General features: G+C 71.6%; 48 protein-coding genes and 2 pseudogenes (1 of these 50 running past the window's edge). 20 read left to right on the top strand and 30 right to left on the bottom strand.

Features of this window, described 5'->3' with window-relative positions; genetic code table 11:
- Positions 1–716, bottom strand: partial view of a ribonuclease HII gene (locus ABD811_RS15680; protein WP_344947473.1) — the 5' portion only. The gene continues 1 nt to the left of window position 1, outside the view; the window shows 716 of its 717 coding nt (coding positions 1–716); it begins with the start codon at positions 714–716; only part of the stop codon is in view: it crosses the left edge, with 2 bases visible at positions 1–2.
- 358 nt (positions 717–1,074) lie between these two features.
- Between ABD811_RS15680 and ABD811_RS15675 the strand changes: the two genes are divergently transcribed.
- Together ABD811_RS15675 and ABD811_RS15670 are read left to right on the top strand one after the other, a co-directional pair.
- Complete coding sequence (locus tag ABD811_RS15675) at positions 1,075–3,717, top strand: AAA family ATPase (protein ID WP_344947339.1); 2,643 nt, start codon at positions 1,075–1,077, stop codon at positions 3,715–3,717.
- A gap of 41 nt (positions 3,718–3,758) precedes the next feature.
- Complete coding sequence (locus ABD811_RS15670; protein WP_344947337.1) at positions 3,759–4,841, top strand: winged helix DNA-binding domain-containing protein; 1,083 nt, start codon at positions 3,759–3,761, stop codon at positions 4,839–4,841.
- 615 nt (positions 4,842–5,456) lie between these two features.
- On the opposite strand, the gene ABD811_RS15665 is transcribed toward ABD811_RS15670, so the two are convergent.
- Complete coding sequence (locus ABD811_RS15665) at positions 5,457–6,044, bottom strand: TetR/AcrR family transcriptional regulator (RefSeq protein WP_344947335.1); 588 nt, start codon at positions 6,042–6,044, stop codon at positions 5,457–5,459.
- 83 nt (positions 6,045–6,127) lie between these two features.
- On the opposite strand from ABD811_RS15665, the gene ABD811_RS15660 reads away from it, so the two are divergent.
- On the top strand, positions 6,128–6,868 hold the full coding sequence (locus tag ABD811_RS15660; RefSeq protein ID WP_344947333.1) for an SDR family NAD(P)-dependent oxidoreductase: 741 nt from the start codon (positions 6,128–6,130) through the stop codon (positions 6,866–6,868).
- Here ABD811_RS15660 and ABD811_RS15655 read toward each other — a convergent pair.
- The 10 genes from ABD811_RS15655 to ABD811_RS15610 all read right to left on the bottom strand — a co-directional run bounded on the left by ABD811_RS15655 (position 6,856) and on the right by ABD811_RS15610 (position 16,503).
- The gene (locus ABD811_RS15655) at positions 6,856–7,716 is read right to left on the bottom strand and encodes a 5-oxoprolinase subunit C family protein (protein ID WP_344947330.1); all 861 of its coding nucleotides are present in this window, start codon (positions 7,714–7,716) and stop codon (positions 6,856–6,858) included. The genes ABD811_RS15660 and ABD811_RS15655 overlap by 13 nt on opposite strands.
- The gene (pxpB, locus tag ABD811_RS15650) at positions 7,713–8,330 is read right to left on the bottom strand and encodes a 5-oxoprolinase subunit PxpB (RefSeq protein ID WP_344947327.1); all 618 of its coding nucleotides are present in this window, start codon (positions 8,328–8,330) and stop codon (positions 7,713–7,715) included. The genes ABD811_RS15655 and pxpB overlap by 4 nt, the downstream gene beginning before the upstream one ends.
- Positions 8,327–9,079 carry a LamB/YcsF family protein gene (locus tag ABD811_RS15645; protein ID WP_344947324.1) on the bottom strand — a complete coding sequence of 251 codons (753 nt, stop codon included), beginning with the start codon at positions 9,077–9,079 and terminating at the stop codon, positions 8,327–8,329. Before ABD811_RS15645 ends, pxpB begins: the two co-directional genes overlap by 4 nt.
- 44 nt (positions 9,080–9,123) lie before the next feature.
- Positions 9,124–9,492, bottom strand: coding sequence for a hypothetical protein (locus tag ABD811_RS15640; protein ID WP_344947321.1), 369 nt, complete (start codon positions 9,490–9,492; stop codon positions 9,124–9,126).
- Positions 9,489–11,054 carry an SseB family protein gene (locus ABD811_RS15635; protein ID WP_344947319.1) on the bottom strand — a complete coding sequence of 522 codons (1,566 nt, stop codon included), beginning with the start codon at positions 11,052–11,054 and terminating at the stop codon, positions 9,489–9,491. The genes ABD811_RS15640 and ABD811_RS15635 overlap by 4 nt, the downstream gene beginning before the upstream one ends.
- Before the next feature lie 85 nt (positions 11,055–11,139).
- On the bottom strand, positions 11,140–12,726 hold the full coding sequence (locus ABD811_RS15630; RefSeq protein ID WP_344947316.1) for a TY-Chap domain-containing protein: 1,587 nt from the start codon (positions 12,724–12,726) through the stop codon (positions 11,140–11,142).
- 147 nt (positions 12,727–12,873) lie between these two features.
- Entirely contained in the window at positions 12,874–14,514 is a 1,641-nt protein-coding gene (locus ABD811_RS15625) for a hypothetical protein (RefSeq protein WP_425549410.1), read from the bottom strand.
- Positions 14,515–14,662: 148 nt separating this feature from the next.
- Positions 14,663–14,956, bottom strand: a complete 294-nt coding sequence (locus ABD811_RS15620) for a hypothetical protein (RefSeq protein ID WP_344947314.1) — start codon at positions 14,954–14,956, stop codon at positions 14,663–14,665.
- A 175-nt stretch (positions 14,957–15,131) separates the two neighbouring features.
- Positions 15,132–15,842, bottom strand: a complete 711-nt coding sequence (locus ABD811_RS15615; protein WP_344947311.1) for a cytochrome b/b6 domain-containing protein — start codon at positions 15,840–15,842, stop codon at positions 15,132–15,134.
- The gene (locus ABD811_RS15610; protein ID WP_344947308.1) at positions 15,829–16,503 is read right to left on the bottom strand and encodes a molybdopterin-dependent oxidoreductase; all 675 of its coding nucleotides are present in this window, start codon (positions 16,501–16,503) and stop codon (positions 15,829–15,831) included. The genes ABD811_RS15615 and ABD811_RS15610 overlap by 14 nt, the downstream gene beginning before the upstream one ends.
- A 160-nt stretch (positions 16,504–16,663) precedes the next feature.
- Between ABD811_RS15610 and ABD811_RS15605 the strand changes: the two genes are divergently transcribed.
- The 3 genes from ABD811_RS15605 (at position 16,664) to ABD811_RS15595 (ending at position 21,907) form a co-directional block, all read left to right on the top strand.
- Positions 16,664–17,239 carry an HhH-GPD-type base excision DNA repair protein gene (locus ABD811_RS15605; protein ID WP_344947304.1) on the top strand — a complete coding sequence of 192 codons (576 nt, stop codon included), beginning with the start codon at positions 16,664–16,666 and terminating at the stop codon, positions 17,237–17,239.
- 467 nt (positions 17,240–17,706) lie between these two features.
- Positions 17,707–19,965 (top strand): SpoIIE family protein phosphatase, encoded by a 2,259-nt coding sequence (locus ABD811_RS15600; protein WP_344947301.1) that lies wholly within the window; start codon positions 17,707–17,709, stop codon positions 19,963–19,965.
- Between the two features lie 259 nt (positions 19,966–20,224).
- A complete protein-coding gene (locus ABD811_RS15595) occupies positions 20,225–21,907 on the top strand; it encodes an RNA polymerase sigma factor (RefSeq protein WP_344947298.1) in 1,683 nt (560 codons plus the stop codon).
- A 103-nt stretch (positions 21,908–22,010) separates the two neighbouring features.
- Here ABD811_RS15595 and ABD811_RS15590 read toward each other — a convergent pair whose 3' ends face one another.
- Positions 22,011–22,754, bottom strand: a complete 744-nt coding sequence (locus ABD811_RS15590) for a YaaA family protein (protein WP_344947295.1) — start codon at positions 22,752–22,754, stop codon at positions 22,011–22,013.
- A 184-nt stretch (positions 22,755–22,938) separates the two neighbouring features.
- Positions 22,939–23,169: a DUF7455 domain-containing protein gene (locus ABD811_RS15585; protein WP_344947292.1), complete on the bottom strand. Its 231-nt coding sequence runs from the start codon at positions 23,167–23,169 to the stop codon at positions 22,939–22,941.
- Positions 23,170–23,766: 597 nt separating this feature from the next.
- On the opposite strand from ABD811_RS15585, the gene ABD811_RS15580 reads away from it, so the two are divergent.
- On the top strand, positions 23,767–25,854 hold the full coding sequence (locus ABD811_RS15580) for a DNA gyrase/topoisomerase IV subunit B (RefSeq protein WP_344947289.1): 2,088 nt from the start codon (positions 23,767–23,769) through the stop codon (positions 25,852–25,854).
- A gap of 2,161 nt (positions 25,855–28,015) precedes the next feature.
- Positions 28,016–29,389: an APC family permease gene (locus ABD811_RS15575; protein ID WP_344947286.1), complete on the top strand. Its 1,374-nt coding sequence runs from the start codon at positions 28,016–28,018 to the stop codon at positions 29,387–29,389.
- Positions 29,390–29,402: 13 nt separating this feature from the next.
- Here ABD811_RS15575 and ABD811_RS15570 read toward each other — a convergent pair whose 3' ends face one another.
- Entirely contained in the window at positions 29,403–31,298 is a 1,896-nt protein-coding gene (locus ABD811_RS15570; protein WP_344947283.1) for a CocE/NonD family hydrolase, read from the bottom strand.
- A gap of 162 nt (positions 31,299–31,460) precedes the next feature.
- On the opposite strand from ABD811_RS15570, the gene ABD811_RS15565 reads away from it, so the two are divergent.
- Entirely contained in the window at positions 31,461–32,099 is a 639-nt protein-coding gene (locus tag ABD811_RS15565) for a TetR/AcrR family transcriptional regulator (protein ID WP_344947280.1), read from the top strand.
- Here ABD811_RS15565 and ABD811_RS15560 read toward each other — a convergent pair.
- The 5 genes from ABD811_RS15560 to ABD811_RS15540 form a co-directional block, all read right to left on the bottom strand.
- Positions 32,083–33,045 (bottom strand): acyl-CoA dehydrogenase family protein, encoded by a 963-nt coding sequence (locus ABD811_RS15560; RefSeq protein ID WP_344947277.1) that lies wholly within the window; start codon positions 33,043–33,045, stop codon positions 32,083–32,085. The genes ABD811_RS15565 and ABD811_RS15560 overlap by 17 nt on opposite strands.
- Positions 33,042–34,172, bottom strand: a complete 1,131-nt coding sequence (locus ABD811_RS15555; protein WP_344947274.1) for an acyl-CoA dehydrogenase family protein — start codon at positions 34,170–34,172, stop codon at positions 33,042–33,044. Before ABD811_RS15555 ends, ABD811_RS15560 begins: the two co-directional genes overlap by 4 nt.
- A 1,169-nt stretch (positions 34,173–35,341) precedes the next feature.
- Positions 35,342–35,908 carry a thioredoxin family protein gene (locus ABD811_RS15550; RefSeq protein WP_344947272.1) on the bottom strand — a complete coding sequence of 189 codons (567 nt, stop codon included), beginning with the start codon at positions 35,906–35,908 and terminating at the stop codon, positions 35,342–35,344.
- Between the two features lie 357 nt (positions 35,909–36,265).
- Positions 36,266–36,664 (bottom strand): hypothetical protein, encoded by a 399-nt coding sequence (locus ABD811_RS15545; protein WP_344947269.1) that lies wholly within the window; start codon positions 36,662–36,664, stop codon positions 36,266–36,268.
- A gap of 69 nt (positions 36,665–36,733) precedes the next feature.
- Positions 36,734–37,195, bottom strand: coding sequence for a thioredoxin domain-containing protein (locus ABD811_RS15540; protein WP_344947266.1), 462 nt, complete (start codon positions 37,193–37,195; stop codon positions 36,734–36,736).
- Here ABD811_RS15540 and ABD811_RS15535 point away from each other — a divergent pair.
- A complete protein-coding gene (locus ABD811_RS15535; RefSeq protein ID WP_344947263.1) occupies positions 37,194–38,324 on the top strand; it encodes a hypothetical protein in 1,131 nt (376 codons plus the stop codon). The genes ABD811_RS15540 and ABD811_RS15535 overlap by 2 nt on opposite strands.
- Here ABD811_RS15535 and ABD811_RS15530 read toward each other — a convergent pair.
- Complete coding sequence (locus tag ABD811_RS15530; protein WP_344947261.1) at positions 38,321–38,800, bottom strand: hypothetical protein; 480 nt, start codon at positions 38,798–38,800, stop codon at positions 38,321–38,323. The genes ABD811_RS15535 and ABD811_RS15530 overlap by 4 nt on opposite strands.
- 95 nt (positions 38,801–38,895) lie before the next feature.
- On the opposite strand from ABD811_RS15530, the gene ABD811_RS15525 reads away from it, so the two are divergent.
- Entirely contained in the window at positions 38,896–39,195 is a 300-nt protein-coding gene (locus ABD811_RS15525) for a hypothetical protein (protein ID WP_344947258.1), read from the top strand.
- Positions 39,196–39,546: 351 nt separating this feature from the next.
- Here the strand turns inward: ABD811_RS15525 and ABD811_RS15520 are convergent, their stop codons facing one another.
- Both ABD811_RS15520 and ABD811_RS15515 read right to left on the bottom strand, forming a co-directional pair.
- Entirely contained in the window at positions 39,547–40,557 is a 1,011-nt protein-coding gene (locus ABD811_RS15520; RefSeq protein WP_344947256.1) for a hypothetical protein, read from the bottom strand.
- Between the two features lie 24 nt (positions 40,558–40,581).
- A complete protein-coding gene (locus tag ABD811_RS15515; RefSeq protein ID WP_344947254.1) occupies positions 40,582–41,904 on the bottom strand; it encodes a helix-turn-helix transcriptional regulator in 1,323 nt (440 codons plus the stop codon).
- Positions 41,905–42,276: 372 nt separating this feature from the next.
- Here ABD811_RS15515 and ABD811_RS15510 point away from each other — a divergent pair, with 372 nt between their 5' ends.
- From ABD811_RS15510 to ABD811_RS15500, 3 genes are read left to right on the top strand one after another with little or no spacing between them, the layout of a single operon-like run.
- Complete coding sequence (locus ABD811_RS15510) at positions 42,277–42,993, top strand: ATP-binding protein (protein WP_344947251.1); 717 nt, start codon at positions 42,277–42,279, stop codon at positions 42,991–42,993.
- A complete protein-coding gene (locus ABD811_RS15505; protein WP_344947249.1) occupies positions 42,983–43,174 on the top strand; it encodes a helix-turn-helix domain-containing protein in 192 nt (63 codons plus the stop codon). The genes ABD811_RS15510 and ABD811_RS15505 overlap by 11 nt, the downstream gene beginning before the upstream one ends.
- Entirely contained in the window at positions 43,134–43,649 is a 516-nt protein-coding gene (locus ABD811_RS15500) for a hypothetical protein (protein ID WP_344947246.1), read from the top strand. Before ABD811_RS15505 ends, ABD811_RS15500 begins: the two co-directional genes overlap by 41 nt.
- Positions 43,650–44,591: 942 nt before the next feature.
- Here the strand turns inward: ABD811_RS15500 and ABD811_RS15495 are convergent.
- Together ABD811_RS15495 and ABD811_RS15490 are read right to left on the bottom strand one after the other, a co-directional pair.
- Positions 44,592–44,837: pseudogene (locus ABD811_RS15495) on the bottom strand (leucine zipper domain-containing protein); the annotation flags it as partial.
- Between the two features lie 74 nt (positions 44,838–44,911).
- Positions 44,912–45,877: a quinone oxidoreductase family protein gene (locus ABD811_RS15490; protein WP_344947243.1), complete on the bottom strand. Its 966-nt coding sequence runs from the start codon at positions 45,875–45,877 to the stop codon at positions 44,912–44,914.
- 200 nt (positions 45,878–46,077) lie between these two features.
- Here ABD811_RS15490 and ABD811_RS15485 point away from each other — a divergent pair.
- Positions 46,078–46,191, top strand: a pseudogene (locus ABD811_RS15485) (CarD family transcriptional regulator); the annotation flags it as partial.
- Positions 46,192–47,065: 874 nt separating this feature from the next.
- Here ABD811_RS15485 and ABD811_RS15480 read toward each other — a convergent pair.
- Positions 47,066–47,506, bottom strand: a complete 441-nt coding sequence (locus ABD811_RS15480) for an SMI1/KNR4 family protein (RefSeq protein WP_344947240.1) — start codon at positions 47,504–47,506, stop codon at positions 47,066–47,068.
- Positions 47,507–47,561: 55 nt separating this feature from the next.
- On the bottom strand, positions 47,562–48,422 hold the full coding sequence (locus tag ABD811_RS15475) for a patatin-like phospholipase family protein (RefSeq protein ID WP_344947237.1): 861 nt from the start codon (positions 48,420–48,422) through the stop codon (positions 47,562–47,564).
- A 639-nt stretch (positions 48,423–49,061) separates the two neighbouring features.
- Between ABD811_RS15475 and ABD811_RS15470 the strand changes: the two genes are divergently transcribed.
- Entirely contained in the window at positions 49,062–49,460 is a 399-nt protein-coding gene (locus ABD811_RS15470) for a VOC family protein (RefSeq protein ID WP_344947234.1), read from the top strand.
- 110 nt (positions 49,461–49,570) lie between these two features.
- On the opposite strand, the gene ABD811_RS15465 is transcribed toward ABD811_RS15470, so the two are convergent.
- Positions 49,571–52,030 carry a DNA gyrase/topoisomerase IV subunit A gene (locus ABD811_RS15465; protein WP_344947231.1) on the bottom strand — a complete coding sequence of 820 codons (2,460 nt, stop codon included), beginning with the start codon at positions 52,028–52,030 and terminating at the stop codon, positions 49,571–49,573.
- Positions 52,031–52,253: 223 nt separating this feature from the next.
- Here ABD811_RS15465 and ABD811_RS15460 point away from each other — a divergent pair, with 223 nt between their 5' ends.
- The 4 genes from ABD811_RS15460 (at position 52,254) to ABD811_RS15445 (ending at position 56,162) form a co-directional block, all read left to right on the top strand.
- Positions 52,254–53,417, top strand: coding sequence for a lactate 2-monooxygenase (locus ABD811_RS15460; protein WP_344947228.1), 1,164 nt, complete (start codon positions 52,254–52,256; stop codon positions 53,415–53,417).
- Between the two features lie 98 nt (positions 53,418–53,515).
- Complete coding sequence (locus tag ABD811_RS15455) at positions 53,516–54,166, top strand: ATP-binding cassette domain-containing protein (protein WP_344947225.1); 651 nt, start codon at positions 53,516–53,518, stop codon at positions 54,164–54,166.
- Positions 54,167–54,366: 200 nt separating this feature from the next.
- Positions 54,367–55,560 (top strand): sensor histidine kinase, encoded by a 1,194-nt coding sequence (locus tag ABD811_RS15450; RefSeq protein ID WP_344947222.1) that lies wholly within the window; start codon positions 54,367–54,369, stop codon positions 55,558–55,560.
- A complete protein-coding gene (locus ABD811_RS15445; RefSeq protein ID WP_344947218.1) occupies positions 55,557–56,162 on the top strand; it encodes a response regulator in 606 nt (201 codons plus the stop codon). The genes ABD811_RS15450 and ABD811_RS15445 overlap by 4 nt, the downstream gene beginning before the upstream one ends.
- A gap of 27 nt (positions 56,163–56,189) precedes the next feature.
- Here ABD811_RS15445 and ABD811_RS15440 read toward each other — a convergent pair whose 3' ends face one another.
- Both ABD811_RS15440 and ABD811_RS15435 read right to left on the bottom strand, forming a co-directional pair.
- Entirely contained in the window at positions 56,190–56,585 is a 396-nt protein-coding gene (locus ABD811_RS15440) for a hypothetical protein (RefSeq protein WP_344947215.1), read from the bottom strand.
- Positions 56,586–56,610: 25 nt separating this feature from the next.
- Positions 56,611–57,193, bottom strand: a 583-nt coding sequence (locus ABD811_RS15435; RefSeq protein ID WP_344947212.1) for a hypothetical protein, incomplete at its 5' end; no start/stop codon positions are given.

Genomic DNA, 57,193 nt, shown 5'->3' with positions numbered 1-57,193 from the left:
CACAGGAGGGTCAGCTGACCCTCGCCCGCCAGCGGGTCGCGGTGCTTCTTCAGGTGCCGCCAGCGGGGCAGGTCGTCAAGGTAGGACCAGGACAGCCGGTGGTGCGGCGTCGGGCCAGACTCCTCGAGGGTCTTCTGGTGGACGGGGGACGGGTACCCGGCGCTGTCGGCGAAACCGTACCCGGGGAACTGCTCGTCGAGGGCGGCCATGAGCCGGTCGCGGTGCACCTTGGCCAGCACCGACGCCGCCGCCACCGTCACCGAACGCTGGTCGGCCTTGACCTCGCAGCGGATCCGCCGATGGCGCCCTCCGGAACCCGGGCCGATGTAGTCGTGCTTGCCGTCCAGGATGACGGCGTCGGGCGGCTCCGGCAGCCCCTCCAGGGCCCGGACGGCGGCCCGGCGCAGCGCCTCCGTCATGCCGACCTCGTCGATCTCCTCCGGGGCCGACGCGCCGAACGCGTACGCGGTCAGCCAGCCGGGCAGCACCTCGGCGAACGCCTCCCGGTGCGCCGGCGACAGCAGCTTGGAGTCCGTCAGCCGGATCGTACGGCCGCCCCGACCCGGCAGCTCGGGCGGCGGCGACAGGTCGGTGACCGCCGCGCACACCACGACGGGCCCGGCCCACGCGCCGCGTCCCACCTCGTCCACCCCGGCGATGCGCTGCGCGCCGAGGGCCGCGTGCAGCTCGTGCTCGATCTCGTACCCGGCCGACAGAGGCGCCGCCTCCGGTTCGGCCGACGACTCCAGGCCCGGCAGCGCGTCGATGGCGTCCGTCACATGGTCTCCCGTACGAAGGTGCTGATCCGAGCGGACGCGGCGTCCGCGGCCGTTCGATCGTAGAGGCGCCGCCCCCTTCGCGGGCGTGCATGCCACGGGCGATCGCGAGGAGGTTCTCAGCGGCGGGCGGCGGCCGCCCTTGACCCGCTGCCATGACCATCGGAGAACGCGCTGGTCAGCGGCCCGGATGCGGAGGTGGGGCCGGCCGTTGCGGGGGCACGTCCGCCTTGACACGGCGCAACGAACCGCGTCCAGATGGTGCCGATCCGGGGGGTCCTGCGCTTTACTCGCCTTGATGGCATTGTTCGGCAGGTCCCGCTCCCGCCCGCCGCTGGGCACCGCGGCGCGGGATCTTTTCGAGCGCCTGCGCGTGCGTTACTTCCAGATCCTGCCCGGCCTGAGGTTCCTGGGCGCGGTGCTGGGGGTCGCGGTGGTGGTGTCGGTCGCGGTGGTCCTGAACGGGCCGGTGCTCAGCGCCGCCGTGTTCACGGCCATCCTGATGGTCGTGGTGCACCTGACGCTGCGGTCGCCGGCGGGCATGGCCGTCGTGTCGGTGATCATGGGGTGGCTGGCGGTGTCGGTGCCGCTGGGACGGCTGTTCCCCGAACGCGCGGACGACCCGTACCTGAACGCCCCGCTCCTGCTGGGGCTGCTGGCACTGCCGGTGGCGATCGTCGCGTTGCGGCTGCGCGGGTACGCCCCCTGGCGCACCGCACTGCTCGCACTGGGGGCGGCCGGGCTCATCGCCGCCGCGACCGTACATCCGCTGCCGGGCCTGCACGTGGCACCCGCCTGGCTTGCCGCATTGGCCGTGCTCGCCTACCGCTGGGACCAGGCGCGCCGGGCCATGGCGGCGGAAGCGTACGACACGGGCTGGGTGCAGGAGCAGGCCGGCACGGCCGGGGGCGGCGAACCGCGCACGTCCGGCGAAGGTGCTCCCAGGCCGCCCTTCGAGGGCGGGCCGCAACCGCGCAAGCGTCCCTCGGGAAAGCGCTCCGGTGCCGGACGCGGCGACGGCGGGGGCGAGGCAGGCGACACCGAGGGGTTCCCCGCGGGGGTGCCCGCGGCCACACAGGCGGCCTACGAGCAGCGCGCCGCCGCCCACGCCCAGGCCGCCACCACGGCCCAGGAACAGGCCCAGGCGGCCGTCGCCGCGATGTCCGCCCCGGTGGCCGAACCGGACGGGCGAGGCGCGGGCGGGCCGCCGGAGATCTCGGTCGACGAGGCGCTGGCCGAGCTGGAGGCGATGGTCGGCCTGGAGCCGGTCAAACGGCAGGTCCGGGCGATCGCCGCGTCCATCGAGGCCGCGCATCTGCGCGCCGCCGCCGGGGTGCCCACCGAGAAGCCGCTGCTGCACCTGGTGTTCGTCGGCCCGTCCGGCACCGGCAAGACCACCGTCGCCCGCGTCCTGGCCAAGATCTTCTACGCGTTCGGGCTGCTGCCCACGCCGAACGTGGTGGAGGCGCACCGCGCCGACCTGGTGGGGGAGTACCTCGGCGCCACCGCGATCAAGACCAACCGGCTCGTCGACTCGGCGCTGGGCGGGGTGCTGTTCGTGGACGAGGCGTACGGGCTGGTCAACGCCGCCGAGGGACAGGTCGACCGGTTCGGCAACGAGGCCGTCCAGACGCTGCTGAAACGCGCCGAGGACGACCGCGACAACCTCGTGATCATCCTGGCCGGGTACGAGCCGCAGATGACCGAGTTCCTGGCGTCCAACCCGGGGCTGGCCTCGCGGTTCGGCACCCGCGTGCACTTCCCCACCTACCGGCCCGCCGAGCTGCTGCGCATCGCCGAGTACCACACCGGGCTGCGCGATGACCGGCTGGACGAGGCCGCGCGGCGCCGCCTGCGCGCCCGCTTCGAGGAGGTGGAGCGGCGCGGGATCGTCGACGAGCTGGGCAACGGCCGGTTCGTCCGATCGCTCACCGAGGCCGCCGCCCGCGCCCGCGACGTGCGGGTCGTGGACGCGGCCGCCGAGCAGGGACGGCGCCCCAGCGCCGAGGAGCTGGTGACCCTGCGCGCCGAGGACGTCGACACCGCGTTCGCCGAGATCACCGAGCGGTACCGCGGCTACGTCGAGACCCCGACCCTGGACGAGGCGCTCGGCTCGCTGGACGCCATGATCGGGCTGGCCCCGGTGAAACGGCAGGTCCGGGAGATCGCCGCGCAGCTGCAGGTCGCCAAGATGCGCGAGGAGCAGGGCCTGGTCACCCGCCCGCCGACCCGGCACTTCGTGTTCACCGGCCCGCCCGGCACCGGCAAGACCACGGTGGCGCGGGTGCTCGGCCGGGTGTTCGCCGCGCTCGGCCTGCTGGCCCGTCCCGAGGTGGTGGAGGCGCAGCGGGCCGATCTGGTCGGCGACCACCTCGGCGGCACCGCCATCAAGACCAACAAGGTGATCGACTCGGCGCTGGGCGGGGTGCTGTTCGTCGACGAGGCCTACGCGCTGAGCAACCCCGGCTACAACGGCGGCGACGCGTTCGGCGCCGAGGCCGTGCAGACGCTGCTGAAACGCGCCGAGGACGACCGCGACCGCCTGGTGATCGTGCTGGCCGGCTACGAAGGCGACATGGAGCGTTTCCTGGCGTCCAACCCGGGCCTGGCCTCGCGTTTCGACGTCCGCGTCGACTTCCCCTCCTACGGCCCCGACGAGCTGCTGCAGATCGCGCAGCTGATCGCCGAGGAGAACGGGGACCGGTGGGAGGAGCGCGCGTTGGACGACCTGGCCCTGGTGTTCCAGCGCGCGTGCGGGCTCGGCCGCGTGGACGAGCTGGGCAACGGCCGTTTCGCCCGCTCCGTCTATGAGAAGGCGTGCGCGTCACGAGCCCTGCGCGCCGCCGAACTCGGCGCGGCCGCGACCCCCGCCGACCTCACCGTCCTCACCGCCGAGGACGTCCACGCCGCCCTGGCCGAACTCGCCCACCGGCTCGGCTGACCTCGTCCTGGCCTGTCGGTGGGGCGCGGTTTAATCGGCGCATGACGGTTTCGTGGGGGCAGGTGCTGGCCTGGCGGATGCGGCGGCAGTTCGTCGAGCCGCCGGGGGACGGGTCGGCCGTCGGCATCGCGCGGCGGCTGGCCGGGGTGCAGGCCCAGGTCGCCTCGGCGGCCGAGCTGGCCGTGGCGGTGCGGCAGGCCCGCCCCGTCCCGGGGGACGTGCCGCGGGCGCTGTGGGAGGAGCGGGCGCTCGTCAAGACCTGGGTGATGCGCGGCACCCTGCATCTGCTGCCCGTGGAGGAGGCCGGCGCCTACCTCGCCCTGTGCGGCACGCTCCGCCACTGGGAGAAACCCAGCTGGCAACGGACCTTCGGCGCCACGCCCGCCGACCTGGAGGCGATCGCGGCCGTGGCGGTCGACGCGCTGGCCGGCGGGAAGGCGCTCACCCGTCAGGAGCTCACCACCGCGATCGTCGACAAGACCGGTTCCGGCCATCTGGCCGAGGTGCTCGGCTCCGGCTGGGGCACGGTGCTGAAACCGCTGGCGTGGTGGGGCGTGCTGTGCCACGGGCCCTCCCAGGGCGCCCGCGTGACGTTCACGTCGCCGGAGAACCTGCCCGGCTGGCGCGGCCTGCCGCCGGTGGAGGACGCCGCCCGCACCGTCATCCGGGCCTTCCTGGGCGCGTACGGCCCCGCGACGCCGCAGACGTTCGACAACTGGCTGACCCGCGGCGGCAGCCGCAAGAAGGACCTCAAGGGCTGGTTCGCGGCGCTCGACGGCGAGCTCGCGACCGTCGAGGTCGACGGGGAGCCGATGTACGCGCTGGCCGAGCACGCCGACGAGCTGGCGGACACCGAGCCGTCGCGGTCGGTGCGCCTCCTCGGGGGCTTCGACCCGTACGTGCTCGGCGCCGGGACGAACGCCACGTACCTCATCCCTGCCGAGCGGCGTTCCGAGGTCAGCCGCACCGCAGGCTGGATCTCCCCGGTGGTCCTGCACGAGGGCCGCGTCGCCGGAACCTGGGAAGCCAAGGACGGCGAGGTGTCGGTAACTCCCTTCGAAGACGTCCCGGCCGACCTTCTCGAGACCGAGGTCGCCCGCGTGCGGTCCCTTCTGACCGCCTGACCGGACACCCAGCGGGCGCTACGGCCAGGCCGTGGGTGTTCCGCGCCTCGGTCGGCAACGCGCACGTCCGGAGGTAAGCGGCCGCCCGCCTCCGAACAGACGACCGCCGGAACGGCCGCCTGGGGCTGTGCCGTCCGCCTCCCGGGCTGTGCCATCCGCCGCCCGGCGCAGCGCGATCCGTCGCCTGGGCTGTGCCGTCCACCGCCTAGGGCCGCCCCCCGCCGTCTGGCGGCGCGCCATCCGACACCCGGGGCCGCCCCATCCGCCTCCCAGGCCGCGCCATCCACAATCAGGGCCGTGCTACCCGCCGCCTGGCGCCGCGCGATCCGCCGCCTGGCGCAGTGCCGTCCGCCGCCTGGGGCAGTGCGATCCGCCGCCTGGGGCTGTGCGATCCGCCGCTCGGGGCCGTGCCACCTGCGGCCCGGGGCCGTCCCATCCGCCACTCGGGGCCGCCCCACCTGCCGCCCGGAGCCGCCGTTTGCCGCCCGGCGGCGCGCCGCCCGCCGCTTGGCGCAGCGTCATCCGCCACCAGGGCCGTGTCGCCGGGGGGCGGGGCGTCTGCCGCTTGGGGGCGTGGTCTTTCGCGGTGGTGGGTGCGGCGGATGCCTGTGAGGGTTAGGAGGGCCAGTTGCTGAGGGCCAGGTCGGCGACCCGGTCGAGGTCTTCGCGCGTGGCGCCGCCCGCGGCCTGGACGGCCAGGCCGTAGGAGGTGGTCCACAGGTAGCGGGCCAGGTCGGCGGGGTCGGCGTCGGGTGGGAGGTCGCCTTCGGCCCGGGCGCGTTCCATGCGCTCGCGCAGAGCCGTCTGGGCGGTGCGGCGGTGCGCGAGGATCTCCTGGCGGATGGGGGCGGCGTCGTCTCCGGTGGCGATGGCGGCCTGGACGATCAGGCAGCCGCGGGGGCGGCCCTCGGCCGTGGTGGCCCGGATGGCGCCGCGGAGCAGTTCCTCGGCGACGGCGCGGGCCGTGGGGGCGAGGAGGGCCCGCCGGAGGTAGCCGCCGGGGCCGTCCAGGTAGCGGTCCAGAACCTTGCGGAACAGCGCCTCCTTGTTGCCATAGGCGGCGTAGAGGCTGGGCCGGTTGATGCCCATCGCGGCGGTCAGGTCGGACAGGGCGGTGCCCTCGTAGCCCTGCCGCCAGAACACCTCCAGCGCGCGGTCCAGGGCCTCGTCGACATCGAAGGCGCGCGGTCGGCCCGCTCCCATGTGCCCCTCCCCATTTTTTTCGTACCGCTCGGTATAGTACTCTCCCTAAATAAGTACCGATCGGTATGAAAATGGAGGACGGCATGCTGGACGGCAAGGTGGCGCTGGTGACGGGCGGATCGCGGGGCATCGGCGCGGCGACCGCGCGGGCGCTGGCCGACGCGGGCGCCGACGTGGCGATCGGCTACGCGGCGGCGGAGGACAAGGCGCTGGCGGTCGTGGACGACATCAAGGGCCGGGGCCGCCGCGCCGCCGCGCACCGCGCCGACCAGGGCGACCCCGCGCAGGTCGAACGGCTGGTCAGGACGGTCGCCGAGGAGTTCGGACGGCTGGACATCCTGGTCAACAACGCGGGTGTCATCACGCGGGCGCGTGCGGACGATGCGGACGCCGACCTCGCGGCGCTGGAGCGCATGTACGCGGTGAACGTGGGCGGCGTGGTGACGGCGATCCGGACCGCGGCCCAGGTGATCGAGGACGACGGGCGGATCATCACGATCGGCTCCAACCTGTCCGCCCGGACCGCCAACCCCGGCGTCGCCGACTACGCGGCGACCAAGGCGGCGATCGTCGGCTACAGCCGGGGCGCGGCCCGCGACCTGGCGCCGCGCGGCGTCACGGTGAACGTCATCCAGTCCGGCTCGGTGGCGACCGACATGAACCCGCCGGACGGCCCGAGCTCCGACGCCCAGCGCGCGATGAACGCGATGGGCCGGTACGGGCGCCCTGAGGAGATCGCCGCGGGAGTGGTGTTCCTGGCCAGCCCCGGCGCCTCGTTCATCACCGGTGCCCTGCTGCCGATCGACGGCGGCTACCTGGCCTGACCCGGCCGGAAACGCAGGCGTTGGCCCGGACGGAGCTGGGCGGCAAGCGGGACGTCGTCCGACACCAGGACCGCCACGACCGGGTAGCCCCCGGTCGTCGGGTGGTCGGTGAGGAAGATGATGGGCAGCCCGCTGGGCGGCACCTGGATCGCCCCGGTGACCATGCCCTCGCTGCCCAGCTCGCCGTGCCGGGCACGGGTCAGGGGGGCGCCGTCCAGGCGGACACCCACGCGGTTGCTGTCCGGGGTGACCTCGTAGGGCGTGGACGTGAGCGTGGTGAGCGCGTCGTCGGTGAACCAGTCGTCGCGGGGGCCGGGCAGGATCCGCAGTTCGGGCACGTCGGGCAACGCCGGGCCGGGCGCGATGTCCACGTGGATGTCGGCGTGGCCGCCGACGGGGCCCACCGGCAGCCGGGCGCCCGCCGACAAAGGCGCGGGCCCCAGCCCGGACAGAAGGTCGGTGGAACGGCTCCCCAGCACCTCGTCGACGGCCACACCGCCCCGTACCGCGACGTAGCTGCGCAGCCCGGTGAGCGGCGTGCCGAACTCGACGGTGGCGTCCGCCGGTACGTGGCAGGGGGCATTCATGCCATGGGGGCGGCCGTCGATCCGCAACGGCAGGGGCGCGCCCGTCACGGCGATCCAGGCGCGGGCGTGGAAGCGCAACGCGGCACCGCCGAGGGTGAGTTCCACTCCGGCCGCGCCCTCCGGGTTGCCGACGAGGCGGTTGGCCAGCCGCAGCGCGCGCTCGTCGGCCGCCCCGGACCGGGGGACGCCCAGGTGCGCGTGCCCGGGCCTGCCCAAGTCCTGCACCGTCGCCAGCGGACCGGGCCGCACGACCTCGATCACGGTGTCTCCTTCGGCACGAACCGCACACGGGTTCCCGGCTGCAGCAGGGACGGCGGGTCGCGCCGCACGTCCCACAGGGGCAGGTCGCTGCGGCCGAGCAGCCGCCAGCCCCCGGGCGACTGCGACGGGTACACCGCGCTGTACGGCCCGGCGATGGCCACCGAGCCCGCCGGCACGGCCGTGCGGGGCGACTCGCGGCGCGGGACGTGCAACGCCGGGTCCAGACCGGTCAGGTACCCGAAGCCGGGGGAGAAGCCGAGGTAGGCGACGGTGTAGGACACGGCGGCGTGCCGCTGGACGACCTCGGCCCGCGACAGCCCGGTCAGTTCGGCGACCTCGTCCAGGTCCGCCCCGTCGTACACCACCGGGATCTCCACCGGCGGCGTGTCGCCGGACGCCGAGGCGGGCAGCGGCAGCCCGGGCAGCCGGGCGGCCAGGCGGCCGAGGTCGCAGCGCGCCGGGTCGGCAACCACCAGCACCGTGCGCTCGCCCGGTACCACGTCGACCACGCCCGGCAGCGCGGCGGCGCGGACGGCCGCGTTCAGCCGGTGCGCGGTCGCCAGGTCGTCCGTCTCGACCAGCAGCGCCGTGTCGCCCGCCCTGCGGACCCTCATGCGAACGGCTCCGCCCGCACCCCGGCCTCGGTCAGCGCGGCCCGCACGGACCGCGCCAGCTCCACCGCGCCGGGAGTGTCGCCGTGGACGCAGATGGAACGCGCGTTCAGCGTCACCTCGGTGCCGTCCACGGCCACGACGGTGCCGTCGACCGCCATCCGTACGGCCCGCTCCACCACGGCGTCGCGGTCGTGGATGACCGCTCCCGCCTCGCGGCGCGACACCAGGGCCCCCTTCGGGGTGTAGGCGCGGTCGGCGAAGCACTCGGCCACCACGGTCAGGCCGTCGGCGGCCTCGTACACCGACGACCCCGGCAGCGTCAGGACGGGCAGCGACGCGTCGTAGGCGCGCACCGCGTCCGTCACCGCGCGCGCTTGGACCGGGTCGCGGGCGATGCGGTTGTAGAGCGCGCCGTGCGGCTTGACGTAGGAGACGCGGCCGCCTTCGGCACGGGCGATGCCGTCCAGCGCCGCGATCTGGTAGAGCACCTCGGCGGTCAGCTCCGCCGGGGCCACGTCCATCTCACGGCGCCCGAACCCCGCCAGGTCGCGGTACGACACCTGCGCGCCGATCCGCACCCCGCGCTCCACCGCGGCCGCGCACACCCGGCGCATGATCAGCGGATCACCCGCGTGGAACCCGCACGCCACGTTCGCGCTGGTGATCACGTCGAGCAGCGCGACGTCGTCGCCCAGCGTCCAGATGCCGAACCCCTCGCCGAGGTCGGCGTTGATGTCGATGACCGCCATGCCCCCAGATCTATCACCGTCGCGGCCCGCAGGGCTGCCGCGGCCTACACGGTCTCCTCGCGCACGTCCTGCACCTCACCGCGCGGCGCCCACGCCTGGTACACGCCCCGGTCGAACGGCTCCAGACCGAGCCGCTCCGCGACCGGCGCCTTGCCCCCCGTGTACTCCACGCGCAGCCACTCCCCGTGTTCGCCGAGCACCACGAACGGCTCGCCGCGCCAACTGCACCGCGTCCGGACGTAGGACAGGTGGTCGACCTCGGCGGCCGGCACCACCCGCACGTACCGGTCCGGGGCGGCCTGCGTGAACCCGTCCGCGGGACGCGACAGGTACAGCCGGACGTCGTCGCCGTCCGGGCTCGCCTCGTAGTCGGTGCCGCGCCAGCCCGCGTAGTACCCGTGCCGGATGGTCATTCCCGTCCTCTCGCCCGCTCCCGTGGGTACCGCCCAGGGGCCGCGTCATCGTCGTCGCGCCGCGTCCAACGGCGTTGGTCGGCGTCGTAGGCGGCCACCAGCGTCTCCCCTCCGGAACGGCCGAGACGCCATATCTCGGCGCCGTGCGGAAGGCGCAGGCTGTCGACCTTGAACTCGGGGATGGCCGGGCCGTCCCCGGACGCGTACCCGGAACCGTGGAACGGCGCCTTCTCGATGACCCAGCCCCCCGGGATGATGCTCATGCTCCACTCGTCGATGCCGCCCAGCGGCCTGCGGTAGAGGGCGGGGCGGACGGCCTGCCAGCGGATGACGTGAATCTCCTCGTCCCCTGCGGAGAACGGCGACCCGTCCCACGCCAGCCCGAGCCCGTGCACGAGCCGCGACGGGGTGTTCAGCTCACGCACGTCCTGCAGCCGGTGCACATACCCGGCGACCAGGTCGTAGCCGCCCTCCACGTAGTGCGCGACATGGTCGGGACGCACGACCTTCTGCATCACGGTCGTGTCGGTGGCCTTCTCGTGCTTCGGAGTCCGCGCGGCCTCGCCGCCGTTGGCCGCGGACTGCACGGCGGCCTTGCGGGCAGTGGGGGCGTTCCCTTGCCCCGCACCTTGCCCGGCGCCTTGTTCGGCATCCCCTGGGCGCTGGGGGAGCAGCGCCGGGGCGTCCAGGTAGGCGGCGCTGGGGAGACCGGGGTTGACCGCCAACTGCCAGTCCGGATGCGGCCAGTGCCGGGCCAGCTCCGCCAGGGAGCTCGTCCGATGGTGGACGGCCTGGCCGCGCAGTGACGTGTCCATGGCCTCGGGAGAGGTGAACGCCAGCACGAACGTCCCCTCCCCGAAGCGTGCGGTCGCGTAGTGCCGTCCGTCGCCGCCCCCGGGGGCCTCGGAGCTGCCGGGGTCCGGAAGATACAGGGTGGCCCCGGAGAGCAGACGCAGGTACGCGTCCTGGTCGCCGCGCTCGCGGGCGTCGGCGAGCGCCTTGTCCACATCGGCGGACGCCCCGCCGCCGGCGGGCGAGGGCTCAACGTCGACGGGCGCCGCCACCTCGCCGCCCTCGACGGGCGCCGGGGGGATGCCCAGCTCCGGCAACGTCAGGACGCCGCCGTCCGGCCCGGTGCGCGCGGCCTGGTACACCAGCCCGCGGGGGCTGGACAGGCCGTGGACCTCCCGGAAGGCGCCGACCATCATCCCGGCCAGGATCGCGCAGTCCTCGGCGAACCGCTTGTCGTCGCGCGACGACCCGTCGCTCTCGTCGAAGCGGTGCCACCAGTTGCGCCGTTCTTCGCCGTCGGCGCCGTCCCCGCCGCCGCGGCCGTGCTCGTCGGGACGCTGCCAGCCGAGCGCGGCGAGACGGCGTTCCTGCCCGGGCGACAGCGGCCGCGGCAGGAAGGCGCTGCTGACCGCCTCGGCCTGCAGGCTCTCCTCCGTCCGCATCGCCTGCGTGTACGGCAGGCCGCCCGGCGCCTCCACGATCAGGAACGCCCGGACCGGCAGTCGCAGCAGCTCGATGGTCAGCCGTTTGGCGAAGTCGTTCCAGTCCAATCGGGCCCCACTCCCGCGTCCGTGGTGATGTGCCGTACTCGACGGTAGCCTTCCGGCCGCCCGCGCGCGGGCGCGGCGCGGAAGATCATTCGGTATGGGGAGCGGGGAGCGCGCCGGTGCCGTCGGCGCCGGTGCCGTGGCCGGATCGCACAGGGGTCCAGACGCCGCCGATCGCGTCGTACACCGCCACCGGGCTCTCCTCGCCCTCACCGGCCCAATGCCACAGCCGTGCGCCGTGCTGCGGCCGCAGCACGATCGGGCCGGGACCGGGAGGCGGCGGGGCGGACGGCTCGGCGGCGGCTGCGGGCGTGGCGTCGGGAGCGGGTGCCGCTGCGGGAGCGGGTGCCGGTGCGGGGGTGGGGGCCGCCGGGGGCGCCACGGGGCCCTGAGACGGCGCGGGAGCGGACGGCGCGGCCGGAGGCGGGCCCTCGAGCGCCGACGCGGGCACAGGCGCCGACGGCGGCGCCTGCGGCGTCTCGGCGGGCGGCTCGGGCATCACGGGACGCGGGGCGTTGTGCCGTCCCAGGGCGCGCTGCTGGGCGTCCAGCCGGGCGACGGCGGCCGCGTCCAGGTGCACCTCGCTCGGCAGCCCCGGATTGACGGCAAGCTGCCAGGACGGGTCGGGCCACTCGGTGGCGAGCTGGGCGAAGGAGGTCTGGCGGTACAGGCTGGACGGCGGGTCGCCGGGACGCCCGATCGACCGGGCCAGCGACTGGGGCGAGGTGAACACCGTGATGTAGGTGCGCGTGCCGATCGTCGTCGTGGGGAACCCGGCGGCGCGCGGGTGGGCCGCCTGCCCCGTCGACACGGGCAGCACCAGGTCGGCCGACAGCAGCAGCTCGAAGTAGGTGGTGTGGTCGCCGCGCTGTTTGGCGTCGGCGAGACGGGACTCCAGCTCGTCGGGGCCGGCGGTCGGCCACGGCGGCGTCCGTCCCGCGGCGGCGCCCGGCTCGGGGCCGGGGACCGGGGCGCCCAGCGGCAGCGAGCCGATCCGCTGCGCCAGATCGACCCCGCCCCCGGCGGCCGCCGACGGCCCCGCGGCGCCCGACAGCGGCGGCGTCGGCCCCTCCGGGCCGGTCAGCCCTTTCGGCTCGGTCGGCGGCACGGCGACGTCCCGGTCCACCAGCGGGTCCAGCGGCTCGCGCGGCGCCGGCGCGCGCCCCTGCCCGAACCCGCCCGGCGGGCCGCCCTGCGCGAGCGCCTCCGCCGAGCTGCGGCGGCGGGTCAGCTGGCCGGGATTGGCCGCGTCGATGCCGAAGTCGGGCAGCTCGATCTGGCCCGTGCCGAGCCGGTGGAACGACTCGTACACCAGGTCGGAGGGCCGCCGCACGCCCTGCACGTCGCGCAGGGCGGTGACCATCATGTCCGACAGGCGGGCGTGGTCGTCGAGGGCGGCGAACGCGGGCAGTTCCGTCCACCAGTTGCGGGGGGCGGGGTCCTCGGGGGGACGCCACCCGGCCTCGCTGAGCACCTCCTCGTCGGCGAGGGTCAGCAGCAGCGGGCCGTCCAGGAAGTTGTTGCTGACCGCCTCGGCGTACAGCCGGTCCGGCTCGCGCATCGCCTGGACGTAGTGGCGGCTCTCGTCGCGCTCACGCACGATGAGGATGGTGTCCCGTTCGAGCACCGCCAGTTCGCGTCCCAGACGCCGGGCGAACTCGGACCACTCCAACAAGATCACTCCCTATGGCCGGGGCACGCGACCCCCGGGCCCGCCGACCCTCACCGGCCGACCCGGCCGATCCTCCCGCGGGACCGCCGGCCGAGACGATGCCGAGATCCCGATGATTGTCGTCCCGGACGCCTCTGGCAAACCGGGAGTTCACTCCGGTGGTGCTTCGTGACGCAGCACACGCAGCGCGCGGCGCAGCCCCTGCGGGTCGTCGTGGTAGACGTCCAGCAGGTCGATCAGCTTGTGCAGGATCGCGTGCCGCTCGTAGCCCACGTCCAGCAGCGCCTGCGCCGTCTCCCACAGCTGCGGCGGGTCGCCGTCCCACAGCCGCGCCACCAGCCGCTCGTGCGCCGCCACGTGCTCCGGCGCCGCCCCCGGATGCTCGAACTCGATCATGACGCGCCGGTCGTGCGGGTCGGCCGGGTCCAGGGAGGCCAGGTCGATCACGCGGTCCGGCAGCCGGTGCGTGCCCGACAGGAACGGCAGCGCGAACGCGCGCCGGGGCAGCGCCTCCATGTCCCCGTCCGGCAGCAGCCGGTCGACCAGCTCGCGGCCCAGCCCGAACGCCGACGGGTCGCGGTAGGCCGCGGCGAACTTGGCGGTGGCGTCCCAGACCGCGTCCAGGGTGGCGCGGATGCCCTCCTCGGGAAGCCCGGTGCGGCGGCCCGCCCACCGCACCCACGCCGCCAGCACGTGCGGCACCGCCTCCTGCTCGGTGGGCGACAGCAGCACCTTGCGCGGCAGCCAGTCCAGCAGGAACCGCTCGCACTTGGTCGGGCTGACCCGCAGCGGACGGCCGAAGTCGTGGGTGCAGCCGTAGTCGATGATGCGGTCGACGCAGCGGAGGGCGGCCGACCGGTCCGACAGCTCCTCGGCCTCGTCGGACGCCAGGAACTCCACGCCGATCTTGGCGCGCAGGTCGCTGCCGTAGACCGGCGGCTGCGGCACCCGCCCGCCCGGCGGCAGCGCGCGCACGCGGGCCCGCACGAACGCGTGGTAGGCGCCGAAGTTCTCGCCGACCGGCGGGTCGTCGGTCTCGCCGGTCAGCCGCAGCGCCGCGTCCAGCATCGCCCGTGTCTGCCGCGGGTCCAGCTCCTCGAAGCGCACCAGCGGATTGTCGCGGCCCTCCCGGCGGCAGTGCTCCAGCAGCCGGTCGACCTGGGACGACACCCACGCGTCGCGGACCATCCCGGCCGCCACCACGCGACCGCCGTCACCGGCGGCCCGGCCGCCGGGCGCGCCGCCGGAGGGCGGGGACGCGGGCCGCAGCGTGCCCGGCCTGGTGCGGTCGACCAGCACCACCAGGGCGTGCCGCTCCGCGCCGCCATAGGTGTAGAGGCACACCACCGAATCCTGGTCGCCGTACACGTCGCGGGACACGTAGCACGCCTCGGGCGCCACCATGCCCACCCGGTCGGCCCAGCCGGGACGCGGCACGCCCCGGTCCATCAGCTCCAGGGCCCCCCGCTCCGCCTTGATCGCCTGCCGGGTCGTCCCCAGGTAGGCCATGCCGGTCAGCAGCGCCAGCGCCGCCGGGGTGCCCGCGCGGACGGCGTGGTCGACCAGCCCCTCGCCGATGACCTCCTCGACGTCACCGCCCTCGACGCGGTGCCCCCACCAGGAGCCGAGGATCTCGCTGACGATCAGTTCGGCGTCCAGCGGGCTGCGCACCGCCAGCAGCTCGCGGGCGTGCCGGAGCATGCCGTCGTAGATCGCGGAGACCTCGTCCGAGGGCTGCGGGCCGTTGCGCGCTGGATCCCCGGAGGAACGGCGGCGGCTCTGGGGACTCACGCCCCCTAGCTTCTCAGATTCGGGGCCGCGCATCGCCCAGGACATAGGGGTCCGCCGAAAAGGGACGTGCCGGAATTCGGGCGCCCGTGCGCCCCGGCCATCCGAACCCCTGCCGGGCCCCCGGACGCCGCCGTTCGGACGGGACGGCTCAGCCGTCCACGAGTCCCGAGGGCCGGGTGCCGGACGGCGTGTCGCCGCGTCCGGAGGGCGTGTCGCCGCGTCCGGACGGCGGCCGGGACTTGACCATCCCGACCAGGTGCTCGCGGGCCATCCGTTCGACGAGCTCGGGCGTGGCGTCGAGCCCGAGATGGGTGACGCACGCCTGGACGTCGGCCACGCAGCGCGCCACGGTGGCCGGACTGAACCCGGCGAACTCGGCCGCCAGCCGCCGCGCCAGCAGCTCACGGGTCCGGCTCCGGTGGTCGGCAAGTGCAGGAGGCATCAATGCTCACCCTCCGCGCCCGGGGTCCGGCGGTACGGGGCGACCGCCGGGCGAGACGAAGCCTAACCGGGGACGGCGTCCGGCGAGAGGCCACCGCCCCGACCTCGCCTCGATGTCCCATTCCAACGTCTCCGCCGGGAGAGTCAAGGCCCAGCCGATTCCGGAAACAGAAGCTTTACTCACGTATCACCGACGTGTCTTTTTCATTTTCGGCAGGCGCGGGCGGCGTGGGGCGCGCGCCGTCGAGAACGTCCAGCCAGGCGGGGTGATGGCGCGCCGCCCACGCCCGGTCGACGTGCCCGGTGAGCATGCCGGTGAGGGCTCCCCGGTCGCGCAGCGCGTACCAGAGATGCCCCGCGGTCACCAAGGCGACGGCCAGGAACAGCCAGTCGTGGACGAAAGTTGCGCCGGTCCGCCAGTGGACGGGCCAGGGCCCGGGGAAGGCCAGCATCGCGCCGCTGCCCAGCATCACCAGGATCGCCCCCGCGGTGAACGCGGCGTTCAGCTTCTGCCCGGCGTTGAACTTGCCCACCGGCACCACCCCGCGGTCCAGGCCGCCGACGCGGCGCACCGCCCGCCGGTCGGCGCGGCGCAGCCACTCCCGGTCGTGCGGGCCGAATCGGTCCAGCCGCCGCAGGTCCGCGCGGAACGCCCGCGACACCAGGCCGAGCAGGACCGGAACGGGCAGCGCGAACCCGCACCACACGTGCAGCGGCCTGATCAGGTCGCGGCGGCCCACGGCGGCCGACAGCCCCGGCACGTACAGCAGCAGGGCCGTCACCAGGCAGACCAGCATCAGAAGCGCGGTCGCGTGGTGCACCCACCGCTCCGCCCGCGTGAACCTGGGCAGCCGGTCATCGTGGTGCCTGGGATCAGGTCGGCGCATCGTCACGTCCGTTCGACCGGCCCACCCACGCGTCCACGTCGTAGCCGCGGCGCTCCCAGTAACCCGGGACCACCCGGTCGGTGACCTCGATACCGCCCAGCCACTTCAGCGACTTGTACCCGTACATCGGCGCCACGAGGAGTCGCGTGGGCCCGCCGTGGTCGTGCGTGACGGGCGCCCCCTGCATCTGGGTGGCGACCAGCACGTCCCGGCGCCGCGCCTGCTCCAGCGTGAGCGACTCGGTGTAGGCGCCGTCGAACGACTCGAACCGCACGGCCTTGGCCCGGGGGGACACGCCGACCGCGTCCAGCAGATCGGGCAGCGCCACACCCGCCCACGCCACGTCCCGTACGCGCCACCCCGTCACGCACTGGAAGTCGCGGGTGAGCCGGGTCTGCGGAAGCGCCGCGAGATCGGCCATCCCGAACGAGCGGGGCCGCGCCACCAGCCCGCCGACCGTGACCCGGTGGCCGCCCGCGTCGCGCCGGGGCACCTCGTCGACGACCGAGTAGTAGCGGAAGCCGCCCGCGGCGGGCAGCACGTCCTGGATGGGGGCGCCGATCGGGGACAGCGCGCGGCTCACACGGTCCTGTACGGACGCGCCCACCGCGATCCCGGCCGCGCCCAACCCGAGCATGCCGAGCACGATGCGCCGTCCCACCGGCGCGCCCGATGGTTCCGTATCGTCTTCCGCATCCACGCCGTCCACGCCTTTCGCTCGGACCCTCTGCCCCGGTATTCGAGCACCCCCGCGCACGGTCCGCCATGGCGCGCGGGCCGTCGTAAGGAATTCGTCAGACACCAGGTCCTAAGCTGGCCGCATGGCCACCAAGGTTCACCTCAGCCAGCAGCCGGAGGCCGACGAGCTGCTGGGACGCAGCCCGCTGGCCCTGCTGACGGGCATGCTGCTCGACCAGCAGATCCCCATGGAATGGGCGTTCGCCGGGCCCTACACCATCGCGCGCCGGATGGGCGCCGACGACCTGGACGCGCACGAGATCGCCGCCTGCGACCCGGAGCGCTTCGCCGCGCTGCTGTCGGAGAAGCCCGCCGTGCACCGGTACCCGGGCTCGATGGCCAAGCGCGTCCAGCAGCTGTGCCAGTACCTGGTGGAGCACTACGACGGCGACGCCGAGGCGATCTGGCGGGACGTGGACACGGGCAAGGAGCTGTTCAAGCGGCTCAACGCCCTGCCCGGCTACGGCAAGCAGAAGGCGCAGATCTTCGTGGCGCTGCTGGGCAAGCGCTTCGGCGTGCGGCCGGAGGGCTGGCGCGAGGCGGCCGGGGCGTACGGCGAGGAGGGCTCCTACCGGTCCGTCGCCGACATCACCGGCCCCGAGTCGCTGGTCAAGGTCCGCGAGTTCAAGCAGCAGATGAAGGCGGCGGCCAAGAAGTAGCCGGCCGCCGCCGGGCCGTCCGGGTCGGTGGGGTTCGGGGGTGTTCGGGCGCAGACGACGCGCCCGGCGCCGGTAATCTTTGCCCTCTTTTTGCATGACCTGACGGGCGGGATACGGACGAACCGTCAAGATGAGTGCGGCGCGACCGGAACTCGCCGAGGGTGGGGACTTCGCCGCCCCGCGGGCCCTGGACGTCGTACCATCGGCTACTCACCGTCCGTGCGGCCGATCCGGGTGCGTCCCGCAAGTCGCCACGCCCGGGCGGCGCACATTTCCGAGGTTGCGGTGGCGGGTGTATGACAGGGATGTCCCTCGGGACTTCCGTCCACGCCTCGCCATCGGGATGATGAATACCTGACTCCGACCGGTGTTGTGATGGAGGCGGGAGCGCTAGCCTGCTCCCATTCACGCATAGTGATGACGAATTGCCGCGCGGTACGGGACCCTCTGGGGCGGAGGTGTTGTCCATGAGCACCGATACGTCCGTTCCGCATCCCCGGCTCTCGGGGCCGGAGGGCCAGCCCATGGACGCGTCCGACTCCGCCCTGTACGCCACGTTGATGCGGGAGGCGCCCGCCGGTTTCGCGTTCTTCGACACCGACCTGCGCTGCCGCCGCGCCAGCGACGCCCTGGCCGGGATGCTCGGCGTCCCGGTGTCCCGGCTGCACCACAAGACCCCGGCCGAGGTGCTGCCCGACGAGCTGGCCGCGGCGTTCGAACGCGCGCTGCGCCGCGTGCTGGCCGACGACCGGCCGCTGTCGGAGCAGGACCTGACCGTCCGGCTGTCCCGGCAGGAGGACGACCCGCACGAGCCGCACGACCCGCCGCCCGCGGCCGGCACCGAGGAGGCGACGGCCCCGGAGGCCGGCCGGGACGCGGACGCCTCGTCCGTGCCGGCGCCCGCGATGCCCCCGGCCAGCGCCATCCCGCCGGCCGCCACGGTGCCCGGGCCCGGCGCCGACGAGCGCATCCTGGCCTGCTCCTGGCTGCCCTCCCACGGCGCCGACGGCAAGCAGCTCGGGGTCGTGCTGACCGCCCTGGACGTCACCGAGCGGCGCCGCGCCGAAGAGGTCATCCGCCGCAAGGAGCAGCGCTACCGCTCCCTGGTGGAGGCCAGCTCCCAGGTCGTGTGGGTGGCCGCCCCCGAGGGCGGCGTGATCGACGACGCGCCCGAATGGCGGGCGATCACCGGCCAGACCCCCGAGGACTACGCCCTGGGCGGCTGGCTGGCCGTCGTGCACCCCGAGGACCGCGCCCGCATCGAGGCGCACTGGCGCGAGTGCGTCGACGACAACCGGGTCTTCGAGACCGCCTACCGCATCCGCACCAAGACCGGCACCTACCGGCACTTCGACGTGCGCGCCGTGCCGATCTGGCGGGGCGACCGGGTGATCGAGTGGGTGGGCGCCAACACCGACGTCACCGGCCAGCGCGAGGCCGAGGAGATGCGCGGCCGCCTCACCGAGCAGCTGTCGGCCGCCGCGCTGCGCACCGCCCGGCTGCAGCAGGCCACCTCGATGCTGGCCGAGGCGCTCACCGTCAGCCAGGTCGTCCAGGTGATCACCGAGGTGGGCCGGTCGGCGATCGGCGCCGACTACTCCGCCGTGGCGCTGCTGGACGACGACAAGCTGCGGCTGTCGGTGGTGTCCCCGCCCGGCGACGGCCGCGGCGGCGAGGGCCGTGCGGTCCGCGAGGAGATCAAGGTCTCCGACCAGACGGTGATGTCGGTGGCGGTGCGCGAGAGCCGCCCGTTCCTGGCCGAGCACCCCGACAGCCTGCGGCTGCAGCTCGGCCGCGACGAGGCGGGCCTGTTCCTGCAGCACACCGAGGAACGCGCCTGGGTGGGCCTGCCGCTGCTGGCGGCCGGGGCGCCGATCGGCGCGCTGCGGTTCTCCTTCACCCGGCCGCGCGAGATCACCGAGGAGGAGCGGGTCTTCCTGGAGGCCCTGGCCGGCCAGTGCGCGCTGGCCGTGGAGCGGGCGCTGCTGTTCGAACGCGAGCACCGCACCGCCGAGGAGCTGCAGCGCAGCCTGCTGCCCAGCGACCTGCCGCGGCTGCCCGGCATGCAGCTGGCCGCCCGCTACGACCCCGCGACCCGGCACGTGCAGGTGGGCGGCGACTGGTACGACGTGTTCCGGCTGCCCGACGACCGGCTCGCCGTGGCCGTCGGCGACGTCATGGGCAAGGGCGTGCTCGCCGCGGCCGGAATGGGCCGCGTCCGCAACGCGCTGCGGGCGCTGGCCCTCAACGACCCCCGGCCCGCCGCCGTGCTGGCCGGGCTGGACCGGCTCTTCAGCGCCACCGAGGACGAGGAGCAGTTCACCACCGTCGCCTACGCGGTCATCGACCCCGAGACCGGCCGCGGCGCGTTCAGCAACGCGGGCCACCCCCCGCTCCTGCTGATCTCCGGTGACGGCGCCGCCGCGCTCAGCTCCCGCGAGCCCGGGACCCCGCTGGGCTGGCCGTCGCAGCGACAGCAGGCGAGTTTTTCCATCGAGACCGGCAACACTGTGGTCTTCTATTCCGATGGACTTGTGGAGAACCGTAGGCGTGGGGTGGACGCCGGGCTGGACGAACTGGTCGCGGCCGCGTCGGACGCCCCACCTGAAGTGGTAGGAGATCCCGAGAGACTCGTCGACTTCCTGGTCGATCGGATGCTTGCCGGGTATGAGCAAGTGGACGATGTGACCGTACTCGCCCTGCACGTCCCGCCCAAGACCGGGTAGAAACGCCCTCTGGAGCCGCGTGGAGCGGGCTCGGTCCGTACGAAGGACCGCTCGACGCCCTCTAAGGTGGTGTGTTACCGGGCAGACATCAGAGAAGCGGAATGCGCAGCCGTGCCAGAATGCTTGACCCTTGTAAGAGCGGGTACGCTGCGGTCCCGCACAGGGTGGCCCCGCCCGGTGTGTGGTCCCACCCCGTGTGAGGCCGAGCCCGTCAGGGCACTTGGGTCAACCAACCCACACGTTCGTTCGAGAGGTATTTGTGTCGCCTGCTAGCTCGACCTCGAAAGCGTCGGAACTGCACGAGCACGTGATCGCGCAGCTGATCGAGCGTGGACGGTCCCAGGGTTACCTCGAAGCCGACGACGTACGCCGTACGTTCGAAGAGGCCGACATCCCCGTGTCGATGGCCTCCAGGATTCTGCGGAGCCTCAGCGAGAAGGGTGTGACCGTCATGGTCAGCGCTGCCGACTCTGCGGCGCCGAAGCGTTCGCGCAAGCGGGCGACCACGCCGCGCAGAGCCAAGACCGCCGCTGCCGCCAAGGAGCAGCCCGACACGGTGACCGCCGTCGTGACCGAACGGTCCGGCGAATCCGCGAGCGCGGGGGAGGCGGCCGCCCGGCCCGCCCCGGCCCGCAAGCCCGGCAAGGCCGCGGCCAAGCCGGCCGCCAAGAAGCAGGCCAGGAAGAGCGGCGAGGGCGCCGCCAAGAAGGCCGCCCCCGCGGGCAAGGGCGCGACCAAGAAGGCCGGCCCCGCCACCGCCAAGGTGGGCGAGGGCCGTCCGGGCGACGAGCCCGACCTCGAGGACGACGTCGATGTGACCGACCTGGAGGACACCGACCTCAGCGATCTCGAGGCCGACCTGGCCGACGACGGCGCGGTCGTCGACGACCAGGCCGACGTCGAGGACGAGGAGGAGGCCCCGGCCAAGCCGACCGGCAAGGTGGGCCCCGCCGGCGAGAACGAGGAGGAGGCGTTCGTCCTCGGCGACGACGACGAGGACGCCCCCGCCCAGCAGATCGCCGCCGCCGGCGCCACCGCCGACCCGGTCAAGGACTACCTCAAGCAGATCGGCAAGGTCCCCCTGCTGAACGCCGAGCAGGAGGTCGAGCTGGCCAAGCGCATCGAGGCCGGCCTGTTCGCCGAGGAACGGCTGGCCAAGGACGGCCACCTGATGTCCGACGAGGACCGGCTCGACTACGAGTGGATCGCCGAGGACGGCCGCCGCGCCAAGAACCACCTGCTGGAGGCCAACCTGCGGCTGGTGGTCTCGCTGGCCAAGCGCTACACCGGTCGCGGCATGCTGTTCCTGGACCTGATCCAGGAGGGCAACCTCGGCCTGATCCGCGCGGTGGAGAAGTTCGACTACACCAAGGGTTACAAGTTCTCCACCTACGCCACCTGGTGGATCCGGCAGGCGATCACCCGCGCCATGGCCGACCAGGCCCGCACCATCCGCATCCCGGTGCACATGGTCGAAGTGATCAACAAGCTGGCCCGGGTGCAGCGGCAGATGCTCCAGGACCTGGGCCGCGAGCCCACCCCGGAGGAGCTGGCCAAGGAACTCGACATGACCCCCGAGAAGGTCGTCGAGGTCCAGAAGTACGGCCGCGAGCCGATCTCCCTGCACACCCCGCTGGGCGAGGACGGCGACAGCGAGTTCGGCGACCTGATCGAGGACTCCGAGGCGATCGTCCCGGCCGACGCGGTCAGCTTCACGCTGCTGCAGGAGCAGCTGCACTCGGTGCTCGACACGCTGAGCGAGCGCGAGGCGGGCGTGGTGTCCATGCGTTTCGGCCTGACCGACGGCCAGCCCAAGACCCTGGACGAGATCGGCAAGGTCTACGGGGTGACCCGCGAGCGCATCCGGCAGATCGAGTCCAAGACCATGTCCAAGCTGCGCCACCCGTCCCGGTCCCAGGTCCTGCGCGACTACCTGGACTGAGCCTCTTCACGCACGCCCGCCCCCTTCCCCGCGAAGGCGGCGGGCGCCCGCGTCCCTCCACCGCCACCGTCCGCACCCACGCGGGGGCGCGGCGTGGGCGGTGTCAGGAATGCAGGATGACGTCGAGGTTCGTTCCGTTCAGTTCGACGGTGTGGCCGAGGTCGGCGGCGACCTTGGCCAGTTCCTCGGGGGTCTCCGGCGCCGCTCCGGCCTTGATCAGGTCGTGGGCGAGGGCGCCGCGGGTCGCCTTGGCCATGTGACTGACCACGGTGCGTTTCGGCGTGCCGTCCACCACCTGCTCGCGGAAGACCCGTACCGCCACGGCAGGGCCCGGACCCGGCTTCCAGGCGGCGGCGTACGGGCCCGAACGCATGTCGACGATCAGGCCGTCCAGCCGCAGCGCCCGCTTCAGCGCGGGCCGCCATACGGCCGCCACCCCGCCGATCCGTGGCAGGGACACGTTCATCGCCAGCCGATACGGCGGGACGCGGTCGGTCAGCCGCAGCGCTCCCCAGAGCCCGGAGAACACGATGATCTGCTCGGCGGCCCGGTCGGGGTCGATGCCGGGCAGGTCGAGATTGTCGTAGAGCACGCCGGTGTACAGGCGCGCGGCCGGCAGCGCGGGCGCCTCGGCCAGGGCCCGGTTGCGGGCGAGCGCCTCCTCCGCCTGCCCGGCCGGCAGCCCGAGGACGTCCGCCGCGTCGCGGCGGCGGGACGCCTGGCGCAGCGCGGCCAGCACCCTCTTCCGTGTCGGCGTGAGCGCGGGAAGGCTCAGCGCCGCCAGGTCGAGCGGCGGACCGTCGCCGTCGGACGCCTTGCGCTCCGACGGCGGCAGCAGAATATGCACTGTCCTCCTCGATTTCGCCATACGCACGGTGACCGGCCGAGATGCATCACGCGACGGCGAAGCGCCGCGATGACGTCACAATTCGCATTCGATTGACTGCGGTATGTGCTCGCCGGATGTGCTCGGGAATGCGAAACGGCGGTCACCATCTGGTGACCGCCGCCGCGACCTTCTATGGGGGCGGCTACCGCTCCTCATCGGGAGCGACGGCCGGGGTTGCGTTCAGCCTGTCGGTCTCGTCCTGGATGTCGGCCCCGGTGGCACGGAGCGCCTCTGCGTACTTGCGCCCGTGGTGGGCGCAGAACAGAAGGTCGCCGCCGCCCACAAGGACCGCACGGACATAAGCCTGAGCGCCGCAACGGTCGCAACGGTCTGCGACGGACAGCGGCTTGGTCGGGGCAAGGGCTCCAGTCACGGCACCTTCCTCATGCTCGGGGTCGGTACTTAGGACAACATCTAACCCGACCTCGACGTTCCCAACCTGTTTCTTAGTACGCCCACAGCAGAATGCCCGCATAAGTGACCGAGGTCACACCATTCCTGGGTGGTTCGTGGTGTTTTCTCGATGGGCCTCCGGAACGCCGTGGGTGACCGCCTGTATGCCGTCCGTATGATGCCCGAGGTGAGCGGCGTCACTCGTCCCGTGATGGCCGGTCGTGCCGTCCGCCCCGCGCCCGCCGAACGGCCGCCCGCCGGCTGATTGCGGAGGTTCACTTCGAACCGGACAGGTCAGACGCGTTCTCTCGTCGCGGGACAGATCCCCCGCACGGCTGGTCGAAAGTACGTTCTCCCAGGCCACGCCCCGTCCGCCGTGGTTACATGGAGACGACGCGGGAATCGGGTGGCCGCGCGACGGCCGTCCGCGGACGCGGACCCCGCTCCGTCCGCCGCCCGGGCGGCGCGGACGCGGCGGCGCGCCTGTGAAAGGACTGTCGGCGGCCGGGGGTAACCTTCTGCCGAACTCGACTGATTCGACCACCCGAGCCTGCCTCATCCCCGAGGAGCGCACCAGTTGACCGCCGCGACCGCTGAAGCGACCACCGACGACCCGCACGGCTACTCCGCCCGGCACCTCACGGTGCTGGAAGGCCTGGAGGCCGTACGGAAGCGACCTGGCATGTACATCGGGTCCACCGACGGACGCGGGCTCGCGCACTGCCTGTGGGAGATCGTCGACAACTGCGTCGACGAGGCCCTGGCCGGGTACTGCACGCACATCTCCGTCACCATGCACGCCGACGGCTCGTTCGAGGTCGCCGACAACGGGCGCGGCATCCCGGTCGACATCGAGCCCAAGACGAAGCTGTCCGGCGTCGAGCTGGTCATGACCCGGCTGCACGCGGGCGGCAAGTTCGGCGGGGTGGCCTACACCGCTTCCGGCGGCCTGCACGGCGTGGGCGCCTCGGTCGTCAACGCGCTGTCGGCCCGCCTGGACGTCGAGGTCGACAGCAACGGGCACACCCACGCCATCAGCTTCCGCCGCGGCCTGCCCGGCGAGTTCGACGGCGAGGGCCCGACCGCCAAGTTCAAGAAGAAGTCCGGGGTGCGCCAGGTGCGCCGGGTCGCCAAGAAGACCACCGGCACCCGGGTGCGCTTCTGGCCGGACAAGCGGATCTTCCTCAAGGGCGCCACGGTCGAGACGCCGCAGGTCATGGACCGGATGCGGCAGACCGCCTTCCTCATCCCCGGCCTGACCATCGACGTGCGCGACGAGCGCGGCGAGGAGGTCGTCGAGGAGACCTTCCGCTTCGACGGCGGCATCAGCGAGTTCTGCTCCTTCCTGGCCCAGGACGCCCCCGTGGTGGACGTGCTCCGGCTGCAGGGCCGGGGCCACTTCACCGAGACCGTCCCGGTGCTGGACGACCAGGGCCACCTCATCCCGCAGGACGTCGAACGCGACCTGGAGGTCGACGTGGCGCTGCGCTGGGGCACCGGCTACGACACCGTCTGCAAGTCGTTCGTCAACGTGATCGCCACGCCCAAGCACGGCACCCACGTCAAGGGCTTCGACCGGGCGCTGGTCAAGGTCATCAACGACCAGCTGCGCGCCACCCGGCTGCTGAAGAACAGCGACGAGGACGTGATCAAGGACGACGTCCTCGAGGGCCTGACCGCCGTGGTCACCGTCCGGCTGCCCGAGCCGCAGTTCGAGGGGCAGACCAAGGAGGTCCTCGGCACCTCGGCGGCGACCCGGATCGTCCAGCAGGTCGTCACCCGCGAGCTCAAGGCGATCTTCGACAACCCGTCGCGCGGGCAGAAGCAGCAGCTGCGCATGGTGCTGGAGAAGGTGGTCGGCGCGGCCAAGACCCGCATCGCCGCCCGCACCCAGCGCGACAACCAGCGCCGCAAGACCGCCCTGGAGAACTCGGCGCTGCCCGCCAAGCTGGTCGACTGCCGCACCGCCGACGACCGCAGCGAGCTGTTCATCGTCGAGGGCGACTCGGCCCTCGGCACCGCCAAGCTCGCCCGCAACTCCGAGTTCCAGGCGCTGCTGCCGATCCGCGGCAAGATCCTCAACGTGCAGAAGGCGTCCGTCGCCGACATGCTCAAGAACGCCGAGTGCGCCGCGATCATCCAGGTGGTCGGCGCGGGCTCTGGCCGCTCGTTCGACCTCGACTCCGCCCGCTACGGCCGCATCATCCTGATGGCCGACGCCGACGTCGACGGTTCGCACATCCGCTGCCTGCTGCTCACGCTGCTCTACCGCTACATGCGTCCCATGCTGGAGGCGGGCCGCGTCTTCACCGCCGTGCCGCCGCTGCACCGCATCGAGCTGCTGAAGCCGAAGAAGAACCAGGACAAGTACGTCTACTGCTACAGCGACGCCGAGCTGCGCAAGAAGCTGGTGGAGTTCGAGCGCAAGGGCCAGCGCTGGAAGGAGCCCGTCCAGCGCTACAAGGGCCTCGGCGAGATGGACGCCGACCAGCTGGCCGAGACCACCATGGACCCGCGCCACCGCATCCTGCGCCGCATCCGCATCGAGGACGCCGAAGAGGCCGCCCGCATCTTCGACCTCCTCATGGGCAGCGACGTGGCCCCCCGCCGCGAGTTCATCGCCGCCGGCGCCTCCGAACTGGACACCGAACGCATCGACGTCTGACCCAAACCACACCAACCCACCCCACCCGCCCGGCGGCACCGCCCGCCTGGTGCGCGCCGCCGGCCCGGTGTGCGCCGCCGGCCCGGTGTGCGCCGCTGGTCCGGTGCGTGCTGCCCGCCCGGCGTGTGTCGCTGGCCCGGTGTGCGGCGCCGGTCCGGTACGTGTCGCTGGTCCGGTACGTGTCGCTGGTCCGGTGCGCCACCGGTCCAGTGGGCGCCGCTGGTCCGGTGCATGTCGCCCGCTCGGTGCGCCGCCGGTCCGGTGCGTCTCGCTGGTCCGGTGTGCTGCCCGTCCGGTGCGTGCCGCCTGCCCGGCGTGTGTCGCCGGTTCGGTGCGTCTCGCCGATTCCGGCACGTGCCGATGGAATGGTGCGTGCACTCGTTCGGTGCGGCTCCCGGGTGACCGCGTCGGCGGTGATGGTGTCCAACGCCTCGGCCGGCTCGTCCAGCACCAGCACCGGCGGATCGGCCACAGGCCCAGGGCGTCCAGGACGTCCTTAAACCGTCACCCGTCGGTGATGACCTGCCCCCAAGCGGCGGCGTGAGGGGCGGGGCGGGGTGTCGCGGTGACGGGCACGTGTGGCGGCGGGCTCGTCGCGTGTCGACCGTTCGGCTGTGCTGACCGTCCAGTGTGTGTCTTGTGCGCCGTGGGGCTTGCGTGCCACGGGTGTATGCCCGCATGTGTCTTGGTGCCGACGACACGTCATGCGTGCCTCGCCTGCGATGCATGCCCCGCTTGCCGTGCGTGCCGTCCGTGTGATGTGTTGCGCCCGATGTGGTGCTGCTGCGCCTGCGGTTCCTGCCGCGCGTGTGCATGTCGCGCGGCCGCGGCGTGGCGCACGCTCGCCCGCGATGCTTGCCGCGTGCCTGCTGTGAGTGCCTCCGTGCCGTGTAACGCCCGATGTGGTGCTGCTGCGCCTGCGGTTCCTGCCGCGCATGTGCATGTCGCGCGGTCGGCGTGGCGTACCCTCGCCCGCGATGCTTGCCGCGTGCCTGCCGTGCGTGCCTCCGTGCCGTGCGTGCCGCCTGCGTGACCTGTGGTGCCCGATGTGGCGCGTGCTGCGATTGTGGTTGGTGCCGGTGTTCATGTCACGTGGCTGCGGCGTGGCGCACGCTCGCCCGCCATGCATGCCCCGCTAGCCGTGCGTGCCGCCCGTGCGGCCGTGCCGTGCGTTGCAGTGTTGCGTGCCGCCCGTGCCGTGCGTGCCGCCTGCGTGGCCTGTGGTGCCCGATGGGGGGCGTGCTGCGCTTGTGTGGTTGGCATGTCGCGCGGCCCGGTGTGTTGCGCGGCCAGCGTGGCGCATGCTCGCCTGTGTCGCCATGTTCGATGGCGTGACGCATGTCCAGCTTTGTTGGTGTTTGGGTGTGTTGGATGTGCGTTCGCGCGTCCGGGCAGCAGGGCAGGCCGGGTTGAGAGTGAGTGCGGCCTTCCCTTCTCATGCAGGCCTGCGACGGCGCCCTAGCGCGCAATCACGCACCCTGCGGTGCGCAGAGTGCGCTGGCGCATGCACTCCTTCCGGGGCAATGGAGGCGCGAATCGGATGTTAGTCGCGCGTCTGGGCGGCACAGTGCAGGCCGGTTGAAGTGTCGTGCGGCCTGCTCTGCTCAGGTGACGAGCTGGCGACGGTGAACCGGCGTGCATTCGCCTACCCTGCGACGCGCGGAGGGCGCCGATGCCTGGAGTTTTCCGCGTCAAGGGAGGCCCTAGTCGGGTCGGATGTGCGTTCGCGCGTCCGGGTAGTAGTGCAGGCCGGTTGAGAGCGTTGTGCCGCGTGCTCTGCTCGGGCGGCGAGTCGGCGGCGGTGAGTCAGTGCGCATGCACAGGCTCTGTGGCGCGCAGAGGGCGCCGCGGCTTGTGCCCACGCGTCAAGGGAGAGCCGAGACCGCTGGTGTTTGGGGCTGGGTGGGGGTGGTAGGGGCGTGTCGCGTTGGGGGTTGCTTTGCAGGCGGATGGGCGTGCTGGCTTTGGTCAGGGCGGCCGTTGAGCGAGGCGGGGTTCCGTGCCTTTCCGTCCTGGCGTTGGGTAGGCGCGGTCTGACGTTCCTTTGGTTCGGCCTGCTTGTGTCCCGGCAGCGTCCCCGTTCACGGCCGCGACCTGATCGGCGATAACTGGGCGATCCGGGGGTACTGGAGGGGCGGGAGTGGCACGGTGAGGAGTGTTCATGGCGGAGGCTACGGTCGATGCGCGGGTGGTGGATGGCGGGCTGCGGCGTGTCATCGGGCGCAAGGTGCTGCTGCTGTTCGTGGTGGGGGACATCCTCGGCGCGGGGATCTACGCGCTGGTCGGGCAGGTCGCGGGTGAGGTCGGCGGGGCGGTGTGGTTGCCGTTCCTGGTGGCGTTCGTGCTGGCCGCGCTGACCGCGACCGCCTACGCCGAGTTGGTCGGCAAGTATCCGCAGGCGGCAGGGGCGGCGCTGTACGCGCACAAGGCGTTCGGGGTGCCGTTCGTGACGTTCATCGTGGGGTTCGCGGTGCTGATGAGCGGTGTCACGTCGGCGAGCACGGCGGCGCGGGCGTTCGGCGGGGAGTATCTGGCCGAGTTCGTGTCGCTGCCGACGCTGGTGGGCGCGCTGGGCTTCCTGGCGCTGGTGACGCTGGTCAATCTGGCGGGGATCTCCGAGTCCATCAAGGTCAACGTGGTGCTCACGCTGATCGAGGCGTTCGGGCTGGTCGTGATCATGGCGATCGGCGTCGTGGCGCTGCTGGCCGGGGACGGCGACCCGGCACGGGCGCTGGAGTTCCATCCGGCGGGCGGCGCGTTCATGGGCGTGCTCGGTGGGACGGCGCTGGCGTTCTACGCGCTGCTGGGCTTCGAGGACTCGGTGAACCTGGCGGAGGAGGCGCGCGAGCCGCGTCGCGACTTCCCGATGGCGCTGTTCGGCGGGCTGGCGGTCACCGTGGTGATCTACACGGCGGTGGCGTTCACCGCGACCATGCTGGTGGACGCGCGCACGCTGGAGGCGTCGACCGGGCCGCTGCTGGAGGTGGTCGACGCGGCCGGGCTGAGCTTCCCGCCCAAGCTGTTCGCGCTGATCGCCCTGCTGGCCGTCGGCAACACCGCGCTGATCAACATGATCATGGCGTCCCGGCTGGTGTACGGGATGGCGCGGCAGGGCGTCGTGCCGCGCGTGTTCGGGATGGTGCATCCGACCCGGGCGACCCCGTGGGTGGCGATCCTGTTCACGGTGGCCGTCGCGGCGGTGCTGGTGAGCACGGGTGACGTGGGCGGGCTGGCCGACACCACCGTGCTGCTGCTTCTCGTGGTGTTCGCGCTGGTCAACGTGTGCGTGCTGGTGCTGCGGCGGGAGCGGGTCGAGCACGACCACTTCCGCGCGCCGACCTGGATGCCGGTGCTCGGCGCGGCCAGTTGCCTGTTCCTGGCCCTGCCGGTCACCGGCCGGGACGGCGAGGTCTACCTGCGCGCCGCCATGCTGCTGGGGATCGGCAAGGGGGTGTGGGTGCTCAACCGGCTGCTGGCGAGACGCCGTCGTGGCACCGGGCGGCCGGTCGAGGCCGGCGCCGACCAGGGCACATGACCGGCGGCGCGGCTCAGGGGGACACGGGCAACGCCACCCACGACGGATGGGACGGGTCGTGCCAGATCTTGAGGCCCTTGCCGATCGAGTCGCCGAGCTGGGGGAGCGGCGGGAACAGGTGCGGGAAGTCGGCGGTCTGGATCGACACGCGCAGGCGGTGGCCGGGCTTGATCTCGGCGGCGATCGGGAAGACCTCGACGTCGACGGCGACCGGCGTGTGCCTGGGCATGGCCTTGGCCGACGCCTTGGTGTACGGGTGGTACGGCTGGACGATCAGGCCGTCGCGCTGGACGGTCCTGGCGTCGTCCAGCGCCCGCAGGGACAGCACCTGCCAGCCGCTGGTGAGCTGGGTCGCCTTCCCGTCCGGGGCGACGTCCTCGACCCGCACGGTGAGCTGACCGTCGCGGGCGGCGCTGGACACGACCAGGTGCGCGTTGATCGGTCCGGTGAGCCGGAGCGGCGCGCGGACGGGCAGGTCGTAGGCGACGCCGAGATCGTCGTTCTGGCTGTTGTCGTGCTCGCAGGACAGGCCGAGGTACTTCAGGAACCCCGCGCCCGCCCACTGGATCGTGGATCGGCTGCACAACCCGGCGAACGGGTTCCAGGGGACGTGGTCGGGTCCGCCGGTGCCCTGACCGGTGGTCAGGCTGCCGGGGCGTCCGGGAACGGCCCGTCCGGAGAGCCGGAACGCCTGGTAGCGGGTTCCGGCGGGCGGCCACTGGGCGGTCTTCACCCAGCGTCCTGAGCCGTTCTCGAAGTAGGTGACCGGCGGCACGTCCTTGTCGAGGCCGGGGTCGGGGATCTCCCGCACGTAGCGGTCGAACCAGCGGAGCATGAGGTCCTGCAGCGACGGGCCGGGCGGTACGGGGGTGCCGGGGATGGTGACGCCGAGCGCGGGCGAGGCGCCGTCGATGTGGTACCACGGCCCGTAGACGAACCTGGCGGGGACGCGGCGCGCCAGCCGCTGGTACAGCATCGGCTCGCTGCGCTGGAAGATGTCGAACTCGCCGCCGACGACGAACGTCGGCACGTTCACCTTGTCGACGACCTCCAGCGGCGAGCGCGTCCGGTAGAACGGGCCGTCGAACGCCCTCTCGCCGCCGGTGAGCGCTTCGAGGAGCATGGCGATCTGGAAGTCGCCGATGTTGCCGAAGTGCTCGCGCAGCACCTCGGCGGCCCGTGCGGGGTCGGCGCCCGAGTAGGTGGGCGGCAGCACGCTGGTCAGGGCGACCGCGGCGAGCCACATCGGCACGAAGCCGAGGCCGAGCTGCCCGCCGGTGCCGATCACGTCGCGGTACGCGTCGCCCATAGGCACCACGGGGAACAGCGCCTTCAGCCCCTTGGGCCGCTGGGCGGCGGTGAACAGCTGGTTGATGCCGCCGTAGGAGGCCCCGACCATGCCCACCCGGCCATCGCTCCAGGGGCGTTCGCGGGACGCGGCCCATTCGACGACCTCGGCGCCGTCGCGCTGCTCTCGGGCGCTGAACGCCTCCCATTTGCCGTGTGAGCCGCCGGTGCCGCGCACGTCCACGATCACCTGCACGTAGCCGCGCTGGACGAGCCGGTCGCTGGCCATGTTCGCGCCGGGCAGCGTCTTGTTGTACGGCGTCATGGTGACGATCACGGGGAAGCGGCCGGGTGCGGCACGGCCGTCGCGGGCGGGGCGGCGGACGTCGGCGACCAGCCGGACACCGTCGCTCATGGTCAACGTGACGTCCTTCTCGGTCGTCACCTGGTAGGTGGCGGGACGGGGCGTCCAGCCGCTGGGCGCCCATGCCGTGGGCGACGCGGTGGTCGTGCGCGCGGCGAGTGCGGTGTGCACGGACGGTGCGGCGTGGACGGGGGCGGCGGTGCCGAGCGAGAGCGCGGCGATGGCGAGGGGTGCGGTCCAGCGGGTGACGCGGCGCATCGGTGGCGACCTCCAGGCGCAGGTTTCCCGCCGGTAACGTAACGATCTACTTACTCCAGGACAAGTATTGACAGGCCGTCCAGTAACGGCTACGGCGCGCGCCGGCCGAGGGTCAATATGCTGGGGCGGCGGTTGGCCGGGCGGTGACGGAGAGGTGGCGCGTTGGGGGTTCGCAAGCAGAAGGCGGCCGAGACGGAACGGGCGCTGAAGGACGCCGCCCGCAGGCTGTTCGTCGAACGGGGCTATCTCGACACCAAGATCACCGATATCACCCGTGCGGCGGGCCGGGCCACCGGGTCCTTCTACGACCACTTCACGAGCAAGGAGGATCTGCTCTCCGCGCTGCTGCGCGACATGGACCGGGACACCGACGTCGAAATGGAGTCCAAGGGGCATCCGCGCGAGCACGACCTGACCGATCCCGCGCAACTGCGCGCGCACATCGAGGTCTCCTGGAAAATGCTCCACGAGCACCTTCCGGTGGTGGCCGCGCAGTTCCAGGCGATGATCGCCGCACCGCCCGCGTCAGGCCGGGCCTGGCGCACCCTGGCGGGCGAGACGGCCGTCATCCGTGACCACCTGGACTATCTGCGGGAGCAGGGGCACGAGCTTCCCGGCGACCCCACGCTGATCGCCGCCGCCATGGGCGCGATGCTCTCGACCCTCGGATACGCCCTGCTCACCGCCGGAGAGGACGCCCCCGACCTCACCGGCGACCAGATCGTCGACGCCCTCACCGCCCTCATGCTGAACGGCCTGGCAGGCCCTCATCCGTCACCGGACGTCAAAGAGACCTCATGACGCGGGCACGGTGGTCGGCCGGCGCACCCCACGCCGAATAGAGGGCCCGGGCCTTGCGAATCCACAGCGACGGCGCGTACTCGTCGGTGTAGCCGATCGCGCCGTGCACCTGCAGGGCGATTTTCGCGGTGGCATAGGACGCCTCGGCCGCCGCGGCCTTGGCCGCCGAGACGTCACGGGGAAAGTCCTCCGTCCCGTAGGACAGCGCGGCGCCGTGGACGAGCGGGCGGGCGAACTCCAGACCGACGAGCGCGTCCGCCAGATGGTGCTTGACCGCCTGGAACTCACCGATGGCGCGGCCGAACTGCCGCCGCGTCCTGGCGTACTCCACCGACACGTCCAGCAGGGCGCGTCCGACGCCCAACTGCTGGGACGCGCACAGCAGAGTGGCGAGGTCGACGGCTCGGGCGGTGGCGTCCGTCCCGGAGCCGAGGGGCGCGTCCGGGACGACCTCGAACAACCGCCGCGCCGGGTCGATGCCCGGACGCCTCGCCGCGGGACGGGCGGTCCGCGGCGGCGCGTCGTCGGCGACGGTCACCACGAGATCGGCGACGTCGGCGTCCAGCGCGTACGGCCGGGCCAGGGAGATCATCGCCTCTCCGGCCGCGACGCGCGGCAGCCACCGCGCGGCCGGTTCGCCGTCGCCGAGGCCGTCGATCAGCACCGCCGCGGCGAGCGTCTCGACGAACGGCCCGGGAACCGCGTGACGTCCCAGCTCGTACGCCGCCGTAACGAGCTCCACCGGCAGCACCCCGGCGCCGTCGTACGCCTCGGGCACCGCCAGCGCGAAGACCCCCGTCTCGGCCACCGACCGCCACAGCGCACGCCCGGGCGCGGCGTCGCCGGCCCCCCACGCGCGGATCGCGGACGGGGTGTCGGCCTCGGCGAGCAGCTTGTGCAGGGTCTCGCCGAACAGCCGCTGCTCGGCGTCCAGGACGAACTTCACCGCGTCCCCCTCGGCAGGCCGAGCACCCGCTCGGCGACGACGTCGCGCTGGATCTCGTTGGTGCCCGCGTAGATCGGCCCGGCCAGGGAGAACACGTAGCCCTCCAGCCAGTCCCCGGCGAGCTCGCCGTCGGCGCCCAGCAGGTCGAGCGCGGTCTCGTGCAGCGCCACGTCGAACTCCGACCAGAAGATCTTGTTGATGCTGGACTCGGCGCCGATGTCGTCGGTCCGCGAGACCGTCTCGAAGCCCTTCAACCGGTACGCGCGGGCCTTGATCCACGCGTCCGCGACCCGGTCGCGCATCGCCGTGTCGGACGGATCGGCCCGCTCACGCCACAGCGCGACGAGCCGCTCGGCCGCGGCGGTGAAACGCCCGGGGGAGCGCAGGGTGAGGCCGCGTTCGTTGCCCGCGGTGCTCATCGCCACCCGCCAGCCGTCGCCGGGCGCGCCGATCACGTCCTCGTCGGGGACGAACACGTCGTCCAGGAACAGCTCGGCGAACGCGGGCTTGCCGTCCAGCCGCCCGATGGGACGCACGGTCACACCGTCGGCGTCCAGCGGGAACATCAGGTACGTCAGCCCGCGATGGCGTCCGGCGTCGGGATCTGAACGGAACAGGCCGAACCCCCGGTCGGCGAACGCCGCCCGCGAACTCCACGTCTTCTGCCCGTTCAGCCGCCACCCGCCGTCGACCCGCCGCGCCGTGGCGCGCAGGGACGCCAGGTCGCTTCCCGCGCCCGGCTCCGACCACGCCTGCGCCCAGATCACCTCGCCGCGCGCCATGGGCGGCAGGACGGTCGCGAGCTGCTCGGGCGTGCCGTGCTCGAAGAGTGTGGGGGCGAGCAGGTTGATGCCGTTCTGGCTGACGCGTCCCGGGGCGCCGGCCGCGTAGTACTCCTCCTCGAAGATCAGCCATCGCAGCGTGGACGCGCCCCGCCCGCCGTACTCCTCGGGCCACGACACCACCGACAGGCGGGCGGCGCCCAGCTCCCGCTCCCACTCCCGGTGCGCCGCGAAGCCCTCCCGCGTCTCCAGCGACGGCAGCGGCTGCGGGGGAACGTGCGCGCGCAGCCACGCCCGTACCTCATCCCGGAACGCCTCGTCGGCCGCACCGAACTCAAGATCCATCCTGGCTCGCCCCTGTCGGGTTACCTAACAATCGCTTGGTAGATTAACTCATCGAACGCGACCCGCACAGCAGCCGCACACCGCGCCCACGACGACGACCGCTCAAACCCGACGTCTCCTCCCCCACAAGTGGTGTCTCCAGCGACCTTCAACCTGATCAACAGTTCGCTGTGGGCAACGCGGTCGCGGTCGGGCTGCTGTGCGAGTCGCTGGGCTTCGCATCTCGATCGTGGCGGTGCCGCCGCTCCAGGACGCATTGGCGCGTCACCCGGCTTTCGCGAGGAACCTGAAGGTTCTACGGGGCGGGCGTCCGGGCCGCCGTCGCGGTCGGTGTGGCGTTGATTCGGCGGTACGCAGCGTCAATTGGGCGATGTCTTCCCGGCGTGGCATTCGCGGATGCGGCGGCGCGGCCGGATCGGACAGCAGCACACGCCCCAGGCGACGGCGCCACACGGACGGGGGCGCCGCACGGACGGGGGCGCCACACGGACGGGGGCGCCGCACGGACGGGGGCGCCACGCGGGCCGGGTGGCGGTACGCGGGCCGAGGTGGCGGCATACGGGTCGGCGTGGTGGCATACGGACCGAGGTGGTGGCAAATGGGCCGGGACGGCGCCACACGGACCGAGGTGGTGACATACGGACCGAGGCGGCGACATGCGAACCGAGGTAGCGACATACGGACTGGGTGGCGCTCTAAGGACCGGGGCGGTGGCGCGCGGATCGGGGTGGCGACTCGCACGGAGCGAAGAGCCGGACGGGTCAAGATGTCATGGTCGGTGGAACGGCCCCTTGGTGGTGCGCCTGTGGTTGTGCGTGTGGTCTTGGACGGGCGGAACACGTCGGCGTCGGGGCAGCGTGCATCGGCCATTGGGGGCGCGTGGCAGATGCAGGTGGTGGTGCCTGGCGTGTGCAGACGAGGCGTGTGGACGCAGCTTGGCGGCTAGTGCGTGGTGGGGCGCGCTACGCGCGGGTGGTGTTCGGCTGCGGATCGGCCTCGTGGCGGTATCGGGTGTGGCGGCGGAAGGGGGGCTGGTCACGCATGCCCCGTCGCGGATCGATCCGTCGGCATCGGAGTGAGTCATGCAGACGGCGACGTGTGGCGCTGCACAACGTCGATGATCCGTGAGGATGCTTGTCTTCGTGGCCAGCCCCCCAGTGCATTAGGGCTTACGCGGGTTCGTTGCCTGGCTTCCACTTGATGCCGCAGCCCAGGCTGGGGGTGTGCGGCTCCGGTACGGCCTCACCTGCCAGGACGCGGTCGATTGCCGCACGCAGGGACGCTCCGTTCACGGGGGCGTCGTTCTTGGGACGGGCGGCGTCGAACTCGCCCCGGTAGGCCAGCCGCCGGTCGGCGTCGTAGAGGAAGAAGTCGGGCGTGCAGGCGGCCCGGTACGCCTTGGCAACGTCCTGCGACTCGTCGACGAGGTACGGGAAGGTGAACCCGGCGCGCTTGGCCTGCTCGCGCAGGTGGTCGACGCCGTCATCGGGATACCTGTCGACGTCGTTGCTGCAAATCGCCACAGTGGCCAACCCCTTGTCGCGGTACTCGGCCGTCACCGCGCCGATGCCGTCCTCGATCCGGCGCACGTAGGGGCAATGGTTCGACAGGAACACCACCAGCAGCGCGGGGCCGCCCGCGAAATCAGCGAGGGTGACCGTGCCCCCTTCGATCGACGGCAGCGCGAAGTCGGGCGCGGGCGTGCCCAGGGGAACCATGAAGGATTCGATCGCCATGTCCCCATTTTGACCCGCCGCCCGTACCCATCACGCCCGGCACCCGTGATGGCACTCAAGATCCGATATGCCTTGATCAACGTTTTGATGCCGTTCTGGACCTGTCCAAAGTGGGGGCGCACCGGGCATCACCGACACCAAAAGAGGACCGGAACCCTTGCCCCGCCGCCCCGGCGCCCCGGAAACGGCTGGCCAAGCCACCGGCTGATGTCTGATTTATTCCTTCGTTGAACGAGCCGTAGCGCTCCAGCGTTTTCGCGCTCGGTTGACGCTCTGTCCCCGTGTGCGCTATCTGTGACGCGGGGGGAGCACGGCATTCGCGCGACGGGGACCACGCGACGGGGACGAACGGCGGGCTCAATGGGCACTCCCTTTCCACCAGGATTCAGCGGCATCGACCCTGACCTGATGACGGACATGATCAAAGAGTTCCGGCGCGGCCGCGCCGACATCACGGGCGCGCTGGCGTCCTACCGTTCCCGGCTGCCCGCGCTGGGCGTGGACGTCTCCCCGCTCTCGAGCGTCGACCGCGTGTGTGCGTGGATCGACGAGCAGCTGCCCATGCTCACCCGCCGAAAGGATCTCGCCGTCGCGCTGGACGACAGTTCCGAACGGGGCTTCGCCTCGATCGACGAGTCGCTCATCCTCTCCCCGGCCGACGCCCGCCGCCAGGGCGCCGCCCTCGCCGCCCGCTTCAAGGGAATCCGACCGGGCGACGGTGCCTACCACGACGCTCTCAACGAACTCGGCATGCACCGCTTCGACGCCGAATACGCCGCCGCCTTCTTCGCCGCCCTCGGCCCGGAACTGACTCGCCGCCTTCCCTCACTCATCAAGGAACACGGCCGGAAAGGTCACGCGTCCCGACAGATTCAGGAGACCAGCCAGGCGTTCGGCAGCGCCGTCTCCGGTGGCATGGACGTCCCGGGATTCAACACGGTCGCCAAGGCGATGTTCGATCCCAAGATTTCGAAGGAGGACCGTAGAGGCGTGGCTTCCCTGGCCGCCCACGGCACTTTCCCGCCCGAATGGCTGGCCTCCCTCGCCCGGCTCCACGCGCTCGACCCCGCTTACCGCCACTTGTCGTCGGGACTCCCGGCCCGGAGCGACCTCACCGGCACCGACTGGGAGACCATCCGGGAAATGCTGCGGGCACTGAGCAACAACCCCGCCGCCGCCCGCCTCGCCTTTCAGGGCACGGCCGAGGCCCACCCGCGCCAGTCCGACAAGCCGCCACAGGAGCGGCCGTACCTGCTGCCCTCCAAGCCCGAGCCGGATCTCGGACATGTCATCTCCACGTTCACCCGGCTTTCGGTTTTTCGACCGCCAGGCCGTCGAGCAGTTCGGCCGGGCGCTCGCGGCGGGATCCGGCGTGTACGACGAGAAGGACGGCGCCCACTCTCAGGAGGCCGGACGCTTCGCGTTCACCGTGATGACCACGCTCCAGGACAAGGTGCCCAACGGCCTGCAGATCCGCATGTCACAGATCGCCGGCTCGTACGCCATCGAGATCGCCGAGGGTGCCAACATGGCCGACCGAAACCAGGACACCGCCTTCGGAAAGGTGAAGACGTATACGCCCGGGCTGAAACCGATGTTCAGCCTCAGCCCTCAGGACACGTACGCCTTCATCAAGACCTTCGCTGATTCCCCAGAGCACATGAGGCCCTTCGAGCAGGGCATGGGCGCCCTCACCCGCAGGCTGGGCGCCGAGGGCCTGCGCATCGAGACCGCAAAGGCCAAGGGGCGGATCCGCCATGACGCGCCCGGGTTCGAACGCGTTATGCAGGCCCTCGGTTACGTGGCGGGTCTCCAGTCGCAGGCTCAGCGGACGGTCCAAGGCGATCTCGACGAGCAGGATGCCAAGAGGCGCGAACACCTGCGCATGATGATGGATACCAGCGTCGACGTCGGTTCGTTCTTCATCCCCTCGGCCTCCGTGGCCGATGAGATCGTCTGGGAAGCCCTCACCAAACTCGCCGGTCGGGGAGCGGACGCGTCCATGGCGGCCGCAGACAAGAAGACCCGGTTGAAACGCCTGGAGAACAAGGAACTCCAGATGTCCCTCGGTCTCCAATACGCCATGGTCCAACGCCTGATCGAGGGCGGCTACCCGATGAAGGTCACCCAGTGGCAGGCCGACCACCCGAACCCCGGCTACCTGTTCTACAACAACGAGAACGGCCGCCTACTCCCATGGAAGGAGATCAAGAGCGACCTCCGGCTCCTGGACAACTACACCGCCTGGCTCCGGGCCAACGGCCTTGGCGGCGACAGTGAGACTGCCTTCGGTCAGGTGGCCGAGAATGCGACCGGAGATTTCGGTGGAATGATGAAGAAGGCCACTGATCACGCGGCTAGTTGGGAGAAGGATCGCGACGAAGCGGAGAAGAAACAAGGAGCTGCGTCTGACTAACCGCTTGGGAGACAGTCGGTCGAGCCGTAGATTTCCACAACACGCTCTCCGTGTGCTCTTATAGTGATGTTCGTATGAGTCGCGCTGTTGCGGGTTTTGGTGATCGCGCCATCTCTGTCTGGATCTACAACGTCATATTCGCCTACATTGGCGATCAGATTTGCGAACATGTGATTCGCTAGATCCGTGGAGTTGAAACTCAGATCATCTTTTTTGGGATCGTTCTTGTCGCCGCTTACGGCGTAGGTGCGCTTGGCCTTATCTTTGCCGCAGGGAACGTTGCGACCACCGGGATCGATCACCTTCACGTGACGGACGTTGCCCACACCAGTACCGACAAGCTTGTTGATGTGGGCTTTGAGGGTTTGCTCGGCCTCGATGACGGTGGGACCCTCGGGTTCCTTGTCGCCGCAGGAGGATGTGATGAGTGCGGCTGCCAGTGCAAGGCCGGTGACATGGTGCCAACGTCTGAGCATGCCGCTCCTCCGTATCCTTTGCTATGCGCCACAGCACCTTCCGCCCTTAGAATGCCGTTGTTTGCTGGTCTCCGCCACCGTGCAGGAGGAAGATCATGGCTCCGGGTATGGTCCCGAATCCGAAGTATCGGGAGCTGGAGGAACTTCTGCGCAAGTTGCGGCGTGACGCCGACGTGGTGGAACGCGCACTCGACAAGCCGATCAAGCGGATGGCGAGCCGTCATGTGTGGGTCAGCGGCAAGGGCGGAGCGGCTGCTGCCTTCGAACGCGAACTGATCGACCAGCGCAGACGACTGCGTTCCTCCATGCGCAACTTGATCGCGTCGGTCGAGGACGCCCTCCGCCGCACCCCCAAGGAAGTGACCCCCATGGAAGCGACCTTTGGCGGGAAATAAGGCCGTCCGCAAATCAGGCATGGCTGGACCTGAAACGTCACGTCTATGGGGCGGTCGTGAACAGGATACGGAGACACCGAAGCCTCGCCTGGCCTCTGATCGTTTAAGGCGTGCCTGACGTGAGCTCACGCGGAGATAAGGAGACTGAGAGGTCCCGACGTCTGGCAGCGGGAGCCGACGCTGGTAGGCCAATGCGCCGGCCATCAGCCGTGACGGGGAGGGGGGTCGCTCATGCGGATGATCAACGGCCGCGGCCTTGCAGGAAAGCGGGGGCGTGGTCAGCGAGCGAACTGATGCGCCTGCTCCGGTGCGGATGGAGTCCTGGCGTCGGGCGGCCAGGGAGCCTTGCGATCAGAGTTGGGAGAGCGTCGCGTGCGGGGTGGTGGCGGCGAGTGTGGCGCGGAGGTCTTGGACTGCGGGGCGGTCGCGTTGGTCGAGTGGCACCATGCGGAGGACCATCCTCCCGACTTCGCTGATCATCGCGCTGCGATGTATCGATGGCAGGCTGCTGAGTAGAGCGGTGGCCTGCTGGGCGCCTTGGTCGATGCCGCCGTTCGCGACGGTGCAGAGGGCTTCGTGTAGGCGCACGTTGGCGTTGTACTGGTAGTCACCGTTGTATGCGAGCACGTTGGAGCGTGCTTCGTCTGCCTTCGCCTCGTTACCCGCTCCAGCGTAGACCCAGCTTTCGGCGAAATGTGTCTGGTCGGGGCACCAGAGTGTCGGGAGGATGGTGGCAGGTCCATCGGCTCCGTCGTAGCTGACGAATGTGGTCAGTTCTCGTTTGGCCTCGTCGTGTCGGCCGAGCAGGGTGAGCGCCTTGGCCCGTGTGCCTGCGAGGTCGGCGTGCCAGAAGGAGGACGGGCCGGGTGTGAGTTCTCGCGCCTTGTCCACGAGCGTGAGCACCGTCGCGATGTCGCGCTGTCCGTAGAGGCCGCAGCCCGCTTCTTCGGAGCGGACCATGAGTCGTACGTGGAGGTCTCCGGACGCGTCGGCGGCGGTCTTGGCCGTGCGCCACGAGTGGACTGCGGCCGAATGGGCACCCATCCGCGTCACCGCGTTGGCCATGATGAGGGACAACGCTGCGGCAGACCGGTTCAGGTCGGGTTGGTCCTTGGTGTCGGCCTTCTTCAATTGACGTTGGAGTGCCAGGAGATCGATGAGGAGCCCGTCCCGGACCTGGGCCGGCGGTCTGGTCCGAAGTGCGCGCAGGTGATCAACACAGGCCAGTTCCCAGTCCTCGGTGGAGCGGTCTTCGCTCGCAAGGGTGAGGTCGAGGAGTTGACGGATCGGTTCGCCGGATGAGGCCAGGGCACCGGTTCCCAGGCTCAGAACGAGCACTTCCAGCAGGCGGCGACGTTCCATGTCGACCCAATCGTCCGATCACGGTCAATGCAGTGAGGTCGCATGCGGGGCGGTGGCGGCGAGTGCGGCGCGGAGATCTTGGACTGCGAGGCGGTGTTGCTGGTCGAGTGGCACCATGCGCAGGAGGATCTTCCCGGTCTCGGTGATCATGGCGCTGTGATGGGTCGTTGGGAGGGCGTCGAGTATGGCCGTGGCTTGCCGGGCGCCTTGGTCGATGCCGCCGTTCACGACGGTGCAGACGGCCTCATGCAGTCGCGTGTTGGTGGCGTGCTGGTAATTGGGTTTGTGGGCCAGCAGGCGACCACGTGCTTCATCGGCCTTCGTCTCGTCTCCCGCGCCCGCATAGACCCAACTTTCGGCGAAGTGTCTCTGGCCGAAGCTCCAGCGGGTTGGAATGATGCGTGCGCGCCAGTCTTCGCCGTCGTAGTCCACGAAGGTAGCCAGTTCCCGCTTGGCTTCATCATGTCGGCCGAGCAGCGTGAGCGCCTTGGCCCGTGTGCCGGCGAGATCGGCGTACCAGAAGGAAGATTTATCACGCCTAAGCTCCCGCGCCTTATCGACGAGGGCAAGGACCGTTGAGACGTCGCGCTGTCCGTAGAGTCCGCAGCCTGCCTCTTCAGAGCGGACCATGAGGCGGACGTGGAGGTCCCCGGACGCGTCCGACGCGGCCTTGGCCGTACGCCACCAGTGGATCGCCGCTGAGTGATCGCCTAGACGAGTCAGCGTGTTGGCCAGGATGAACGACTGCGCAGCCGCTACGCGGCTCAGGCCGGGGATGTTCTTGGCGTCGGCGTTCTTCAACTGACGTTGGATCGCTAGAAGATCGATGAGGAGTCCATCACGGACCTGGACCGGTGGCTGCCTTTGCAGTGCGTGCATGTGATCGACACAGGCCAGTTCCCAGTCCTCGGTGGAGCGGTCTTCGCTCGCAAGGGTGAGGTCGAGGAGTTGACGGATCGGTTCGCCGGATGAGGCCAGGGCACCGGTTCCCAGGCTCAGCACGAGCAGTTCCAGTAGGCGGCGACGCTCCATGTCGTACCAATCGTCGGAGGTGGCGCTGTCCTCCACGGTACCCGCGAGGTCCACGGCCCGCTGTGTGGGATCGGGTACCCCGAACAGCTTCTCGACGGTGGTGTCGAACGCGGTGGCATAGGCCCTCGCCCAGTCGCGTGGGAAGTGCTTGCCCTTTTCCCAGTCGTAGATCTGCCGCGCGAGGTTGACGACGTTTCCGTAGGAGAGGCCGGCCCCTCGCATCAGTTGCCGAGCCATCTCGTGCTTGGTCCAACCGCGCCTTTCGCGTTCGGCCCAGATCCGTACGGCCCACTTCGGGAGCTGCTGATCGCTCATCGTTCCGCTCCTCTTGATCAGCGCGTTGATCGGCGCGGTACGCCTGGAGATGCGGCTCCCCGGGCGGTCTCGGTCATTCTCACCTGTCCTTGCGTCGCGTGACACGGATTCACTGAGAGTCACGTGAAAAGCGGGTTGCGGGCTCGTCCAGGTCAGCGACTTATGCCCCATTTGGAAGGAAAAGGCGTCCGTGCGGTGAGGCGACACCGTCACGCATTGATCGGTGACAGCGGAGGTTCAAACCCCATGGCAGATCGTGCCTCTGAGCGCGACATGCCCCCCAGACTGGGCGGGCTCGGTCCGACGACCGAACGAACGGTGCGGGGCGCGGATGCTCCCGGCGCAGGCCTCATTGTGGCTGGAGGGTGTGCGGTGTGGGCGTTGCCGCAGGACGCGACGATCGCGGCGGTGGCGCGGGGACGGGTGCGAGAGACGCTGCGGGCGCTACTGATCCCCGAGGAGATGGTGGGGGACGCGGCCACGATGGTGTCGGAACTCGCGACGAACGTTCTCGTGCACGCGCTGCGAGACCGTTGTCGGCCGTCGGGGCAGCCCGAGTTGTGGATGTACCGGCGGGGCGAGGCCTCGCAGATCGTGACCAAGGTCTTCGATGGCGCCCCATGGAAGGGGGCCGTCCCTCACCAGCCCCTCCGTCCCGCGCCCGGCGCCGAGGGAGGCCGTGGGCTGGAACTGGTGGACGGCCTCACGGGCGAACACGGCGGTGAGTGGGGAGTCCACCGAACGAGATCTCGGCTCGGTCGCTCGCCCACCTGCGGCAAGGTGGTCTATTTCGCGCTGCCCGCTCCGAAGGACAGCCCGGCGGCGCTCCCCCCGATCCGGCAGGGCTGCCGAGAAGCGGCGCGTCACCTGGAGGCCGCCCTGAGAGCACGCGGCCTGGGGCCGTTGCACCGCTCAGAGGGCTGGGACATGTCGGTGCTCTCAGTACGGGCCGGGATCACCGTGTGGGCGCGGGACGGCGGACTGGCGGTGACCACGCCGTGTGCCGGGATGCTGCGGTTCCCGCTGGGGGACGTGACCGAGGCGGCGGAGGCGATCGTGCGGCACTGCGAGGACCTGGATGCGAAATGACGATCTGCCCGACCTGCTGACCACGGCGGAGGTCGCCACGATGTTCCGCGTCGCCAGGTCGACGGTCTCCGGCTGGGCAGCGCGGGGCCTGCTGCCGTCAGCCCGAACCCCCAGCGGCCGCCTGCGCTTCCATCGCGCCGATGTCGAGGTCGTTCTGCGGCGCGACCTCGATCGTCGATGAGTTTTCCACAGATCGTGATTTCGCTGACGCGGACCGTGACGACTTGCCAGGCTTGAACCCCGAAGCCCCCGGTCAGGAGAAGGAGACGAACACGATGCTGCTTCGGAGCGCCGTGATCAAGGCCCGGTTGATGGCTCTGGAAGAGTATGTCGGGCTGCCCAGGCAGCGCGGCGGTGTGACCATCACGGCCAGGCTCGACGCCCAACACGCCCTGCTCGTCGCCCTCAGCACCACACAGAGCGACATGAACCGGCGCCTGACCACGGTGGAGGACCGCCTGACCAGGGTCGAGGAGCGCCTGAGCAGCGTCGATGGCCGCCTCACCCGGGTCGAAGGGCGGCTGACCGGTGTGGAGATGCGGCTGACGGAGATCGAGAACTCGATGGGCAAGGTCCTGTGGGGCATGACCGAGATCAAGAACCTGCTCAAGGAGCAGAACAGTCCACCGGATGAATCGGCTGGGCCGCATCGCTGACATGCGTCTGCGCCTCAACCGGCCTCCACGCCCCACGGCTGCGGCTTTCGCCCAGAACAGGGCACCGCTGAGCAGCAGGGCGGTGGAGGGGCCCCAGCGGTCGGTGGCGCGTCCGCCGAGTTGGCCTCCGGCGATGCCGGCCAGTCCGCAGACGGCGAACACCCAGCCGAGGGTGGTGGGGCCGGTGCCGGACATGTCGCGGAGGAACGGCGCCAGGTAGGTCAGGAACAGCATAGGTGGAGCAGGCTGCGCGTCCCATGTTGCTGGTGCTCCGGGACCGCAGGCTTCTGTGTGGCCTGCTGACATCCCGGTCTCTCTGCGCGCGCGTCGGTGTCGCCGTTGGTCATCACCGGTTGTGCGGACCAAAGGTGATCTGTGTCTTGCCGCGTTGGTGACGAGCATCGAGGTGATCAGGTGAGGGGTGCGGGCCCGCGGCACGGGAGCCCGCAAGTCCAGCCACTGTGCCGGGACGCTGCCAGCGGTCCAGCGCGGCGGGGTACGCGCTGAGCTACCTCACCTCGGCGATGGCGGTGGTGATGGCCAGGGTGGTCGTGCTGACCCGCGCTCCCGTACGGCAGGCCATGGTGCTGTCGGGCTACGGCCTGCCCCTGGGCGTGCTGTTCGTCGTCCTGGAGGTCACCGGGGTGGCGCTGTCACAGATCGGTGTCGGCACCGTGGTCATCCCCCTGCTGGTGCTGCTGGCCGAGGGGGCGCAACCGAGCGGCAGCTCGTCGATCGCAAGGCGTTCCGTGCGGCGGAGCAGCAGGAGAAGGGGTGGAGCCTTGGTTGATCGACCTGCTCAGTGGGATGCGGCTGACGATTCCGTGACGCTCGTCAGCCGCCGCGCCCGCTGCTCGGTACGCCCAGCCGCGTGGCCGGCTCGGCGCCCGGCCATCCGCGGGGCGTCTGCAACAGGAACAGCGGGTTCAACAGCTGCGGCCTCGGCGGGGTCCGCGACGGGCATGAGCGGGCTCCGCTGCGCCGGTCAGGCCATTCCAGCCCTCGCTGCGGAACCCGGCCCACCCACCGGTGCGCGCCCTGTCTTGAGACCCCCAGCTCGGACGCGACGTGCGCGACCGGGCGGTCCTCCAGCACGACACGGCGAACCAGGAGACATCTGCTGTGAAACGTCAACCGGGCATCAGCGTGACCTTCAAGCCCTCCGGGCGTGGGTCGAGGCGAGCAAATCCACTACGCCTGGAGGTCTTCTTGCTGATCAGACACCTACCGGTCAGTGCCACCAAGATCGTAATCAAGTGCCGCTAGCGGATGGCCAGGACGGTTTTGGGCGGGGCGGTGCGGGTCTCCAATGCTTGGTGGACTTCGGTGGCCTGGTCGAGCGGCACGACGGCCGGGGCGGGCTCGCGCAGGACTCCGCGGTGAACGAGGTCGACGATGGCCGAGAGGGCAGTGCCGACGCGGTCGGGGATGAGGTGGGCGACGCCGCCGAGGCTGAAGCCAAGGATCTGGCGGGTGTTCAGCCAGGCGGAGTCGGCCGAGACGGGATGGTCCTGACCGCTGGCGTTGCCGACGACCACCAGGCGGCCGAAGGGTGCGAGCAGGTCGTAGGCCCGGGTGCGCAGGTCGCCGCCGACGGGGTCGATGACGATGTCGACGCCACGGCCGCCGGTGAGGTCCGGGACAGTGTCCAGGTCGGTTACCAAGTGCGTCCACGTGGGGGCGTCGGAGGGGCGGCGGGACGAGCCGATGACCCGGCCGGCCGGGTGGACGGCGGCGAGGCGGCCGGTGATGCCGCCCAGACCGCCGCTTGCGCCCAGCACCAGCACGTCGTCGCCGACCCGTAGTCGCGCCAGGTCGTGCAGTGCGAGCCACGCGGTGACGCCGTTGATCAGGACGGCGGCCATCCGCGCCAGGTCGGCGTCTCCGGGGAGGCGGGTGGTCATCGTGGCGTGAGCGACGGCGACCTCGGCATAGCCGCCCGCCCGCATACCCCTCCCGAAGTCGTTGAGCAGGGCACCCACGGGCTGTCCGGGCTCGAAGCCGGTGACGCCGGGGCCGATCTCGCGGACATGGCCGGTGACCTCGATACCCGGCGTGAAGGGCGTGGGAAGGTCGAAGGCGCCCGAGCGAAAGAGCGTGTCGACGAAGCCGACTCCGGCGTAGGCCACGTCGATGGTGAGCTCGCCCGGTCCCGGTGACGGTGTGGCCGTCTCCGTGAGCCGCAGGGACTCCGGTGGGCCGGGCTCCTTGACGACCAACGCACGCATACTGACCTCCATTTCAAGATCCAATGGTCGAACCAACTCCCGAGATGGCGGTGGGCATTCCCGCGTGACGAACGCGCCCCTGGGAATGGCGAGTCGCCCCTTGGCCTGACGCCCCGGTCTGACGCCCTGGTCTGTCGCCCCGGCCTGTCGCCCCGGTTTGTTGGTCCGGCCTGTCGCCCCGGTCTGACGCCCCGGCCTGACGGCGTTACAAGGCGAAGCTGGAGAAGCTCGCATCCGGTGACGTCAACAAGGTCGCCGAGGTCGTCCGCGACCTGCGGCGCCGCGACAAGGAACGCGGACTGTCGGCCGGTGAGGCCCCGGTCTGACGCCCCGGTTTGTTGGTCCGGCCAGGTGGCCTGGCTTGACGCCGCGGTTCGTTGGTCCGGCCTGATGCCCTGATCTGTCACCCCGGTGTGTTGGCTCGGCCGGACGCCCTGACCTGACGTGCCCCGGTGTGATGGCTCGGCCTGGGGGTTTGGTGTGGCGGCTCGGCCTTGGTGGTTCGGCCTGGGGGCTCCGTTTGGCGGCTCGGTTTGAGGGATTGTGTGACGTGGCGTCCGGACTCGGTGGCGGGATGCCGTTGCGTCGTCGGAGGCTGGTCGGACGCGTGTCTGCCGCAGACCCCGGGGGCGGAGGCGCATGCCCCGTGAGCGGCGCGCGGGGCCAGCGGCGATCAAGGGTCTGGCCAGCAGTTTCGGTGGGGGCATCTGCCCTCGTCGCCGCGTTGGCGGGTTGGCGGGTGCGGGGAGTTCCATGGGTGTGGTGCGGGGGACAGGGAGGCGGCGTGCCTGACCCAGTTCGACACGTACGGATGGAACAGGCACCGGCGTGTTGGCACCCTTCAGCAACGTCGTGAACGCTCCTCCTGCCCGTGAACGCCACGCTGCGGGGGACGCGATCAACCGGTTCGAACGCAACGGGGCGTCCGCTGCGACCAGGTTCGGCAAGCTGGGCGCCCGCAGGGAGGCCACCTCGTGCATGGCTTGGACGAACGAATGGTCGTGAGCGCTCCTCGGCTTGCTCACTTGTACCAGTCGTCTGAACGCCACGCTGCGGGGTGCGCGATCAACCAGCTCAAACGCAACCGGGCGTCCGGCGCGACCAGGTACGGCAAGCTAGGCGCCCGCAGGGAGGCCACCTCGTGCATGGCTTGGACCAACGAATGGTCGTGACCGCTCCTCGGCTCGCTCACTTGTACCAGTCGTCGCCGGCCGCGTCCGCCCTACGCTGCAGGTAGTCCTCGAGCGAGTTGGCGATCCACTTGCGTTCGTCGGTTTCGTGATCCCACACGAACACGTCGCCGGGTCGTCCAGAAGGGCCTTGGACGTACGCGAACTGGTCACCACCGCCGTTGTCCCCGATGAACATCAGCTGGTCGAACGGCATGTAGAGCTCGGCGAAGTCGGCGCTGCCCCGAAACTCCGTGTTCTCCTTGATGATCTCCTGCGCCGACCACACCAGTCCGGATCCGTACTCGGCCCGCACGCCGTTGGTCTGCCGCAGCAGTTCTCGCAGCTCGTCCGGCACCGCCTGGCCGAGCCGCCGCTCGATCTCGTCGATCTCCTCGTCGGACGCGGGTGCGGCGAACTCCGCGTCACCGTACAGACGCCCGATGAGCTTTCTCCACATGGCAGGATCCTCATGGTCTGCGGAAACGGCGATCACGGCAGGCCGACCAATGGGATCACTTCTGAGACGGCTGCTGTGGGCGGCTCCATTGGATCTCTAGTGTGCGGCCCTGGGCGCGGCCCGCCTCGGCGGCCGGCTCGCGGGTGGACGGGTCGAGCGGGTTCGGGCCGATGGCCGTCCGCGACGCCTCGTCCGGTTCGATGACCGCCACCTCGGCGCCGCTCGCGCGCAGCTCCTCGACGGTCTGGTCCAGCGGCCTGTCGGTCGGGACCAGTTCGACGCCGCCCAGTGGCGCGAGCACCAGGACCCGGGACGCACCGGCGGCGTAGTCGGCGTTGGCGCCGGAGCGGACGCCGCCGTCGACGTACCGGCGTCCGCCGATCGTCACGGGTGGCCACACGCCGGGTACGGCGCAGCTCGCCGCGACGGCGTCGACCAGGTTCACGCCCGAGGCGTTGTCGAACACCCGCGGCTCACCGCTCTCGGCGTCCACCGCGACGATCTTCAACGATCGCGTCGGCCACGCGTGGGACGGCAGCCGCGACTCGATCACCGCCCGTCGCTCCGGCTCCGGCACGGTGGCGGCCTTGAGCGCGTACCTGCCCACCGCGCGCCGGATCTCCGCAACGGTGTCGACATCGCGCAGCGCGGCGGCGAACTCGGCGCTGAACCTCTCCAGGTCCAGGTCGACCATGATCTCGGCGGCCTGCAGCTCCGGCTCGACCTGCCGGGCGTACAGCGCGTCCAGGCTCAGTCCGCTGCCCAGCTGTGCCGCGACGGCCGAGCCCGCGGACGTTCCCACGATCACGTCGGCGCCGGTGACGTCCTGCCCCGCGTCGGCCAGCCCGGCAAGCACCCCGGTGATCCAGGCGATCCCGCCGACACCCCCGCCGCCCAGCACCAGCGCCTCGGTCATGATCGTCCTCCATCCGTCGAATACCGCTCAGTATCCTCCGGCCCACGCGACCAGCGCCGCCACTCCGCCTGGTCAGTGAGCAGGTGGGGCGGTGAGGCGTGCTCGCCACCGGTCAAGGCGTCCCACGGTCCCTGCCGAGGCGCCCGTACTGGTGAATCAAGGGCGTGCAGGTTTACCCGGTGGCCGGGACAGCGTGGATTCAGCCGGAGCCCGCCCGCAAGGAGTGTTGGAGTACACCACCGTGCGTCGGCCGGTCCCGAGGACGCTTGTGTCGGCCGACTCCCGCGCCGGTCCCCCCGATCAACGTGTCAGGGGCTTTGCAGGTGACGGTGTGCGTGTCGGTTTTGGATGGGCCGAGACGCAGGACTTCGAACTTGTGGTGGGCGACCACCGAATACTGGCGCGAGCACTACGACCCTGGCGAGCGTTTCCAGTGCGGGGGCGGCGGTCCGCGCAGGGCGGCCCGGGATTCCAGGTCGATCCCGTGGGGTGTGGGCGTCGTGAGGGAGTGGTGGGGGTGCGGCTGGGCGTGTCGCGTCAGGACGTCGGTGGGGCGGCGGGGGTGAAGCAGGGTGGCGCCCCTGAGGAGGGGGCGTTGAGCGGTCTGGTTCTGTCACTGGGGCGTAGGAGGATCCTGGCGTGGACTGGAATCTTGAAGTGGTGCCGGTGCCCGTCTCGGATGTGGACCGGGCGAAGGCCTTCTACAGCGAGCGGGTCGGCTTCAACGTGGACATCGACCAGGAGATCCCTGGGGGAAGACGGCTTGTGCAGCTCACGCCGCCCGGCTCGGGGTGTTCGATCCATCTGGTCACCGACGGTGAGCCTGGCAGCGTCAAGGGGCTGACGCTTGTGGTCGGCGATGTCGAGGCCGCCCACGCGGAACTGGCGGGACGAGGGGCTCCGGTCAGCGACGTGGTGCACTTCGAGGATGGAGTGCAGCGTCCGGGGCGTGGCGAGAAGCCCTGGAGCACGATGATCTTCTTCAGCGACCCGGACGACAATCACTGGGTCGTCCAGGAGCGCCCGGCTTCCGCGTGAGCCCGCACCCGCCGGTCTGAGCGACTGGCCACCTCGGGTGCCCTCGGTCGAGGGTGGGCGTCGTGCGGGCGCGGCCTGGGGGAGGGCCCAGGGCGCGCCCGCAAGACGTGTTATGCCTCGGAGGCCAGGGGGCCGCCCAGGGCCGTTATGGGCGTGGCGAGTTTTTCGCCGGAACCGTCGCGGCGGCCCAGTTCCGTTGTCAGGGGCAGCGGCTTGCCCGTGGAGGACGCGGCGCGTACGGGGGCCGGGCCCGCCCAGGCCAGGATCAGGGCGTCCTCGCCCTTGAGGAAGCGGTGGGAGCGGACGCCGCCGGTGGCGCGGCCCTTGGCCGGGAAGTCGGCGTAGTCGGAGACCTTGACCGCGCCGGTCTGGGTGCCGGGCAGGGCCGTGGAGGAGCCGGAGACCGTCACCACACGGTTCTCACGCGCCGGGTCGACGGCGCCGAACCACAGGACGCGGGCCCCGGCGGAGAGCTTGATGCCCGCCATTCCCCCCGCGGGGCGGCCCTGGGGACGGACGTTGGCGGCGCTGTAGTGCAGCAACTGGGCGTCGGTGGTGATGAAGACCAGGTCCTGGTCCTCGGAGGCCAGCTGGACGGCGCCCACCACGCGGTCGCCCTCCTTCAGGCCGATCACCTCGAAGTCGTCGCGGTTGGGGAAGTCGGGGACGACCCGTTTGACCACGCCCTGCTCGGTGCCCAGGGCGAGACCGGCGCCGGAGTCGGCGATGACGCCCAGGCCGACGACCTTCTCGTCGTCCTCCAGGGCGATGTACTCGTCGATGGGGGCGCCGCCGGCCAGGGACGGCGCGGTGGCGGATGGCGGCAGCATCGGCAGGTCGATGACCTCGATGCGGATCATCCGCCCGGCCGAGGTGACCGCGCCGATCTGGCCGCGCGCCGACGTGCGGACGACCGACGCCAGCACGTCGTGCGGCGCCCGGTCGCCCTCGGCGGGCAGCGGTTCGGCGGTGGTGGTGCGGGCGAGCAGGCCGGTGGACGACATCAGCACCAGGCAGGGGTCGTCGGGGACCTCCAGCGGCACGGCGGCCGCGGCGGTGTGGCCGGACGCCTCCAGCAGGACGGTGCGGCGGGGCGTGGCGTACTCGGCGGCGACCTCGGCGAGCTCGGCCGAGACCACGCCGCGCAGCTTGGTCTCCGACTCCAGGATCTCGGTCAGCTCGGCGATCTCGCGGGCGAGTTGCTCCTTCTCCTTTTCCAGCTCCAGCCGGTCGTAGCGGGTCAGGCGGCGCAGCGGCGTGTCGAGGATGTACTGCGACTGGATCTCCGACAGTTCGAAGATCTGCATGAGGCGCTGCTTGGCCTGCGCGGAGTCGTCGCTGCCGCGGATGACCTGGATGACCTCGTCGATGTTGAGCAGCGCGACCAGCAGGCCGTCGACCAGGTGCAGCCGGTCCTCGCGCTTGGCGCGGCGGTGGGCCGAGCGGCGGCGCACCACGTCGATGCGGTGGTCGACGTAGACCTGCAGCAGTTCGCGCAGGCCGAGGGTGCGGGGCTGGCCGTCCACCAGCGCCACGTTGTTGATGCCGAAGGTCTCCTCCATCGGCGTGAGCCGGTAGAGCTCCTCCAGCACGGCCTCCGGGTGGAAGCCGTTCTTGACCTCGATGACCAGGCGCAGCCCGGTGGTGCGGTCGGTGAGGTCCTTCAGGTCGGCGATGCCCTGCAGCTTCTTGGCGTTGACCAGGTCCTTGATCTTGGCCTTGACGCGTTCGGGGCCGACCGCGTACGGCAGCTCGGTGACGACGATGCCCTTGCGGCGGGGGGTGACGTTCTCGATGTGCGCGGTGGCGCGGGTGCGGAACGTGCCGCGGCCGGTGGCGTAGGCGTCGCGGATGCCGTCCAGTCCGACGATCTTGCCGCCGGTGGGCAGGTCGGGGCCGGGCACGAAGCGCATCAGCGCGTCCAGGTCGGCCTCGGGGTTGTCGATCAGGTGCCGGGCGGCGGCGATGACCTCCCCGAGGTTGTGCGGGGCCATGTTGGTGGCCATTCCGACCGCGATCCCGGACGCCCCGTTGACCAGCAGGTTCGGGAACGCGGCGGGCAGCACCTCCGGCTCGGTCTCCTGCCCGTCGTAGTTGGGCCGGAAGTCGACGGTGCCCTCGTCGATCGAGGCGACCATCAGCATGGCCTCGCGGGACATGCGGGCCTCGGTGTACCGCATGGCGGCGGGCATGTCGTCGCCGCCGAGGGAGCCGAAGTTGCCGTGCCCGTCCACCAGCGGCATCCGCATCGCCCAGCGCTGGGCCAGGCGCACCATGGCGTCGTAGATGGCGCTGTCGCCGTGCGGATGCAGCTTGCCCATGACCTCGCCGACGACGCGGGCGCACTTGACGTGACCGCGGTCGGGACGCAGGCCCATCTCGTTCATCGAGTACAGGATGCGGCGCTGCACGGGCTTGAGCCCGTCGCGCGCGTCCGGAAGCGCCCGCTGGTAGATCACCGAGTAGGCGTACTCAAGGTAGCTGCCGCGCATCTCCTCGGAGACGTCGACGTCGACGATGTTCTCTTCGAAGTCGGGCGGCGGTGGGGCTTGGGATCCGCGTCGTGCCATGTGGAACATTGTTGCCGGTCCCACAGACAGATTCGTACCGGACGGCCCCACGACGGCGGGGCGTCGCGGTCCGGACGGCCCGAGGAGGGCGCATGAGTGAGCCGGAGGGGCGTGGCGTCGCCTGGCCCGCGAACGTGGAGGTCCACAGGGGCACGGCGGCGTCCGCGAAGCGGGCGCCGCGAGCCGGGCGAGGACCCGGCGCGGCGGCGAGCGGGAGGCGGGCATGAGTTCGCTCGCCGACTTCCAGAACGAGATCTACCTGAGGGGCCTCGGTGACGTCGTCCCCGAGCTGCCCACCGACCTGACCAGGCTGGAGGCGCTGGCCGAGCGGCGCCTGTCGGCCGCGGCGTTCGGGTACGTGGCCGGGGCGGCCGGCAGCGAGGCGACCGCGCGGGCCAACCGGGAGGCGTTCGACCGGTGGCGGATCGTGCCGCGGATGCTGCGGGACGTGGCGGCGCGCGACCTGTCGGTGCGGGTGCTGGGCACGCCGATGCCCGCGCCGGTGGCGCTGGCCCCGGTCGGCGTACAGTCGATCTTCCATCCGGACGGCGAGCGCGCGGCGGCGCGGGCCGCGGCGGCGACCGGGCTGCCGTACGTGCTGAGCACGGCCTCGTCGTTCTCGATCGAGGAGGTCGCGCAGGCGAACGGGGACGGGCCGCGCTGGTACCAGCTGTACTGGCCCAAGGACCGTGAGCTGGCCGTCAGCTTCCTGGAGCGCGCGGCCGCCGCCGGGTACACCGCGCTGGTGGTCACGCTCGACACGTTCGCGCTGGCGTGGCGCCCCCGCGACCTCGACCAGGCGTACCTGCCGTTCCTGCGGGGCATCGGGGTGGCCAACTATTTCAGCGACCCGGTGTTCCAGAAGGCGGTCGGCGGGCCGGTCACCGAGGCCAACCGGGACGCGGCGATCCTGCACTGGGCGGCCAACTTCGGCAACCCCTCGCTGACCTGGGACGACCTGGTGTTCCTGCGCGAGCACTGGCACGGGCCGATCGCGCTCAAGGGCATCCAGCATCCCGACGACGCGCGGCGCGCGGTGGACGCGGGCATGGACGGCGTGATCGTCTCCAACCACGGCGGACGGCAGATCGACGGGGCGGTGGCGTCGCTGGACGCGCTGCCGCCCGTGGTCGAGGCCGTGCGCGACCAGGCGGAGGTGCTGTTCGACAGCGGCGTCCGCACCGGCGGCGACATCGCCAAGGCGCTCGCCCTGGGCGCCAAGGCGGTGCTGGTGGGACGCCCCTTCGTGTACGGGCTCGCGCTCGGGGGCGAGGCGGGGGTCACGCACGTCCTGCGCTGCCTGCTGGCCGAGCTGGACCTCACCCTGATGCTCTCGGGCCACGCCAGGGTCGCGGACCTCGGCCCGGCTCTCCTCGTGTCGGCGTGAGGTCTGACAAATGTCATGGCGTGGCCGTGTGAAGGTCCCGGACGTTTCCTGACGTCCGTGACTGCCCGCCCTGTGCCGGCGCTCGGCAGCATGGGTTCATGGACGTGATCGAGGTACGCGACCTGCGGGTGCGTTTCGGGGAGCGCGACGCCGTACGGGACGTCTCGTTCACCGTGGCCCGGGGCGAGATGTACGCGCTCCTGGGTCGTCACGGGGCGGGCAAGACCACGCTGCTGGAGGTCGGGGCGGGGCTGCGTCGTCCCACCGGGGGGACGGTGCGGGTCTGCGGGGTCGACCCGTACGAACGGCGCGACGCGCTGAGGGCGGGCACGGTGTGGCGCGACGGCGGCCTGTTCCCGGGCCTGACCGTGGGGGAGGTCGTGGACGCCTGGCGCCGCTGGACATTGGACCCGCTCACCGCGGCGGAGGCGCTGCGCCTGGCCGGCCTGTCGGGGCTGGAGAACGTGCCGTTCGAACGGCTCACGCCGGGGGAGCGGCGCCTGCTGGACGTGGCGCTGGTCCTGCTGGCCCGTTCCGACGTGCTGTTCCTGGACGAGCCCACGGCGGACCTCCAGGACGCGCCGAGGGAACGCGTCTGGGGTGTGCTGCGGGCACTGTCCGCCCACGGGGTCACAGTGCTGATGACCACCCGTTCCCCGGACGAGGCATGCCGCGCCGACCGTGTCGGGATCCTGGACGAAGGACGTCTGGTCACAGGCGGTGACGAAGCGCATCCCAAGGCCGCCTGACACCGAACACCGGTCGCCTGGGACGCCCCCGCGCGGCCACTGGGCGCACCCAGGTGCGGTCATAGCGTTCGCGCAGGCCCACGCGCCCTGTCCGGGGGCTGAAATTGTGAGCGCGGTGATAATCGGCGGCCGAAAGCTTTGACGGCTTCGCCAAGAGGCGGGGGCGGGCACCTCGCGTACCCTGAGTGACCCTGCTCCCGTTGATCGCAGAGGCAGGCAGACAGGTGCAGCCGAGGATCGGGCGCCCCGGGGCTTTCGCCGCCGTCATCGTGGCGTTGACCCTGCTGACCCTGACCGGCATGCTGCTGCCCGCCCTCTGGTACGAGCTCTTCGTCCGCTCCGAGCCGGGACGCGTGGCCCTGGCCGTGGCGGCGACGGCGGCCATATGCGCCACGTACGGACGGCTGCTGTGGCTCAACCTGCGTCGCCGTACCGCGCCCGCCCACCGGATCGGCCTTGCCGCCCTCACCGTCGCGTGCTGGGGGCTGCCGCCGGTGATGGGCGCGGAGGTCGGCTGGGGGAACCTGCTGATGTTCCCGGCCGGGCTCATCGCCGTCGTGCTGCCGCTACGGCAGGCCGTGGCGGTGACAGGGGTCGCCACCGTGCTCACCCCCGGGTACGGGGTGTTGCTCGGTCTGCCCCCGTTGACGGTGCTGTACGAGCTGTTCGGCGTCCCGGTCGCGGCGTTCTCCGGTTACGTGACGGTGTGGATGTACCACATCGTCCAGGAACTGCGGCGGGCGCGCGCGGAACTGGCCCGGTCCGCCGTGGGGGAGGAGCGGCTGCGCTTCGCCCGGGACCTGCATGACGTGCTCGGCCACAGCCTCCAGGCCGTCGCCCTGCGCGCCGAGGTCGCCGAACGGTATCTGGAGCGCGACCCCGGGCGCGTGCGCAAGGAACTGACCGAGATCCAGGCGATGGCGCGGGAGGCGGTCGGCGACGTGCGGGAGATCGTCCGCGGCTACCGGGCGACGTCGCTGCGCACGGAACTGGACGGCATGTCCGCCGTGCTGCAGGCGGCCGGGATCCGCTGCCGGCGTCCCGAGATCTCCCCGCGCCTGCCCGCCCACGTGCACGAACCGCTCGGCCGGGTCGCCCGCGAGGCCGCCACCAACGTGCTGCGGCACAGCACCGCGACCTGGTGCCTGATCACGGTGTGGGCCGACGACGACCGGATGTGGCTGGAGATCAGCAACGACGGGGCGGGGCCGGGCCGCCGCGCGCCGGGCGGCGCCCCGCACCGGCCCGGCAGCGGGCTCACCGGGCTGGCCGAGCGGATCGCGGCGGCCGGCGGGGAGTTCACCGCCGGGCCGGTCGGCGACGGAACGTTCCGGGTGGCCGCGGCCGTGCCGCTGCTCCCGGCGCGCGGACCCGCCGGGAAGGGACGGACATGATCCGGGTGCTGCTGGCCGACGACCACCTGCTGATCAGGGACGCGCTGGTCCTGCTGCTGGACACCGAGCCCGGCATCGAGGTCGTGGCCGATGTCGGCCGCGGCGACGAGGCGGTGGAACGGGCGCTGGCCCTCAAACCGGACGTGGCGGTGCTCGACCTGGACATGCCGGGCCTGGACGGGCTCGCCGCCGCCGAACGCCTGGCCCGCGACCTGCCCGGCTGCCAGGTCGTGATCGTCACCGCGCACGGACGGCCCGGCAACCTGCGCCGCGCCATGAGCGCGGGCGTGCGCGGCTTCCTCGGCAAGGACGCCCCGGGCGCGCGGCTCGCGCAGGTCATCCGGCAGGTCGCCGACGGCGCCCGCTACATCGACCCGCAGCTGGCCGCCGACGCGCTGGCCGCCGAGGAGTGCCCCCTCACACCGCGCGAGCTGGACACCCTGCGCGCCGCCGCCGACGGCGCGCCCGTCGCCCGCATCGCCCGCGCCCTCGGCCTGTCGGAGGGAACGGTGCGCAACTACCTGTCGGCCGCGGTCACCAAGCTCGGCGTCGACAACCGGCACGCCGCCGTGCGGGCCGCACGCGACCTCGGCTGGCTGTGACGTCGGCCGGCTGTGCCCCTGGAGGACTCAGCCGAGCATGACGCCCAGGAACAGGGCGGCCAGGGCGGCCACGCCGCTGACCGCTCCCGTCACGGCCAGGCCCTTGGGGGTGGACGCCCTGGTGTGCAGGAACGCGGCGACGCCCGAGACGACCACGACGGCCAGCTTCACGTAGAGGGTCGTCTGGTACGCGCCGTCCACGTCGCCCACGGCCGCGATGTTCCACCCGCCCGTCAGCACGAGCACGGCGAACGCGGCCCACGCGACCCGGTTGAACTGGCGGGCGGCGAGCCGGGAGGTGCCGCCGCCCGCGCCGCGCAGCACCGGCAGCAGCGCCGTGAGGGTCAGCTGCCCGCCGACCCACACGGTCGCGGCCAGCACGTGCAGGAAGATCCGGACGGTGTCCCAGGTGATGGCGAGCACGGGTCCTCCGAGGGACGCAAGGGGGTCAGGCCGTCGTTGCCAGGGGGACGAGCCGGGGGCCGAGGTCCAGGGACTCCAGGACGACGCCGTCGTGGTCCAAGGCCTCGACGACGGGGTCGCGGCGCGCCGTCCAGACCACCACGACGTGCCCGTGCGCCGGGACGTCCAGCAGCCGGGCGCCGACCCGGATCCGCGCGACCTCGCTGGAAGCGCGCAGCTTGGCCTCGCTGACCCACTTGGCGCCCCAGGGGAACATGCGGTTGGCGTTGCGGACGGTACGGCCCGTGGCGTACCGGATCAGGTGGCCGCCCAGCTCCGCGGCGGGACGCCGGGCCAGCGGCTCGTCGGGCGCCCAGGCCCCGCCGCCGCCGAGCTCGATCCACTCGCCGTCCCGCTTGTGGAACGTGACACCTTCGATGAAGCAGCCACCGGTGCCGCCGTTCTGATGTCGCAGGAACGAGACGACGGCGACGTCGCCGTCCATGTCGAGCGCGAGCGGCACGAGGTCGCGCTCACCGTCCACCGCGGTCGATGCGGGCTCTGGCATCCCGTCGCTCAGCAGCCGCAGCAACTCCGCGCGCAGCTCATGCTCGTTCATGCTTCGGGTC

It is taken from the genome of Actinomadura miaoliensis, assembly GCF_039536785.1.
Taxonomy (GTDB): domain Bacteria; phylum Actinomycetota; class Actinomycetes; order Streptosporangiales; family Streptosporangiaceae; genus Spirillospora; species Spirillospora miaoliensis.
Note: the sequence above shows the minus strand (reverse complement) of the source record. Positions and strands in the feature narration are given on the sequence as shown.

What these genes read in the sequence shown, in the direction of transcription:
- ABD811_RS15575 (WP_344947286.1), top strand. Translation starts at nt 28,016, where the DNA reads ATGGCGGAGGCTACGGTCGATGCGCGGGTGGTGGATGGCGGGCTGCGG.
- ABD811_RS15615 (WP_344947311.1), bottom strand. Translation starts at nt 15,842, where the DNA reads ATGCGCCGACCTGATCCCAGGCACCACGATGACCGGCTGCCCAGGTTC.
- ABD811_RS15555 (WP_344947274.1), bottom strand. Translation starts at nt 34,172, where the DNA reads ATGGATCTTGAGTTCGGTGCGGCCGACGAGGCGTTCCGGGATGAGGTA.
- ABD811_RS15550 (WP_344947272.1), bottom strand. Translation starts at nt 35,908, where the DNA reads ATGGCGATCGAATCCTTCATGGTTCCCCTGGGCACGCCCGCGCCCGAC.
- ABD811_RS15460 (WP_344947228.1), top strand. Translation starts at nt 52,254, where the DNA reads ATGAGTTCGCTCGCCGACTTCCAGAACGAGATCTACCTGAGGGGCCTC.
- ABD811_RS15665 (WP_344947335.1), bottom strand. Translation starts at nt 6,044, where the DNA reads ATGGGAGCGGGCCGACCGCGCGCCTTCGATGTCGACGAGGCCCTGGAC.
- ABD811_RS15600 (WP_344947301.1), top strand. Translation starts at nt 17,707, where the DNA reads ATGAGCACCGATACGTCCGTTCCGCATCCCCGGCTCTCGGGGCCGGAG.
- ABD811_RS15675 (WP_344947339.1), top strand. Translation starts at nt 1,075, where the DNA reads ATGGCATTGTTCGGCAGGTCCCGCTCCCGCCCGCCGCTGGGCACCGCG.
- ABD811_RS15670 (WP_344947337.1), top strand. Translation starts at nt 3,759, where the DNA reads ATGACGGTTTCGTGGGGGCAGGTGCTGGCCTGGCGGATGCGGCGGCAG.
- ABD811_RS15455 (WP_344947225.1), top strand. Translation starts at nt 53,516, where the DNA reads ATGGACGTGATCGAGGTACGCGACCTGCGGGTGCGTTTCGGGGAGCGC.
- ABD811_RS15515 (WP_344947254.1), bottom strand. Translation starts at nt 41,904, where the DNA reads ATGAGCGATCAGCAGCTCCCGAAGTGGGCCGTACGGATCTGGGCCGAA.
- ABD811_RS15475 (WP_344947237.1), bottom strand. Translation starts at nt 48,422, where the DNA reads ATGACCGAGGCGCTGGTGCTGGGCGGCGGGGGTGTCGGCGGGATCGCC.
- ABD811_RS15520 (WP_344947256.1), bottom strand. Translation starts at nt 40,557, where the DNA reads ATGGAACGTCGCCGCCTGCTGGAAGTGCTCGTTCTGAGCCTGGGAACC.
- ABD811_RS15500 (WP_344947246.1), top strand. Translation starts at nt 43,134, where the DNA reads ATGTCGAGGTCGTTCTGCGGCGCGACCTCGATCGTCGATGAGTTTTCC.
- ABD811_RS15480 (WP_344947240.1), bottom strand. Translation starts at nt 47,506, where the DNA reads ATGTGGAGAAAGCTCATCGGGCGTCTGTACGGTGACGCGGAGTTCGCC.
- ABD811_RS15540 (WP_344947266.1), bottom strand. Translation starts at nt 37,195, where the DNA reads ATGTCCGAGATCCGGCTCGGGCTTGGAGGGCAGCAGGTACGGCCGCTC.
- ABD811_RS15660 (WP_344947333.1), top strand. Translation starts at nt 6,128, where the DNA reads ATGCTGGACGGCAAGGTGGCGCTGGTGACGGGCGGATCGCGGGGCATC.
- ABD811_RS15620 (WP_344947314.1), bottom strand. Translation starts at nt 14,956, where the DNA reads ATGCCTCCTGCACTTGCCGACCACCGGAGCCGGACCCGTGAGCTGCTG.
- ABD811_RS15525 (WP_344947258.1), top strand. Translation starts at nt 38,896, where the DNA reads ATGGCTCCGGGTATGGTCCCGAATCCGAAGTATCGGGAGCTGGAGGAA.
- ABD811_RS15605 (WP_344947304.1), top strand. Translation starts at nt 16,664, where the DNA reads ATGGCCACCAAGGTTCACCTCAGCCAGCAGCCGGAGGCCGACGAGCTG.
- ABD811_RS15645 (WP_344947324.1), bottom strand. Translation starts at nt 9,079, where the DNA reads ATGGCGGTCATCGACATCAACGCCGACCTCGGCGAGGGGTTCGGCATC.
- ABD811_RS15445 (WP_344947218.1), top strand. Translation starts at nt 55,557, where the DNA reads ATGATCCGGGTGCTGCTGGCCGACGACCACCTGCTGATCAGGGACGCG.
- ABD811_RS15505 (WP_344947249.1), top strand. Translation starts at nt 42,983, where the DNA reads ATGCGAAATGACGATCTGCCCGACCTGCTGACCACGGCGGAGGTCGCC.
- ABD811_RS15640 (WP_344947321.1), bottom strand. Translation starts at nt 9,492, where the DNA reads ATGACCATCCGGCACGGGTACTACGCGGGCTGGCGCGGCACCGACTAC.
- pxpB (WP_344947327.1), bottom strand. Translation starts at nt 8,330, where the DNA reads ATGAGGGTCCGCAGGGCGGGCGACACGGCGCTGCTGGTCGAGACGGAC.
- ABD811_RS15535 (WP_344947263.1), top strand. Translation starts at nt 37,194, where the DNA reads ATGTCATCTCCACGTTCACCCGGCTTTCGGTTTTTCGACCGCCAGGCC.
- ABD811_RS15530 (WP_344947261.1), bottom strand. Translation starts at nt 38,800, where the DNA reads ATGCTCAGACGTTGGCACCATGTCACCGGCCTTGCACTGGCAGCCGCA.
- ABD811_RS15490 (WP_344947243.1), bottom strand. Translation starts at nt 45,877, where the DNA reads ATGCGTGCGTTGGTCGTCAAGGAGCCCGGCCCACCGGAGTCCCTGCGG.
- ABD811_RS15465 (WP_344947231.1), bottom strand. Translation starts at nt 52,030, where the DNA reads ATGGCACGACGCGGATCCCAAGCCCCACCGCCGCCCGACTTCGAAGAG.
- ABD811_RS15570 (WP_344947283.1), bottom strand. Translation starts at nt 31,298, where the DNA reads ATGCGCCGCGTCACCCGCTGGACCGCACCCCTCGCCATCGCCGCGCTC.